Genomic DNA, 55,650 nt, shown 5'->3' with positions numbered 1-55,650 from the left:
GCTCCAGAACGCGAGCGCGATCGGGCTCGTGGCCGGCTACCTGTTGGCGCCGGCCGCAGTCGTCGTCCGCTACCGGCGCGGCTCCGAACAGGTCCGTCGGCAGGTCCTCTGGTTGCTGCTGGCAACGATCCTGATGGTCGGCTGCTTCGCTGTCGCGACCGCGGCCGGCTCGGAGTCGCTGCTGCTCGGGGTGCTGCCGATCCTGCTCGTCCCGGTGGCGGTGGCGGTCGCTATCCTGCGGCACCAGCTGCTCGACATCCGGCTGGTGGTCTCGCGATCGGTGCTGTACCTCCTGCTCACCGGCGCGGTGGTGGCCGGCTACCTGGCGCTCGTCCTGCTCCTCGACCGAACCGTTCGGCACCAGGTTTCGCTGAACTCGTCGGTCGTCGCCACCGTGGTGATCGCGCTCGCCTTCAATCCCGCGCGGGTCTGGTTGCAGCGGCTGATCCAGCGTGCGTTCTACGGTGCACGCCAGGATCCGGTGCGGGCGATGGTCGAGGTCGGCGCCCGGCTCGGCACAGCGGCCGGCACCGGGCTCGACGGCGTACTCGACGCCTTGTGCCGGGTGATGCGTTTCCCGGCGGCGGCTGTCCTGGTGGACGGCAAGCAGGTGTCAGCGTACGGCGAGCTGCCCGCGGCACGGCATGCGATCGCGCTCGGCTCCGGTGCCGAGCGGCTGGGGGAGCTGGTCGTCGGTTTGCGTTCGGGCGAACAGCGACTCGATCCGGCCGACGAGCAGGTACTCACTCTGCTCGCGGCTCCGCTTGCGGTGGCGGTGCAGGCCAGACGGCTGGCCGATCAGTTGCGGGATTCACGGGAGCGCGCCATCACCGGCCGCGAGGAAGAACGGCGGCGGATCCGCCGCGACCTGCACGACGGACTCGGCCCGGTGCTGACTGCGGTGGTGCTGAACGCCGAGGCGGCGTTGCGCCTGCTCGACGCCGATCGTGATCGGAGTTCGGAGCTGTTGGCGCGCCTGCGCGACCTGACGATCGGGGCGGTCGACGAGATCCGCCGGCTCGTGGACCAGTTGCGGCCGGCCGCGCTGGACGGACTCGGTCTGGTGGGCGCCCTTCGTGAGTACGTCGTGTCCGCGGGCCCGCGTACGGACGGTGCTGCCCTCGGCATCACGGTGGACGCGCCGCCGGAACTCGGCGAACTGCCCGCCGCCGTGGAAGTCGCGACGTACCGGATCGCCACGGAGGCCCTGACGAACGTGATTCGGCACTCGAGCGCGACCACCGCCGGGGTCCGAATTGCTGTCGAGCACGGCCGGCTCCTGCTGGAGGTACGCGACAACGGGCTCAACGACGGGCCGGAATGGCAACCGGGTGTCGGGCTCGCCTCCATCACCGAGCGGGCGGCCGAGCTGGGTGGCGAGTGCGACGTCCGCTACGACCGGACCGGGTGCACGGTCAGCGTCGTACTGCCTCTGGGGCCGGCCGTACTCGAGGTGCGGCCATGACGCTGCGGATCGTGGTGGCGGACGACCACGGCATCGTGCGCGAAGGCCTCGGCGCGCTGCTGTCGGCGCATGACGGCTACGAGTTGATCGGTACGGCGGCCAACGGCGAGGAGGCGGTTCGTGCGGCCGTGATACTGCATCCCGACGTGCTGGTGATGGACATCCAGATGCCCGGACTGTCCGGGATCGACGCGACCACCGAGATCGGCCGGGTCGCGCCTGACGTGGCCGTGCTCATGCTGACCATGTTCGACGACGACGAGTCGGTGTTCGCCGCGATGCGCGCCGGCGCCCAGGGTTATGTGCTGAAGGGTGCGGCGCCGGACAACGTGATCCGGGCCATCGCCGCGGTCGCCGCCGGCGAGGCGATCTTCGGGCCGGGGATCGCGCGCCGGGCGCTCGCCTATCTGTCCGGGCCGCGCGCCGACCAGCCGGCCTTCCCCCAGCTGACGCCGCGCGAACGCGAGGTGCTGGACCTGATCGCCGGCGGGCTGGGCAACGCCGCCATCGCCGGCCGGCTCGGACTGGCCGTGGCGACCGTTGGCAATCACATCACCAGCATCTTCGCCAAGCTCCAGGTGGCCGGCCGCTCCGAAGCCATCATCCGGGCCCGCTCCGCCGGCCTCGGCGACCACTGAGCTCCACCGTCCCGCGGTCGGGTGGTGCGCGGACGTCCGCGAGGTGTTCGAGGGTGGTCGTCAGTGCGCCAGCACATGCTGCTGGACGAGGATCGCGGCGCCGCGGAGCGCGCCGTCCTGGCCGGTTCGGGAGGTGCGGACCTGGAGGTCTGTGGTCGCCAAGGGCAACGATCTGGCATAGATGGTCTCCCGTATTCCAGCCAGTAGGCTGTCGCCCGCCTGGGAGAGTGAGCCACCGACGACGATCACCGTCGGGTTCAGGAGGCTGACGGCCGCGGCCAGGACGGTGCCGATCTCGCGGCCGGCCTGACGGATCGCGGTGGTGGCGGCGGTGTTTCCGGCGCGGACCAGGTCGACGATGTCCTGGCTCGTGGTTGCGCCGTCGAGCCCAGCCGCGACGGCGGTGGCGGAGGCGATCGCCTCCAGGCAACCGTGGTTCCCGCAGCGGCACAGTTCGGTACGGCCGAGGATCTGGATGTGGCCGATGTCGCCGGCCGCGCCCTGAGCGCCGCGGTGCAGGCGGCCGCCGCTGATCACGCCCGCACCGATGCCGGTGGCAACTTTCACGAACAGCAGGTGCTCGACGTCCGGGTACGCCGTGGCGTGTTCGCCGAGCGCCATGATGTTCACGTCGTTGTCGACCAGCACCGGCCCCGGGAGCTTCCGGCTCAGCCGGCCGACGACGTCGTACGAGTCCCAGCCCGGCATGATCGGCGGATGGTTCGGCCGGCCCGTGCTGTGCTCGACCGGCCCGGGCAGTCCGACCCCGGTCCCGGCGAGGTCCGCCGGCGACCGTCCCGCCGTACGCAGCAGAGTCAGCCCGGCCTCGGCGACCGCGTCGAGCACGACCTCGGGTCCTTCGGCGATCGCGAGCGGAGTCGTCGACCGGTCCAGGATCGTCCCAGTCAGATCCGTGAGCGCCACCGACAAATGCGTCGCGCCGACGTCCGCCGCCAGCACGAGCCGAGCCGTCGGGTTGAACCGGAACCGCGCCGGCGGCCGCCCACCCGTCGACGCGGCCTCACCCGACGGTACGACGAGACCGGCCGCGAGCAGCGTCTCGATCCGCCCGGTCACGGTCGATCGGGTCAGCCCGCTGAGCTCGATCAGCTCCGCGCGCGTCCGCGGCTGACCGTCACGGAGCAGCCGCAGCAGCGGGTCCGCCGTACCGAGATCGCTCATGCACCGGGACTTTCGTCGGACTGGTCGTGGACTTTTGCTTGACAGGGTTCAAAAGGGTCCCATAGCGTCCTTCGACGTGTCCACCAATGCGCGGAAGCTGAGGGTCGGGATCGTCGGCGGTGGGTTCATGGGCCAGGTCCATGGCAGGGCCGCGCTGGTGTCCGGGGCGACCGTCGTGGGAGCCGTCGGATCGTCGCCCGCGCGTGCGCAGGCCGCGGCCGAGGCGACCGGCGCCGAGCGTGGGTTCGCGACCCTCGACGAGTTGCTCGCCGCGGACGTCGACGTGGTGCACGTCTGTACGCCGAACAACACGCACCGGGACGTGACGCTCAAGGCCCTCGACGCCGGCAAGCACGTCGTCTGCGAGAAGCCGCTCGCGACGTCCGTCGAGGACGCGATCGGCCTGCAGACCGCGGCGTACGAGGCGCAGCTGGTCGGCGCGGTGCCGTTCGTCTACCGCTACCACCCGATGGTCCGCGAGCTGCGCGCCCGGATCGCCGCGGGCGAGGCCGGCCTGATCACCAGCCTGCACGGCTCGTACCTGCAGGACTGGCTGGCCGGCGCCGACGACCAGAACTGGCGCGTCGACGACACCACCGGCGGCCCGTCGCGGACGTTCGCGGACATCGGCTCGCACTGGTGCGACCTGACCGAGTTCGTCACCGGCGACCGGATCGCCGCGATCAGTGCCCAGCTTCGGACGGTACGGGCGCAGCGCGGCGGCGTCGAGGTGAAGACCGAGGACCTGGCGACCGCGCAGTTCCGGACCGAGGCCGGCGTGGTCGGGACGATCGTGGTCAGTCAGGTCGCCGCCGGCCGGAAGAACCGGCTGTACCTCGAGGTGTCGGGTACCGAGTCGAGCTTCGGCTTCGACCAGGAGGACCCGGACCGCCTGTGGGTCGGCCACGTGGACGCGTCGCAGCTGCTGACCCGCGACCCCGGCACGCTCAGCCCGGACGCGGTACGGGTGAACCGGCTGCCGGCCGGTCACGCGCAGGGGTACCAGGACGCGTTCGACTCGTTCGTCGCCGACAGCTACGCGGCCGTACTGGGGGACCACCCGGACGGCCTGCCCGATTTCGCCGCCGGCGCGCGGTCGGCCCGTGTGGTCGACGCCGTACTGCGGTCTGCCGCCAACGACTCTGCCTGGATCACCGTCGACAACTAGGAGCCCGTCAGATGCCTCGTCCGATCACTCTCTTCACCGGCCAGTGGGCCGACCTGCCGTTCGAAGAGGTCTGCCAGTTCGCGTCCGAGGCCGGGTACGACGGCGTCGAGATCGCCTGCTCCGGTGACCATTTCGACGTCCAGCAGGCCGTCGACGACGACTCGTACGTCCAGGGCCGCAAGGACATCCTGGCCAAGTACAACCTGCAGGTCTTCGCGATCTCCAATCACCTGGTGGGACAGGCGGTCTGCGACGACCCGATCGACTTCCGGCACCAGGCGATCGTGCCGTCCCGGGTCTGGGGCGACGGCGACGCCGAGGGGGTACGGCAGCGCGCCGCGGAGGACCTGAAGAACACCGCCCGGGCGGCGGCGAAGCTCGGCGTGCGGACCGTGGTCGGCTTCACCGGCTCGTCGATCTGGCAGTACGTCGCGATGTTCCCGCCGGTACCGGCGGACCGGATCGAGGCCGGGTACCAGGACTTCGCCGACCGCTGGAACCCGATCCTCGACGTGTTCGACTCCGAGGGCGTCCGGTTCGCGCACGAGGTGCACCCGTCGGAGATCGCGTACGACTACTGGACCACCACGTTCGCGCTCGAGGCCATCGGCCACCGCGAGGCGTTCGGGCTGAACTGGGACCCGTCGCACATGGTCTGGCAGGACATCGACCCGGTCGCGTTCCTCTGGGACTTCAAGGACCGGATCTACCACGTGGACTGCAAGGACACCCGGATGCGGGTCGGCGGCGGCCGCAACGGCCGGCTCGGTTCCCACCTGCCGTGGGCCGACCCGCGGCGCGGCTGGGACTTCTACTCCACCGGTCACGGCGACGTGCAGTGGGAGGACTGCTTCCGGGTGCTGAACTCGATCGGCTACGACGGCCCGATCTCGGTCGAGTGGGAGGACGCCGGCATGGAGCGCAAGGTCGGCGCGGCGGAGGCGGTCGACACCATCCGCAAGCTCGCCTTCGACAAGCCGGAAGCCGCCTTCGACGCAGCCTTCGCCACCGACAAGTAGCCGAGCTGACCTGGTCACCGTTGCAGGTCGTCGGCCTCTGTCTTGGTTGCGAGTACGCGGGCGAAGACCGCGAGCCCGGCGGCAAGCGCGGTGACCACGACGAACGAGATGGTCAGGCTGCTGGCCTGGGCGATGCCGCCGATGATCGACGGGGCGACCAGGCCGGAGGCGTACGTGATGGTGGCAACGCCGGCGATTGCCTGACTCGCGTTGGCGCCGGTGTGACCGGCCGCGGCGAAGGCGAGCGGTACGACGACCGCGATGCCGATCCCGATCAGCCCGAAGCCGATCATCGCGACGATCGCGTCAGGGGAGACGACCACGAGCAGACCGCCGAGGGTCGCGATCACACCGCTGGCGCGGACCGTCCGGACCGCGCCGAACCGGTCGACGACCGCGTCGCCGGTGATCCGCGCGATCGCCATCGTCAACGCGAAGCCGGTGGTCGCACCTGCCGCGACCCCGGCCGAGCTGTCCAGGATGTCGCGCAGGTACACCGCGGACCAGTCCAGGCTCGCACCCTCGGCGAACACCGCACAGAACCCGACCGCCCCGATCAGTAACGCCGACTTCGGCGGCAACGCGAACCGCGCCGGCGGCTCCTCGTCGTCCTCGGGATGCAGGTTCAGTACGAACTGGCACACCACCGCGCCGATGATCGTCAGTACGACGGCCGCGATCGTGTGATGCACCTGCGCACTGAGATTCGCGTGCGCGGCGACCGTACCGACGGCGGATCCGAGCAGCGCGCCAACGCTCCACAGGCCGTGCAGGCCGGACATGATCGACTTCTTCAGCCGGCGTTCCACCTCGACGCCGAGTGCGTTCATGGCGACGTCGGCCATCCCCGCCGTACCGCCGTAGATCAGCAGGGCCGCGCACAGCGTCAGCAGGCCGGGTGCGAACGACGGCAGGATCAAGGCGAGCGTCCAGAGCGCGAGCAGCCCGCGCAGCGCGTTGCGGGTGCCGAACCGATGGGTGACCCGGGCGGCGAGCGGCATCATCAGCGCGGCGCCGAGTGCCGGGAACGCGAGCGCCAGCCCGAGCTCGCCCGCGGAGAGGCCGGCATGCTCCTGGATCCACGGCACCCGCGTCGCGAACGAGCCGGTCACCGATCCGTGCACGCAGAAGACCGCGGCGACGGCGTACCGGGAACGCTTGACGAGGGTGGTGTCATCAGTCACAAGCGAACACACTATCTGTTTGAACGATCAGACGGATGGTAGTTTTCTGCGCATGAGAAGTGCGGAACGGCACCAAGTGATCGTAGAACGACTGCGTGTCGGTGACCGAGTGTCGGTCCAGGAACTGGTCGAGGCGACCGAGGCGTCCGACATGACGATCCGCCGCGACCTCGACCTCCTCGCCGCGCAGGGAGTGCTGAAGCGCGTCCACGGCGGCGCGGTGTCGGCGATGCCGTCCGGTCTCGAACCGCCGCACTCGCTCCGCTCCCAGGCGGCCGTCGCCGCGAAGCAGGCGATCGCCCGCGCCGCGGTCGAGCACCTCCGCGACGGCGAGACGATCGTCCTCGACAGCGGTACGACGGCCCTCGAGACCGCGAAGCTCCTGCACGACCGCGCGATGACGGTGATGCCGCTGTCGCTGCACGTCGCGCACGAGCTCGCCGACGCGCCGCGCATTCGCCTGCTGATGCCGGGCGGTGAGGCGCGCAAGGGCGAGCTCTCGCTGGTCGGCCCGCTGACCGTCGCCTCGCTGCGGGCGCTGCGCTTCGACGTGGCCGTACTGAGCCCGTGTGCGTTCAGCCTGGACGCCGGGCTGACCGCCTTCGACCTGGGTGACGCGGAGGTCAAGCAGGAGGCTCTTCGGGTCGCGAGCCGCTCGATCGTGCTGGCCGACGGGGCGAAGTGGGACCGCGCCGCACTCGCTTTCGTCTGCTCGGCCGATCGCCCCGACCTGATCATCACCGACGACTCTGCTCCCGAGGACCAGCGAACCTTGCTCACCCAACGCGGCACCCTCGTCGAGGTCGCGTCTTGACCGCCACCGACTTACAACTCTCCGCCCCACCTCGAGCCGCCCGCGTCGCCACCTGGATGTACTTCGGTCTGAACGGCTTCGCGGTCGGGATGTGGGTGGTCCACATCCCGAGCATCGAGCAGCGGACCGGGATCACGCACAGCACGCTCGGCCTGCTCCTGCTGGTCCTCGGCGGCGCGGCGTTCACCGGTATGCAGGTCGCCGGGCCGCTGGTCGACAAACTCGGCCAGCGCCGGCTCGTCCCGGCGGCGGGCATCCTGCTCGGTATCGCGCTCGCCGGTCCTGGTCTCGCCACGAACTGGTGGACGTTGGGGCTGGCGTTGATCTTCGTTGGCTTCGGCAACGGTTCGATCGACGTCGGGATGAACGCACAGGCGGTGGTGGTCGAGCGCGGGTACCCGCGGCCGATCATGGCCGCGTTCCATGCGATGTGGTCGATCGGCGGTGCGCTCGCCGCGGTCATCGGTGCGGCCACGTTGCGGGCCCGCGTACCGACCGAGGTCACGCTCGCCCTGTCCGGCCTGGTCTGCATCGTGCTCGCGCTGATCGCCAGCCGGTTCTTGCTGGAGGCAACCGAACCTCCGGTCGAGGCGGACGAAGCTCCGCGGGGCAAACCGTCGGCGAAGCTGGTGTGGGCGCTCGGCGGACTCGCCTTCGGGCTGATGCTGTCCGAGGGTGTCGCCAACGACTGGGCGGCGCTGCACTTCCGCGACATCCTCGGGACGTCGGTCAGTACGGCGGCCTACGCGTACGGCGCGTTCGCGGTCGCGATGACCGTCGGGCGGTTCCTCACCGACCGGGTCGCGGCCGTCGTCGGTCCGGCGGCGATCGTCCGGTGGGGCGCCGCGATGGCAGCGGTCGGCCTGACCGTGGTGATCGTCGTACCGTGGGTGCCGGTCGCGCTGGTCGGCTGGGCGATCTTCGGACTCGGCCTCGCGGGCGGCGTACCGCAGCTGTTCACCGCTGCCGGGAACCTCGATCCGCGGTCCTCCGGTGCGCTGATGGCGCGCGTGGTCGGTCTCGGGTACGTCGGGTTGCTCGCAGGGCCCGCGCTGATCGGCGGGCTCGCGCACTGGATGCCGCTGAACGTCGCGTTCGTCCTGCCGGTCGTGCTGTGCGTACTGACGTTCTTCGGCGGGCCGGTACTCAAGAAGCGTTGAGGGCTCGCTCCAGGTCGTTCCAGAGGTCTTCGGGGTGCTCGATGCCGACGGACAGCCGGATCAGGTCCTCGGGGATGGTCGGGACCTCGCTCGGCCAGCGTCGGCGGCGTTCGAGCAGCGACTCGACGCCGCCGAGGCTGGTGGCGTTGACCCAGAGGTCCGTACTCTCGCAGACCCTCTGAGCCAGCGCGGCGTCGCCGCCGAGTTCGATCGCGAGGATTGCGCCGAAACCGGACATCTGCGCCTTCGCCCTGGCATGACCCGGGTCGTCGGGCAGGCCCGGATACCGGACGCGGCTGACTCTTGGGTGCTGCCGGAGGCGCTCGGCCAGGTACGCGGCGTTCGACTGGGCGCGTTCGAGGCGGATCGCGAGGGTACGCAAGCCGCGAAGCGCGAGCCAGGCGTCCATCGACCCGGCGATCGCGCCGAGGCTGCGGCGCCGCAGTTCGATCGCGGACCACAGGTCGTCGTCGGCGGTGAGGACCGCGCCGAGGACCACGTCCGAATGACCGGCGATGAACTTGGTCGCCGAGTGCATCACCACGTCCGCACCCAGCCGCAACGGCTGCTGCAGCAGGGGAGTGGCGAACGTGTTGTCAACGACGACGATCACGCCGGCCGCACGCGCGGTCGCGCCGGCGCCGCGTGCGGCCGTGCTGGTGGCACGCGCGGCGGCGGTACTCGCGGCCGTGCCGGCGGTACTCGCGGCCGTGCCGGCGGCGCGTGCGGCTGCGGCGAGAGCCGGGATGTCGGCGACCTCCATCGCCGGGTTGGTCGGCGACTCGATCCACAACATGTCGGCACCGTCGAGCGTTCCGACGACCGCTTCGGTGTCCGCGATGTCCACCCGTTGCACGCGGAGCCGGCCGGTGGCGGCTTGCTGGTCGAGCAGTGCGAGTACGCCCGAGTACGCGTGCTGCGGCGCGACCACGCGGCCGCCGACCGGAACGAGGTCGATCACCGCCGCGGCAGCCGCCATCCCGGACGCGAAACTCAACGCCCGACCACCCTCGAGCTGACCGAGCGTCTCCTCGAGCGCGCTCCACGCGTCATTGCCGAACCGCCCGTAGCCGCGATCGCCGCCGGCAACGTACGTCGAACTGAACACCGGCGACGGCCCGACCGGCGCGTTGGCAACCCGCTCCGGACGCCCGGCATGCACGACGACGGTAGACGGATCGAGCTCAGCAGTCATACCTCAAATTCTCCCTACCAACCCCACCACCCCGCCCAGCGGGTACCACCCATCCCACAAGCAACCGGAACGCACGGGCCGACGCAGGGTGTGTGGTGCGGAGGTGTGGGTGGTTAGGGGGTGGTGGGGAGGGGGATGGTGCCGGTTTGCAGGAGGGACATTGCCTGGTGGGCGAGGGCTTGGGCGTCGACGGCGGTGGGGTGGTCTACCCAGACTCGGACGACGTTTTCGATGATGTTCATTGTGATGCCGGCGGACAGGGCGGCGACGAACTCTACGTGTAGTGGGTCGCCGGTGAGGCGGCGTTCGAGTGCGGCGGCGAGGTCGTTGCGGAAGCGCCAGATCAGTTCGTTCAGGTGGGCGCTCACGGATCCGGTCTGCTCGGCCAGGTCGAACACTGCGCGGATCCGGTCCGGGTCGGTCTCGAGCCGTTCGAGGACGCGCTCGATCACCGCGCGCAGGCCGGCCGACAGCTCCAGCGCGGGCTGCTCGTGGAACCAGGTGACGGCGTCCGCCAGGCAGTCGTCGACGAACTCGAGGACCAGCCCCTCCTTGGTCGGGAAATAGCGGTACAGCGTGCTCGGGCCGACCTCGGCCGCGGCCGCGATCTGCTCGACCGTAGTGCTGCCGAACCCGTTGTCGCTGAACAGCTCGAACGCCTTGTCCGCGATCAGCCGGCGGGTCCGCTCCCGCTTCACCTCGCGCAGTCCCATGGCGGGCAGGGTACCGCCTGCGACCCGCCGAAGGGTGTTCCGTATCGGAAGCGCCAGCCATATGGTAGTCACTACCAAAATCTGCCGTTAGGGGTGGCGATGACCGAGACCTTTCCCGTCCGCAGGCCGTCCGGGTGCCCGTTCGACCCGGCTCCCGAGTACGCCGGCTACCGCCGCACCGACGCGCCGCCGAAGGTGTCCACCCCGGCGGGCGTCGACGCGTACGTGATCAGCCGGTACGACGACGTCCGCACGCTGCTCCGGGATCGCCGGCTGAGTTCGCGGCTGGCGCCGTCCGATCACGTCGTACCCGACGTCGACCTGGACCGGGAGGCGGAGTCCGGGTCGATCCTGCAGGTGGACGGGGCGGCGCACAAACGGCTGCGCCGGATGCTGGCGACCGAGTTCGCGGTGAAGCGGATGGAGGCGATGCGGCCGTGGATCGCGCGGATTGTCGACGATCGGATTGTCGACATGCTCGCGGCCGGCGGGCCGGTCGATCTGGTCCAGGAGTTCGCGCTGCCGATCCCGTCGCTGGTGATCTGCGAGCTGCTCGGCGTTCCGTACGCGGACCGCGACGAGTTCCAGGAGCGGAGCGCGCAGCTGGTCCGGGTCGACGGGTGGACCGACGAGATCCAGCGGGCCAGCGACGAGCTGAACCAGTACATCGTCGAGCTGGTGCTGGCCAAGCAGGCGCAGCGCTCGGACGATCTGCTCTCGCGGCTGATCACCCGCGGCGAGGAACTCGGTACGCCGCTGAGCCTGGAGGAGCTGGTGACGCTCGGCGTCACGCTGCTGATCGCCGGACACGAGACGACCGCGAACATGATTGCCCTGAGCACGCTCGCGTTGCTCCGGAATCCTGCGCAGCTCGACCTGCTGCGCTCCGATCCGTCGAAGGTGCCGGGCGCCGTCGAGGAGTTGCTGCGGTACCTGTCCGTCGTGCACTTCGGGCTGTTCCGGCACGCGACCGACGAGTTGACAATCGGATCGTCGACAATCCGAACGGGCGACTACCTGATCGCCGCGCTGTCGTCGGCGAACCGGGACGAGACCGTGTTCCCGGACCCGGACCGGCTCGACCTCGAACGGCAGGCCGCGGCCCATGTCGCGTTCGGGTTCGGGCCGCACCAGTGCATCGGGCAACAGCTCGCGCGGGTCGAGCTGCAGGAGGTGTTCACCCGGTTGTTCGCGCGGATCCCGACGCTGCGACTCGCCGTACCGTTCGACGAGATCGACTACCGGGAGAACACGCTCGTGTACGGAGTGACAGCGTTGCCAGTCACCTGGGACGGACCGATCTGAAGATCTCTTAACCGAACCCCGGTCGGATCCTGATCCGCGGGCCGCTACAGTCGAGCCGGTGAGTGAGTTCTCAGAAAGCCAGCGCAAGCCCCGGATCGCCGTCGTCTTCGGCGGCCGGTCGAGCGAGCACGCGATCTCCTGCGTGACCGCTGCCAACGTCCTGCAGGTCATCGACCGGGACAAGTACGACGTGGTCCCGGTCGGCATCAGCACCAGCGGGCACTGGGTGCTGGAGAGCGGCGACCCGGAGCGGCTGTCGATCACCGACGGCAAGCTCCCCGAGGTCGACGTCACCGCGATGCCGGTGCTGTTCGGCGCGAACCGCGAGCTCGTGGTCAGCGAGCCCGACCAGGTCCCGAGCACGCTCGGCGAGGTCGATGTGGTGTTCCCGCTGCTGCACGGCCCGTGGGGCGAGGACGGCACCATCCAGGGCCTGCTCGAGATGTCAGACATCCGGTACGTCGGCTCCGGCGTACTCGCCAGCGCCGTCGGCATGGACAAGCACTACATGAAGGTCGTCTTCCAGGCCGCCGGCCTCGAGGTGACGCCGTACGTCGTGATCCGCGACCGCGACTGGCGGCAGGACCCGGACGCGTGCCGGGCCGCCGTGGACGCGCTCGGCTACCCGGTGTTCGTGAAGCCGTGCCGGGGCGGGTCCAGCCTCGGGATCACGAAGGTGAACAGCCTGGACGAGCTCAACGGCGCGATCGTCGAGGCCCGCGCGCACGACCCGAAGGTGATCGTCGAGGCATCCGCCAAGGACCCGCGCGAGATCGAGGTCGGGGTGCTCGGCGGGCTGGACGGGACCAAGCCCGAGGTCAGCGTCTGCGGCGAGGTCGCGGTGTCCGGTGGCGGGCACGACTTTTACGACTTCGAGACCAAGTACCTGCCGGAGGGCGAGGAGTACCTGGCGCTCTCGGTACCGGCCGACCTACCGGCCGAGCTGGCGGGCGAGATCCGGGCGAAGGCGCTGACTGCGTTCGACGCGATCGAGGCCGAGGGACTCGCGCGGGCGGACTTCTTCGTCGACGCCGACGGCCGGGTGATCATCAACGAGATCAACACGATGCCCGGTTTCACCCCGACCAGCATGTTCCCGCGGCTGTGGGCGGCCTCCGGCAAGGACTACGCGAGCCTCGTGCAGCACCTGATCGACCTCGCGATGACCCGGCCCACCGGCCTGCGCTGACCCGTCCGCATGACGGTCGTCGACACGCAGAACGGCCCGGTCCGCGGCGACGGCCTGGTGTTCAAGGGCGTCCCGTACGCCGCACCACCGGTAGGCGCGAACCGGTTCCAGCCGCCACGGCCGCCGGAACCGTGGACCACACCGCGCGACGCCACGGCGTACGGGCCGACCGCTCCGCAGACCGGCGCGGTCGGGCTGATCGGGGAGCTGGTGCCGCGGACGATCATCCCGGGCGACGACTACCTGAACCTGAACGTGTGGACGCCAGCGCTGGACGGGAGCGCGCCGGTGATGGTGTTCATCCATGGCGGGTCGTTCACCAGCGGCTCCGGGGCGCTGTCGGTGTACGACGGCAGTTCGTTCGCGCGGGACGGCGTCGTACTGGTGACGTTGAACTACCGGCTCGGCGCGGACGGGTTCCTGTGGTTCGGGGACGGTACGCCGAACCTCGGGCTGCTGGACCAGATCGCGGCGCTGACCTGGGTCCGGGACAACATCGCGGCGTTCGGCGGCGACCCGTCGAACGTGACCATCTTCGGTGAGTCGGCCGGAGCGATGAGCGTCTGCACGCTGCTCGCGATGCCTGCCGCTTCGGGCCTGTTCCATCGGGCGATCGCTCAGTCCGGTGCGGCGAACAACACGATCGGTGCTCCGACTGCCCGCCTCGTCGGGGAACGGTTGGCCGCGGTGCTCGGCACGGCACCGACGCGTGAGGCGATCGCGCGGGTGCCGATCGAGCGGCTGCTCGCGGCGCAGGACCAGCTCGGCCAGCAGGTGATGAGCAAGGCGCGGCCGAAGGTCTGGGGTGATGTCGCCCGCACGCTTCTCCCGTTCAGCCCTGTGGTCGACGGCGAACTGCTTCCGGCGCCACCGCTCGACCGCATCCGCGCCGGCGCCGCCGCCGACATCTCCCTGATGGTCGGCACGAACGCCGAGGAAGCCCGGCTTTTCCTCATTCCCACCGGCGTAGCCCGCACGATCAACACCCCACTCCTGTACGCCGCGGCGCGCCTCCGCTTCGGCCTGTCGATGGCAGGCGTACGCCGTTACCAAGCCAACCGCCCCGGCGTGACCTCGGGCGACGTCCTGGCCGCCGTGATGACCGACTCGTACTACCGAATCCCCGCGATCCGCCTGGCCGAGGCCCACCCCGGCGCCTACCTCTACGAGTTCGCCTGGAAGTCCCCCGCCTGCAACGGCACCCTGGGCTCCTGCCACGCGCTCGAACTGGCCTTCGTCTTCGACAACCTCGGCGACCCGTCGGTCAGGGCCATGCTCGGCCCACACCCACCGAAGCACCTCGCCGACCTCGTCCACACAGCGTGGATCGACTTCGCCACCGCCGGCGCCCCCGGCTGGTCGCCGTACACCTCCGACTCCCGTCTCACCCGCTACTTCGCCACCGCCTCCGGCACCACCACCAACGACCGCCCGGAGGAGCTCGCCTACTGGACCCACCGTTAGAGCCTGTTGGCGCGGGTGTTGAGGTAGCGCTGTTGGGGAAGGCTCGTGGTCAGGCGGGCCGCTTCTTCGTAGGCTTTGCGGGCGCCGGTGGGGTCGCCGGACAGTTCGAGTAGATGGGCGCGGACGGCGTACAGGCGGTGGTCCTTCGTCAGGCGTTCGTCTTGTTCGATGGTCGACAGCAGGGCGAGAGCCTCCGCGGGGCCGCGGGCCATCGCGACGGCGACTACGTGGTTGAGGGCAACCATGGGGTTGTCGGTTTGCTGCAGCAGGACGTCGTACAGGGCGACGATCTGCGGCCAGTCCGTCTCGTCGGCGGAGGGTGATTCGTCGTGTACGGCGGCGATCGCGGCCTGCAGTTGGTACGGGCCGACCGGGCCGCGGGGGAGGGTTGCGGTGATCAGCTCGACGCCCTCGTGGATCAGCTCCGGGATCCACAGCGAACGGTCCTGCTCCGCCATGGGTACGAGTTCGCCGAGCGGACCGGTCCGCGCCGGACGCCGGGCGTCGGTCAGCAGCAGCAACGCCAGCAGTCCGGCGACCTCGGGATCGTCCGGCAGCAACCGGTGCAGCATGCGCGCCAGCCGGATCCCCTCCGCCGCAAGCTCCACCCGCTGCAAGCTCGGCCCCGTCGTACTCGCGTATCCCTCGTTGAAGATCAGGTAGACGACCTTCAGCACCGCGCCCAGCCGGTCCTCCCGGTCGGCCGGCATCGTGAACCGCGCGCCGCTGTCCTGCACGCTCGCCTTCGCCCGGGTGATCCGTCGCGTCATGGTTGCCTCTGGCACCAGAAACGCCCGCGCGATCTCGGCCGTCCTCAGTCCGCCGACGGCCCGCAGCGTCAACGCGATCTGCGATGCCGCCGACAACGACGGATGGCAGCAGAGGAACAACAACACCAACGTGTCGTCCGCGTCCCCGACCGGCTCACCCTGGGCTGCCCAGTGCGCTACCCGGTCTTCGCGCCGCCGACGGGCCTGCTCCCGCCGGAGCAGATCCGTCAGCCGTCGCGAAGCCACCGTGATCAACCATCCACGCGGATTCTCCGGTACGCCGTCGACGGGCCACTGCTGCGCCGCCGCGAGCAAAGCCTCCTGCACGGCATCCTCAGCCGTATCGAAGTGCCCGAACCGCCGCACCAGGGCCCCGAGCACCTGCGGCGCCAGCTCCCGCAGCAGGTCGTCGAGAGCGACGTTCACGAGTCACCCACCTGGTCCGGCCCGTAGCGCGAGCACCTCATCGGACTCACCCCATTAGTTCGTCGCGTCCTTCGACGATCGGGCGGACATCCGCGTACGCCGTGGCGCGCACGGACTCGGGAACCGGGGTATCGGCCAGCCGGGACGCGATCTCCGTCGCCCGGTCGAACGACTCGCACTCGACGATCCAGTACCCCGCGAGCACCTCCTGGGTCTCCGCGTACGGCCCGTCGGTAACCACTGACTGCCCGTCCTTCGACCCCAAACGCCGGGTCAGCACCGGCGCCGCCAGCGCCCGCGTCTCCACCAGCTCACCCGACTCGAGGAGGTCGTTGTTGAACTTCTCCATGAACGCCCCCATCGCCGCGAAGTCGGCCGGCTCCCAGGCCGGGTTCCCGCTCGCCTTTCCCGCCATCGCGTCGTAGGCCTGCTGCGACGCGTACGTCAGGATCATGTACTTCATCGATCTCTCCCGTCATCCGGGCGCCACCGCAGGCGCCGTCACCCGAGACGTCGCCCCCACAGCCCGCGATCGGACATCATCGGCCGACGAATTGGATCTCACCAGGGAGTATGCCGGTGGGTAGTGCGGCGCAGCAGTCGTTGCAGCAGCAACCGTGGCGCGGCACTAGTTGAACGAAGCAACGGCTTCGATTGGTTGCCGGGTAGCGGTATCAGGCAGTTGACACTGCGTCAGCATGGACTTAACGTCAGCTAGGTGTAACGAGCTGTGACTGGCATAGACAGCATCTTCGCAGCTGCTACCGATCGAACGGGACGCCATCAAGGTGGCGGGACGGCGTAAGTCCTGCTTCTCGTGGCGCTCTCCCGATGTCCTGTTACCGGGCCTGGACCCGTCCGGATCGCTCGATGTCGTCCTCGCGACCGCGGATCCTGCTCAACGAACTGCCCGGACAACAAGTCGTCCTGCCATCGAGCAGACGGCTCGATGATGGACTGAGGGTGAAACCGATCATGAAACTGCCCATCTCTGCGCCCCCTCTCGGCCGGCTGCGGCTGAGCGGACTGGCGGTCGCCGCGGCGCTCGTCGTGTCAGCCGGCGGTCTGCTGGTCACCGGACGAAATGCGCAGGCCGCGGCCGTGGCGGTGCCGCTCGGCACTGCCGAGAGTTTCGTGGTCCTGGCCGGGGCGGGAATCACCAACACCGGACCGACCGTGCTGACCGGGGACATCGGCAGCTTCCCGAACCCCGCGATCACCGGCACCGGAACGATGACTATCACCGGAACCAACCATGCCGGCGACAACGTGACCCAGGAGGCGAAGAAGGATCTGGTCACGGCCTACAACGTCGCCGCCGGCGAGTCACCGCCGACGCCGATCACCGACGACCTGGGTGGGAAGACGCTGACCCAGGGCGTCTACAACTCGGCCTCCTCGATCGGTTTGACCGGTGCGCTGACCCTGGACGCAGAAGGCGACGCGGGAGCGGTCTTCGTGTTCCAGGCAGGCTCCACCCTCACGACCGCAACGAGCAGCAGCGTGCTGCTGACCAACGGGGCGCAGGCCTGCAATGTGTTCTGGCAGGTGGGCAGCTCGGCGACGATCGGTACGGCCACCCAGTTCCGCGGGACGGTCCTGGCATTGACATCCATCACCATGGACACCGGTGCCACGGCGGTCGGCCGGATGCTGGCGCGCAACGGGTCCGTGACCCTGGACACCAACACGCTCACCAAACCGTCCTGCAGCACACCGCCGACGACACCACCGCCGACCACGCCGCCGACGACGCCGCCGACGACGCCGCCGACGACGCCGCCGACCACGCCGCCGACGACACCGCCGACCACGCCGCCGACGACTCCGCCGACGACTCCGCCGACGACACCGCCGACCACGCCGCCGACCACGCCGCCGACGACACCGCCGACGACACCGCCGACGACACCGCCGACGACACCGCCGACGACACCGCCGACCACGCCGCCGACCACGCCGCCGACGACACCGCCGACGACACCGCCGACGACACCGCCGACCACGCCGCCGACGACACCGCCGACCACGCCGCCGACGACACCGCCGACCACGCCGCCGACCACGCCGCCGACCACGCCGCCGACCACGCCGCCGACGACACCGCCGACGACACCGCCGACGACACCGCCGACCACGCCGCCGACCACTCCGCCGGTGCCGACCGTTTCGCCCACGCCGCCGCAGGTCACCAGGACTCCGGGCGGCGCCGTCGGAACCGGTGATTGGACCGGGCCGTCGATCCTCCTCGTGGAGCCGCCGAGCGTTCCGTGGTTCGGTTGGTTCGTGATCGGCACTCCATGAGGACCGGCGCGGCGGTTCTGTTCCTCGCGGCCACCCTCACACTGGCCGGGTGTACCACTGCGTCGGGCACGGGGCCGACTCAGCAAGGTGCCGACCCGGCCGAGGTCGCACCCAGCGGAGCCGCCGCGCCAACCACCACCGTCATCACGCCCACACCGAGCACACCCGCCACGGGCACCCCGCGACACACCTTTGCGGTAGGCAAGGACAGCCCAGCACTCCGCACGGAGCCATCGGCCGATCCGTCCCGGCGATCACCCCCCAGCCCGGGACGCGAACAGCCGGCCCCGATGCGGAAGTCCACCCCGATCCGGGTGAGGATCCCCGCGATCGGGGTGGATTCACGCCTGATCGGGCTCGGCATCACCGGCAACGGCACGCTGCAGGTTCCGCCGAACGGATTTCCGGCCGGCTGGTTCACCGGTGCGCCCACACCCGGTGAGACAGGCCCCGCCGTGATCGCCGGTCATGTTCACTGGTCCGGCCGGCCCGGGGTCTTCGCCCGGCTGGACCGGCTGAAGCCGGGCGACCAGGTCGTGGTGACCCGGCAGGACCGCTCGACCGCGACGTTCCGGGTCAGCCGGGTCCGGGAGTATCCGAAGGCCAGCTTCCCGAGCGCGGCGGTGTACGGCGACATCGACCATCCCGGACTCCGGCTGATCACGTGCGGTGGGCTGGACTACGTGTCGGAGAAGTACGAGGCGAACCTGGTGGTGTTCGCCGACCTGATCGGCTGACGCGCAGGCAATCTCTCCGTCGTCCGTCGGGCAGCCGTCGTCAGAGACAGGGCGTGACGAGTTTGTCGTACTTGTGGACAGCGTCGGAGACGTCGGTGAGGGCGTTGGCTTCGGGGGCGTACTTCGACGGAACCGCGACCTCGAAGTACAGGGTGCGGCCGATGGTGGTGAAGACGTAGCCGTTCTGGACCTGCTTGGCGAACCAGCCGACGCCGTTGACCTCGAAGCACTGGGACTGGGCTTCGGCCAGGCCGGCGGGTGGGGTTACGCCGCAGGTCATCTCGATGGGTGGGTCGCCGTACGCGGTGGTGAGGGGGCTCTCCGGGGTGGTTTGCCGGCGTTTGGCGTCCAGGACCTTGACTGGGAGGGCCTTCACCAGGTCCTTGCAGGCGGCGGCCACCTCGGGGGCGGGGGACGGTACAGGGACCGGGGTCGCGCCGGGGCTGCACCCGGCGATCAGCAGCACGACGACGAGCGCGGCGCCCGCGATCCGGGAGACGCCGGCGGTCCGGGGCGCGGCGGGAGCGGTGCGGGGCATGCCGGTGGTCCGGGGCAGGAGCTTGGGCATACCGGAAACAGCGGGTCCCCGTGTCCGAGGTCAGATGTGGACGACGGGGCAGGTCAGGGTGCGGGTGATGCCGGGGACGTTCTGGACCCGGGCAACCACCAGTTTGCCCAGTTCGTCGACGTTGCGGGCTTCCGCGCGGACGATCACGTCGTACGGCCCGGTGACGTCCTCGGCCAGGGTCACGCCCTGGACCTCGGCGATCTGTGCCGCGACGTCGGCCGCCTTGCCGACCTCGGTCTGGATCAGGATGTAGGCCTGGACCACCACGTCGTTCTCCACTCAGTCGTCCTCAGCTGGCTCCAGCCACAGTACTGCCAGGCGGCCGGGCGTACTCGTTGCCACGTCACGGTACCGCCTAGACTCCGGCTAGCGATATGGGAGGTCTGCTGACGTGACAGAGACGTTGGGGAGCACGGGTGAGTTCGGCCTGATCGCGGCCGTCACCAAGGGGCTGTCCCAGAGTGAGGACGTCCTGGTCGGTCCCGGTGACGACGCGGCCGTGCTGGCGGTGCCGGACGGGCGCGTGGTGATCACGACCGACCTGCTGGTGGAGGGCAGGCACTTCCGCCAGGACTGGTCGTCGGCGTACGACGTGGGCCGCAAGGCCGCCGCGCAGAACCTGGCCGACGTGGTCGCGATGGGCGCCCGGCCGACCGCGCTGGTGGTCGGCTTCGGCGGCCCCGCGGACCTGCCGACCGCCTGGGCGCTGGAGCTGAACCAGGGACTTGTGGACGAGTGCGAGCTGGTCGGCGCGAGCATCGTCGGCGGCGACACGGTGCAGTCGGACAAGATCGTGGTGTCGGTCACCGCGTTCGGCTCGCTGGACGGCCGCCGGCCGGTACTGCGTTCCGGCGCCCGCCCGGGGGACGAGGTCGCGTACGTCGGCCGGCTGGGCTGGGCCGAGGCGGGCTGGGCGGTCCTCGCGCGCGGGTTCCGCTCGCCGCGGGCCGTGGTCGAGGCGCACCGCCGCCCGCAACCGCCGTACGACGAAGGTCCGAAGGCTGCTCTCGGTGGCGCCTCGTCATTGTGCGACGTGAGCGACGGGCTGCTGTCCGACCTCGGCCACATCGCCGCGGCCAGTCAGGTGATCATCGACGTCCACACGAAGGCGCTGACCGTACCCGAGCCACTCCAGGCGGTCGCGGCCGCGACCGGTGTGGACGCGCTGAAGTTCGTGCTGACCGGCGGTGAGGACCACGCCCTGGTCGGTACCTTCGAACCGGCCGACGTACCCGAGGGCTGGACCGTCATCGGCTCGGTTGCCGAGGGCAACGAAGAACGCCCGGCCGGGACGGTGACGGTGGACGGCGCGCCGTATGCTGCGGAGACCGGACATGCACATTTCAGGAGTTGAGATGCACCCGCCCAGAGTGCTGACGATCGCGGGTTCGGATTCCGGTGGCGGCGCCGGGATCCAGGCGGACCTCAAGGCCATGCTCGCGAACGGGGTGCACGGCATGAGCGTGCTCACCGCCATCACCGCGCAGAACAGCCTCGGCGTCCAGGGCGCCTGGGAGCTGCCGGAGGAGCAGGTACGAGCGCAGTTCCGGAGCGTCGTCGACGACATCGGCGTCGACGCGGTGAAGACCGGCATGCTCGCGTCCGAGTCGATGGTGCGGGTCGTCGCGTCGCTGCTGCGGACGCTGCCGGACGGCGTACCGGTCGTGGTCGACCCGGTGTCGGTGTCGAAGCACGGCGACGCGCTGCTCGCGGCGGACGCGATGGACGCCGTACGGTCGGAGATCGTCCCGCTGGCTACAGTGCTCACCCCCAACCTCACGGAGCTCGGTCCGGTGTCCGGTGTCGAGCTGACGACACCTCACGACCGGGAGCTCGCTGCGAAGGTGCTGCTGGACGCAGGAGCGACCTGGGTACTCGTCAAGGGCGGCCACGACGACGGCCCGACCGCTGTCGACGTACTGCACGGCCCTGGACTACGCCGTACGTACAGTGCTGCACGGGCCGACAACAGACACACGCACGGCACCGGTTGCACGCTGGCGAGCACCATCGCGTCGTACCTTGCTCGTGGGTACGACGTACCGAGTGCAGTAGGTGCTGCGAAGGAGTACGTGACCGGAGCGATCGCCGCTGGGTTCGCACTCGGCGACGGGATCGGTCCGGTCGATCATGCGTGGAGATGGCGAGGGAGTAGCAGTTGAGCAAGCAGCAGCCCCCGGTGGACGGGTACTGCGAGCAGTGCGGTTTCAACTACGACACCGGTGACCTGCAGGGCACCGTGACGCTGCTGATCAAGCAGGCGGCCGACTGTGCGATGGCGCTGACCAAGGCCGCCGCCGGTCCGGACGTGGACGTGGTCCGGCTGCGACCGGAGCCGGAGGTGTGGTCGGCGATCGAGTACGCGTGCCACGTGCGTGACGTACTCGAGGTGCAGCGGCTGCGGATCGCGCAGTGCCTCGCGGAGGACCGGCCGGTGTACGCGCCGATGGACCGGACCGGCCGGGTGAAGCAGGAGAAGTACGAGAAGCAGGACCCGATGGAGGTGGCGGCCGCGCTGATGCGGTTCGCCCGCGAGTTCGGGGCAGCGGCCCGGGTGCTGCAGCCGCAGCAGCTGGGGAAGCTCGGGCTGTACAACTACCCGGTCCGCGCACCGCGCACGCTCGGCTGGATCATCCGGCACACGGCCCACGAGATCCAGCACCATCGCCACGACATCACCGAGATCCTGGCGAAGCTGGAGCCTCCCATCGTTCCCAAGCCCAAGCCGGAGACCGAGGAAGAGCCAGAAGAAGCGCCCGTGGAAGTAGCTGACTAGCGCTGGGCGACCCAGGCCGCGATGGACGGCTCACTGGTCAACTGGTCGAGAGCCAGCGCAGCCGCGCCTCGCAGCGGCCCGTCCGGCTGGTGGGTAGCAGCCAGGACAGGGGGTGGTGAGCCGCGGTGGAACGTCATCAGACCGCTCTCGTACGCCTCCTGGAATGTCTGCGAAGCTGCTGCGCGTAGAGGGATTGCCAGCCCGCCTACGGTCACCACGTCCGGGTCGTGCGCGTTGACGAGACCTGCGATGCCGTAGCCGAGCGCACTGACCACCTTGGTGACTGCTGCGCGGGCAGACCGGTCTGTGCGTCGCAGTACCTCCTCCGCGTACGCCACCGGATCGTCAGGCGTCGGCTGATTCAAGTGGCGAGCCAGGGCGCGGCCGTCGATCTCCAGGTCCCAGCAGCCGCGCGCGCCGCACGGACACAGCCGCGAACGGTCCCCGAACGGCATGTGCCCGTACTCACCACCTGCACCGGAAGCACCCTGTGCTGGTACGCCGTCGATCAGTAGGGTCCCGCCGATACCCACCTCGACGATCAGGTGTACCGCCGTACCGGCTCCCGCGGCCGCGCCCGTACGGGCCTCTGCTACACCGCTGAGTGTGGCGTCGTTGCCGGCCAGGAGCGGTACGTCGACGCCGGCGGTGACCTCTGCCAGGTCGAGCTCAGCCCACTCCAGGGTTGGCGCTTGCATGAGGTGGTTGTCGCGGACCGTCCCTGGTACGGCGAGACTCACCAGCTGCAGGCGGTCGCCGTACTGCTCGTGTGTCTCCTCGACCGCTCGCCGCAGGTTGTTCAGGACCGGCTGTGCACGCCTACTGCGATGCCGCTTGTACTGCGGGTCCTGAAGCGACCCGTCCAGTGCTACGACTGCGCTACGCCAACCGCTCTGCCTCAGGTCGAGTGCCAGGGCTACCGGGCCTTCAGGGTGCGCCTGCAGGACCGTTGTCGGACGCCCGCGTCCCTGGCTCGGGGCGGGGGCCTCTGTCAGCAGCCGTACGTCGCGTAACCGGGCAGTCACCTCAGTGGCCGAGCCGGTGCTCAACCGGAGCGTGCGCGCGACCTCGGCGCGGGTGATCCCCGGCCGGCGCGCGACCTGGGTGAGGACGTCCGCGGCCGTCTGCCATTGTCCCCGGCGTACTGGAGTCATCGCTGCCTTCCGTTTATGCTCGGAGGACGAGTTTAATGGGAGGGCTGATGGAGATCCGGGAGATCCGCGCCGTGCTGTTCGACATGGACGGCACGCTGGTGGATTCGGACGCGGTCGTGGACCGGTGCTGGAACCGCTGGGCGGTCGAGTTCGGGCTCGACCCGGCCGCGGTGCTCGCGGTCGCGCACGGGAACCCGGCGGCCGCGACGGTCGCGCGGTTCCTGCCGGATGCGTCCGCGGACGAGCGAGCGGCGGCGTGGGCGCGGGTGTACGACCTCGAGGTCAACGACGTCGACGGTGTGGTCGCGAAGCCGGGCGCGGTCGAGCTGATCGCGACGCTCGAACGGATCGGGACGCCGTGGGCGGTCTACACCAGTGCGCCGGCGCAGCTCGCGAAGGTACGGCTGACCGCGGCCGGGATCGCGCCGTCGGTGCTCGTCACGGTCGACGACGTGAGCCGGGCCAAGCCGGATCCGGAAGGGTACCTCCGGGCGGCGGAGCTGCTCGGCGTACCGGTGACCGAGTGTCTGGTGGTGGAGGACACCGTCGTCGGACTGTCGGCCGGACGGGCCTCGGGGGCACTGACTGCCGGGCTGAAGGGTGTGCCGGCCGACGTCGAACTCCCGGACCTGCACCGGCTCGACGCGCTGTTCCAAGGTCTGGAGTGACCGCGCAGGCCCCGGTGGACGCCGGGAGCCGTACGGACGAGATCCGGATCGGGATCGCACTCTCGGCGATGGGGTTCGTACTGGCCGGTCTCGGGGCCTGTGTGGCGATCCTCGCGCGCGATCTGAACGAGCCGACCAGCCGGCTGGCCCTGCTGTCGTCGGGGTTCGCTGTCGGACTGCTACTGGTCGCGCTGGTGGGCCCACGCATGCTGCGGCGTTGGCCGATGCCTACCGTGCTCGCTCTGGGGTCTGTTGTGTGTGCGGTGGGTGCCGTGCTGATCGCGGTCGCCCCTGCGTACGTCGTCGCGATCGCAGGCGGCCTGCTGGTCGGCCTCGGCGGCGCACTGCTCGTACTGGTAGCCCCTCTCATGCTGAACGGTCCGACCGCAGCCTCTCGTCTGAGTCGGGTCAACGCGGTAGCCAGCGGCACAGGCATCCTCGCGCCGCTAGCAATCGGCACCCTGGACAGCCTGGGTCCCAGCGGCCGCCTAGCCCTCCTCGCAGCGGCTCCGCCGCTCCTGCTGCTGGCCGTCCTCACCCGCAGACCCGCGCGGGTGGCGGGCGCGGAGGGGTCCGCGCTGGGTGTGGGGAGGGCGGACGGGCCGGCGACTACGACGTCGGATGCTGCGGGCGCTCCGCTCTCCTCCCAGGACGCTGTGCCTGTGCTTATCGACTCTGCTCCTGCTGTCGGGTTGGCGGGGAAGTGGCGGCGGGTTGGGCGGCGCGTGGTGGTGGATGTGGGGGTCGGGTGGTTGCGGGTCGTGCTGGCCGTGTCTGTGGAGTTTTGTTTCGTGGTCTGGGCGGTGGCTCGATTGGTGGCTACGGGCTTACCTACGGCCACAGCGGCGCTGCTGGGCAGTGCGTTTCCGATTGGGATGGCGGTCGGGCGGGCGATCGGGCCGATTCGGGTGAACGGATGGTCGCCGGTGGTGCCGTCCAGTGTGCTTGCTGCTGCGGGGACGTTGCTGGTGAGCCTGTTCGACGCACCGGCAGCGGTGGCTGGTGGGCTGGTCGTGGCGGGGCTCGGGGTGGCACCGCTGTACCCGGTGACGCTGGCGGCACTCGTCGCGATCCCGGGGCTCAGCTCGGCGCGGCTCGCCGCGGTCGGCGCGATGGCGTCCGGTACGGCGATCCTCGTCGCCCCGGCGCTGCTCGCCGTACTGGCGCGGGTCGTCGACCTGCGGACGGCGTACCTGATCACGCTGCCGCTGCTCGCCGTACTTTTCCTGCTGAGCCGTCGATCCGGCCGCACCTCGTTCGTGTAGAGGGTGAAAGCACCCCCGAACCGAGGAAGGCAGCACACCATGAAGCTCCTGATCGACGGCCTGGCGATGCCCGAGTCCGCGCGCTGGCACGACGGCCGGCTCTGGTTCTGCAACTGGGTCGAGCAGCAGGTGGTCGCGATCGACGCCGACGGCAAGGCCGAGTCCTTCGACGTACCGGTCGAACAGCTGATGGGCTGGTCGATCGAGTGGACGCCGGACGGCCGGCTGCTGACCACCGGCGACAAGCTCCGCCGGTACGAGCCGGACGGATCGATCACGGTGCTCGCCGAGCAGCGCGCGAACGAGATCGTGCTCGATGCCCACGGCAACATCTACCTGGACGGCGCGGACTTCAACTTTGCCGGTGGCGAAACGCCGAAGCCCGGCTGGATCAAGCTCGTCACGCCGGACGGGACGATCCGGGAAGTTGCCGACGGCATCGAGTTCCCGAACGGCATGGTACTGACGCCGGACGGCCGTACGCTGGTGATCGCCGAGTCGTTCGCGGGCCGGCTGACGGCGTTCGACGTCCAGCCGGACGGCGACCTGACGAACCGCCGGGTGTACGCCGAGAACCTCGGCCCGGACGGGATCTGCCTCGACGCCGAGGGCGCGATCTGGTCGCAGACCGGCACTGAGGGCGTCGTCCGGGTCGCCGACGGCGGCGAGATCCTGCAGCGCATCGACCTCCCGGAGAACCGCGCCCCGTTCTCCGTCACGCTGGTCGACTTCGACGGCCCGACGCTCTGCATCCTCACGTCGGAGTGGCACCTGAACGACTCCATCGCCGACAACCTCGCCCGCCTTCGCAGCGACGCCCGTACCGGCCGGATCGACACGGTCCCGGTCGCCGTACCGCCGGCCGCCCGCTGAGAAATTCCTGATCGCCGGGCGCTTCCGCGAGCTGTGAGGGCGGAGGAGGATGAAGCTTCGAGACCTGGGGGGCGCAGCGTCTTGAGGGGAAGTTGTTCGGATGGCAGACAACGTGCGGGCCGCCCGGCGGCCGTCACTGGACCAGTTGGACCAAGTGCCCGACGACATGTCGCAGGAAGAGCAGGCGCAACTGCTCGTGGAGCCGACCTTCGACCATCAGGTCGAGGACGAGCCGGGCGAACTGGAGGCCGAGTTCGGGCCGGCCGCGGACGGCGGCTACGGCCGGGTGCCACCGGCCGGCGACCAGGAGACCGGTGCCGAGGAGTATCGGGGGGACGGGTCATGAGCGGCGTCGAGGACATGGTCAGCATTGCCGAGGCGGACCTCGGTCTCGGCGAGCCGAACCACATCCAGAAGTGGTACCGCGAGCACAACGGCGACGCGTTCAGCGGGAACTTTCCGTGGTGCGACGCGTCGATCACGTTCTGGGCCTGGCACTCGGGCAACGAGAAAGCGGTGACGTTCGGCGGCTTCTTCGCGCTGACCACCGCACACGCCCACGAGTTCAAGAAGCACGACCAGTGGCACGTGGACGTCAAGGGGATCCAGCGCGGCGACATCGTGTTCTTCGACTGGGGCGGTACGGACCTGAAGTCGGCGATCGACCACGTCGGCCTGGTCACCGGCGTCAGCGGCTCGAAGGTCTACACGATCGAGGGCAACTACTCCGACAAGTGCGACCGGCACGTGCGGATGTCGGACTGGATCGCCGGGTACGGGCGGCCGGCGTACGTGCACTCGAGCGAGCCACGCACCGGGTTCGTGACGTTCCCGGGCCGGTCGTTCTTCGTCGCCGGGAGGAAGAGCCCGATCATCTCCGCGATGCACGAACGGCTGGTCGCGGTCGACTGCGACAGGTACGAGACCCAGACGGACAAGGACGTCTGGGGGACCGGCGACGTCAAGTCGTACTCCGCCTGGCAGCAGAAGCTCCACTTCCACGGCGCCGACGCCGACGGCCTCCCCGGCAAGGAGAGCTGGGACAAGCTGAAGGTCCCGCGTACCTAAACAGGAAGGTCGTGCCGGCGTAACAGCTCAACCAGGGCCGGTACGCCGGCCGACAGGTCGTACAGCTCCGCCCGCAGACCGACGCCCGAAGCGCCCGCCACGTTGGCCGCGTTGTCGTCGACGAACAGTACGTCGTGCGCCGGCAGACCGATCACGCCGAGGATCGCCCGGAAGTACGCCGGATCCGGTTTCGCGAGGCCGAGGTCGCACGAGTAGAACGTCCGGTCGAACCACGCGCCGTACCCGCGCTCGTCCTGCATGATCGCCCGCCGGTAGCTGTGCTGGTTGGTGGCCAGGTGGCACTCGACGCCGGCCGCCCGCAGCTTCTGGATCAGCTCGACCACCTCGGGCTCCGCGACGAACCAGCTCCACGGCTCGATCGCCTCGTCCACGGATGCGGTCGAGTTCCACCGCCGCAGCACGCCGGCGAGCGCGTCCCGGAAGTCGCCCTTGCCGACCAGCGACGGCTTCTCCGCGGCCATCAGCTCGGCCACGAAAGCCTCCCCGTCGCTCGGCACCAGCGACCCGAGACGGGTCCACCAGTCGAACGTGGGCCGCTGGAGAACTCCGTCGGCATCGAAGAGGACGGCGCGTGAGCTCATGACGCCATCTTGTCATCCCGCCCTTGACCGGTTCAGTCGGTATGCGCTTACCTAGGTGGCTACGTAAACATATGTGGACACCTTCCGGCGAAAACCAACAGAAAGCGCCAGGTGAGGCTAATGACCCTGAGTAGAAGGAAGTTTCTCGCGGCCGGCACCGCCGCGGCCGCCGCCGGTCTCACCGGCTGTGGATCTGTGAGTTCACTGGGCGGAAAGAACGAGCTCAGTATGTGGACATGGGTCGGATCCGTCAACGACGACCTGATCGGCCAGGCGGAGAAGGCCGTCCCCGGGTACGAGGGGATGAAGCTCGCGATGACCCGGATCGGCTCGAACTACAAGACCAAGGTGCTGACCGCCTTGGCCGGCAAGTCCCTGGTCCCGGACATCGTCGCGATCAACGACGACGTCGCCACCTACTTCCCGAACGCGGACCAGTTCCACGACCTGAACGAACTCGGCGCCAAGGACCTGGAGAAGGACTTCCTGCCCTGGAAGTGGAAGTGGGGGATCACTCCGCAGGGCAAGATGATGGCGTATCCGATGGACACCGGCCCGACCGCGCTGTTCTACCGTACGGACGTCTTCACCAAGGCCGGCATCGACATCGATCCGGCCGCCGTCGCCGGACTTGCCCCGGACTGGGACGCCTTCATCGCGCTCGGCAAGAAGCTCAACCAGGCCGTTCCGGGCTCGTCGATCACCGACAACATCACGAGCATCTACGGCTACCGGATGGCCCAGCTGCCGAAGAAGTACATGACGCGGGACGGGCAGTACATCGGCGACCAGGACCACGTGCGGCAGTCGTTCGACCTGGCCGTCCGCGTGGTGAAGGAGGGTCTGTCGGCGAACGCGCAGAACTCGAGCGACAAGAACGCCGTCGTCACCAACGGCAAGCTGGTCGCCTACAACGGCGCCGTCTGGTGGGCTCAGCTCGGGCCGAAGAACGCCGCGCCGAAGACCAAGGGACTCTGGCGGGTCACGGCGGCTCCTGGTGGCGCCGGCAACAAGGGCGGGTCGTTCCTGGCGATCACGAAGTACTGCAAGAACCCGCAGGCGGCGTTCGCGTTCATCAGCTGGCTCGAGTCGGCGAAGAACCAGGCCCAGGCGTTCCTGGACCCGGTGCTGTTCCCGTCCACGCCGGCGAGTTACACGGATCCGAAGCTGTCCGCTCCGGATCCGTTCTTCGGCGGCCAGAAGATCGTCGACGTGTTCGCGGACTCCGCGAAGAAGTACCCGGGCGCCTACTTCTCGCCGTACGACAGCATCATCGACACCCCGATCAGCTCCGAGCTGGTGAACATCGAGGCGGCCGGCAAGAACCCGGACCAGGCCTGGTCCGATGCCCAGCAGCAGATCCAGCGTGAACTCAGCCGAGCGGGGGCGATCTGAATGGCGGTCACCAGCAAGGCGGCCCCGGCCGCGATCACGGCCACCGCGACGACGGAGAAGCCGCCGAACAAGTACTGGCAGGCGTTGCCGCAGTACACCGCGGTCGCGCCGTTCTTCATCCTGTTCGCGATCTTCGGCGCGTTCCCGGTGCTGTTCTCGATCTGGATCTCGTTCCACTCCTGGGACGGCATCGGCCAGATGAAGTGGGTCGGGCTCGAGCAGTACCACTACCTGCTCACCGACGCGACGTTCTGGAAGACGATCGGCAATACGCTGATCATCTGGGTGCTGTCCACGGTCCCGATGCTGCTGCTCGCGCTGGTGATCGCCAACGCGCTGCACAACGCGACCCGGTTCCGGACCTTCTACCGGATCGCGTACTTCATCCCGAACGTCACCTCGGTGGTCGCGATCACCCTGGTGTTCGGCTCGATCTTCAGCAACAACTTCGGCCTGCTGAACGCGTTCCTGAAGTCGATCGGCGGCGGCCAGGTCGAATGGCTGACCTCGCCGTGGGGGATCAAGATCGCGATCGCCACGATCGTCACCTGGCGCTGGGTCGGCTACAACGCGATCATCTACCTGGCCGGCCTGCAGGCGATCTCGCAGGACGTGTACGAGGCCGCCAAGGTGGACGGCGCCAGCTCGCGGCAGACGTTCTGGCGGATCACAGTGCCGATGATGCGGCCGGTGATCCTGTTCACCGCGGTCACCTCGACGATCGGCGGGCTGCAGATCTTCACCGAGTCGCGAGTGCTGTTCGGCGACACCAGCAACATCGGCGGTCCGGGCGACGCCGGCCTGACGATCGTCTCGTACCTGTACCAGAGCGCGTTCATCAAGAACCAGTTCGGGTACGGCGCCGCGGTCGGCTGGGCGCTGTTCATCCTGATCGTGCTGTTCAGCATCGTCAACTGGCGGCTGATCGGCGGCAACGACGACGAACGCCTGACCCGACGCGCCGCCCGACGGGTGGAACGCCGGATCGCAGCCCAGAATGCCAAGAGGGAGGCCGCAGATGTCCATTGAGCGCATGCGCACCGCCGTCGGTCACATCGTGCTGATGTTCGGCGTGCTGGTCTCGCTGTTCCCGTTCTACTGGATGGTCGTGATGGCCTCCAACACCACGCCGGACATCTTCAGCTACCCGCCGAAGCTGCTGATCGGCTCGCACCTGTTCGAGAACATGGGCAAGGTGCTGGACAACATCGACTTCTTCGGCTCGATGCTGCTCACGCTGATCGCGTCGCTCGGCGTGACGGTCCTGGTGCTGTTCTTCGACTCACTGGCCGCGTTCGCGTTCGCGAAGTACCAGTTCCCGGGCCGGAACCTGCTGTTCGGCATCCTGCTCGCGACGTTCATGATCCCGACCCAGCTGTCGCTGGTACCGCAGTTCGTGGTGCTCGCGCAGCTCGGCTGGATCGGGTCGCTGAAGGCCCTGATCATCCCGGGCGCGGCGAACGCGTTCGGCATCTTCTGGATGCGCCAGTACGCCAAGGGCGCGATCCCGGACGAGCTGATCGCGGCCGCCAAGGTCGACGGCGCCGGCTTCTTCCGGCAGTACCTGACCGTCGGTCTGCCGGTGCTCCGGCCGGGCCTGGCCTTCCTCGGTATCTTCACCTTCATCAATGTCTGGAACGACTACCTGTGGCCGCTGATCGTGATGACGGACCCGAACCGGCTCACCCTGCAGGTCGCCCTCGACCAGCTGAACGGCATCTACGGCACCGACTACTCGATGGTGATGGCCGGTGCGTTGATGAGTGTCATCCCCCTGATCGGCGTCTTCCTGATCGGCGCGCGTTCGTTCATCGCCGACCTGGCGGCAGGCGCCATGAAGTTCTGACCTGAAACCCACAAGACCAACCACGGGATCTCCTTTGACTGACCACAAGCTCCGCTGGGGCATCATCGGCACCGGCAACATCGCATCCCGGTTCGCCAGCCAGGTGCCGACCTCGAAGACCAACGAGGTCGTCGCCGTCGGCAGCCGGTCCATCGAGTCGGCGAACACGTTCGCCGACAAGTGGGACATCGCCAACCGGCACGCGTCGTACGACGACCTGCTCGCCGACCCGTCGGTCGAGGCGGTGTACATCGCGACGCCGCACCCGATGCACGTCGAGTGGGCGATCAAGGCGGCCGAGGCGGGCAAGCACGTACTGTGCGAGAAGCCGCTGGCGATCAACCGGGCCTGGGCCGAGGCGATGATCGAGGCCGCGGTCCGCAACGACGTCTTCCTGATGGAGGCGTACATGTACCGGTGCCTGCCGCAGACCAAGCTGATCGCCCAGCTGGTCCGCGACGGCGAGATCGGTACCGTCCACCAGATCCAGGCGACGTTCGCGTTCGCGGCCGGGTACCGGCCGGAGAGCCGGATCTTCGCCGACGAGCTGGCCGGCGGCGGCATCCTCGACGTCGGCGGGTACCCGGTCTCGATGGCCCGGCTGATCGCCGGCGCGGCGACCGGGCAGCCGTACGCCGACCCGGCCGCCGTGAACGCGGTCGGCCACGTCGGCGAGACCGGTGCCGACGAGTGGACGGTGGCGACGCTGTTCTTCGACGGTGGCATCACCGCGCAGCTCAGCACCGGCGTCCGGCTGTCGGACCAGAACCAGGTCCGGATCTTCGGCAGCGAGGGGTTCCTCGTGGTCGAGGACCCGTGGTTCGGCGGCGACGGCAAGCCGACGCACGTCACCCTGCACCGGGTCGGAGAGGAGCCGCGGGACATCTCCGCGGAACCGGCCCTGATCTACACCGCGGAGGCAGAGGCGGTGCAGGCGGCGATCGCTTCCGGTGCGAAGGAGGCACCGGAGATGAGCTGGGCGGACACGCTCGGCAACCTGACCGTGCAGGACCAGTGGCGGGCCGCGATCGGCCAGCAGTACGCGAGCGAGCGGGACGACGCGATCGTGCCGACCGCGACCGGTCGGCCGCTGGCCAAGCGCGCCGACGCCCCGATGACGTACGGCCACGTGCCGGGCGTCGACAAGCAGGTGTCCCGCCTGGTGATGGGCGTGGACAACCAGCAGACGCTGCCACACGCCGCGGTGATCTTCGACGACTTCGTCGAGCGCGGCGGTACGACGTTCGACACGGCGTACATCTACGGCGGCGGGCGGGGCGAGAAGCTGCTCGGGCAGTGGATGACGTCGCGCGGCAACCGCGACGACGTCGTGGTGATCGGGAAGGGCGCGCACACGCCGTACTGCGATCCCGAGTCGCTCACGCGGCAGCTGCACGAGAGCCTCGAGCGGCTGCAGACCGACCACGTCGACCTGTACTTCATGCACCGGGACAACGAGGACATCCCGGTGTCGGAGTTCGTCGACGTACTGGACGAGCACTTCAAGGCCGGCCGGATCAAGGCGTACGGCGGGTCGAACTGGTCCACCGCGCGCTTCGACGAGGCGAACGCGTACGCCGAGGCGAACAGCAAGCAGCCGTTCACGCTGCTGAGCAACCACCTCAGCCTCGCGCGGGCGTACGACGTACCGTGGGCCGGCTGCCGGCACGTGGCCGACGACGAGTCGCAGGCGTGGTTGCGGGAGCGGCAGGTCGCGCTGTTCCCGTGGTCGAGCCAGGCGCGCGGGTTCTTCACCGGGCGGGCCAAGCCGGAGGACACGTCGGACCAGGAGCTCGTACGTTGCTTCTACTCCGACGAGAACTTCCGCCGGCTGGACCGTGCGCGGGAGCTCGCGGCAGCGAAGGGTGTGGAGCCGACGGCGATCGCCCTGGCCTGGCTGCTGCACCAGCCGTACCCGGTGTTCCCGCTGATCGGGCCGCGGCACGTGAGCGAGACGCGGACCTCGACACCGGGCCTTTCGGTGACGCTGACCGAGGACGAAGTGGCCTATCTCACTGCCTGACCGAGCGCTTGAATGGGCCTTGGCAGCCGAATTGGTCGTGTGCTGACAGCCATGTAACATGATCTGTCGGAGTCACGACCCTGAACACGGAGAATCATGTCTAAGAAGTGCGATGTCTGCGGCAAGCAGCCGACGTTCGGCAACAGCGTTGCCCGCCTGGGTAAGGGCGCGATGATCCGGCGGGTCAAGGCTCGTACGCCCCGCCGTTTCAACCCCAACATCCAGCCGGTCCGGGCCATCATCAAGGGCACCCCGACCCGCATGAAGGTCTGCACGTCCTGCATCAAGGCCGGCAAGGTCCAGCGCGTCGTCGGCTGACCCAGCTTCCTCCGTGTAGGGCTTTCGAACAGGCGCCCGGGGCTTACCCCCGGGCGCTTATTCGTGTTTGCGGGCGACGACCGTGATCTCGTTGCGGTTGTGGTGCAGCTGGCGGGCGTGGAGTACGTCGTACTGCTCGCGGAGGACCTCGATACCGCGGCGGGCGCCGTCGAGCGGGTTCTTGCCGCCGCCCTTGAGGGTGACGATCGCGAGGCCGCCGCGGCGTAGGTGGGCGGCCGCATCGAGCATCATCCGGGCGCTGGTCACCTGGTCCATTCGCATGTCGTTCACCACCACGTCGAACCGGACCCGGTTGCCCGCGAAGAACCGCCCGGCGGTGGTCGCCTCGTGATGGATCCGCCGGTCGGACCGCAGCCGCGGGTCCAGCGAACCGGGGTCGACCGACCAGACCTCCTGCCCGTGCTGCCGCAGGATCCGCGTCCAGCCACCCGGCGAGGCGCCCAGGTCGACCGCCTTCCCGCCTTCGGGCAGGTCCAGCCCGAAGATGGCGATGGCCTCCTCCAGCTTGAACTCCGACCGGGACACCCGGTCCTCCCCACGGGCCAACCGCATCCGCCCACCCGGCCAGTCCGACAAGCTGTCCGCGAGCCGGTTGACGGCCAGCAGCAGCTGCTTGCCGGCGACGACCCCGGACACGACGACGGCCTGCCCGGAGAGCTCGGGCCGTACCCCACGGGTGGCCAAGGCGTCGGCGATCAGGCGGCGGTAGTGGCTGCCGGTACCGGCGTCGTCGATCCAGGTCTGCACCGACACCGACCTGGCCGGAAGCTCGTCCAGCAGGGTGGTGGCCAGCTCGGGTTCGGTGGGAAGGTCGTCCAGCGGGTAGCCCGCGACCTCGACCGTGAGGTGCCGGACGAACATGATCCGGCCGTCGTCGCACGCGGCCGCGAACTCCTCGACCGGTACGGCGCTGTCGGCCAGCCGGGCCAGCTCCGCGCCGAGCCGTTCGAACCTGTGCTCACCCGGGAAGACCTCGCGGATCTCGCGGACCGCGTAGCGGTAGCTGTCGGCGGCGAACGAGAACAAGATGGAGCGAGGCACAGCACATGGTAAGCGGACCTACTAACCTTCCGGGCGTGGAGGAACTGACCGTTGAGGTGCTGCGCGCCTGGGCCCGGACCGCGCTGGCCGAGCTGGCCCGGGCGCGAACCGGGATCGACGAGCTGAACGTGTACCCGGTACCGGACGGCGACACCGGTACGAACCTCTACCTGACCTGGGAGGCCGCCTGCGACGCGCTGCCGAAGGGTGAGCTGACCTTCACCGAGGCGATCCAGGCGTTCGGCCGGGGCGCCCTGCTCGGCGCCCGCGGGAACTCCGGCGTGATCACCTCCCAGCTGATCCGCGCCTGCGGCCTCCGCCTGAACGAGAACCTCCCGCGGGACCGGGTCGGTGGCGTTCTGGCCGATCCGCCGATGAGCGAGGCCGCCGCCTTCGCCGACGCCCTCCGGTACGCCGCCGACGCCGCGTACGGCGCGGTCGCACAGCCGGTCGAGGGGACGATGCTGACCGTCGCCCGGGCCGCGGCGACCGGCGCGATGACCGCCGCGAACGACGGCAAGTCGCTCGCCGACGTCTGCCTCGCCGCGGTCGCCTCCGCCCGCCAGGCGCTCACGAAGACGACGGAGCAGCTGGACGTACTGCGGCGCGCGGGTGTCGTCGACGCCGGGGGAGCCGGCCTGGTGGTGATCCTCGGCGCGATGGAGTCCGTCCTCACCGGCCGTTACGTACGCGTCGACGTACCGGCGCGCGTCGAACCGCAGGGCGAGGACACGGTCAGCCAGGACGGTCCGGCGTACGAGGTGATGTACCTGCTGGACGCTGCCGACGACAAGATCGGGGACTTCCGGCAGGGCCTGGACGCACTCGGCGACTCGGTCGTCGTGGTCGGCGGCGACGGGTTGTGGAACGTGCACGTCCACACCGACGACGTCGGCGCCGCGATCGAGCACGGTATCGACATCGGCCGCCCGCACCGGATCCGCGTCACGCACTTCGCCGACCAGGCGCACCACCACGAACCGGCGCCGGGTCGCGCGGTGATCGCGGTGGTCGCCGGCGATGGGCTGGGCGACCTGTTCACCGAGGCCGGCGCCCGGATCATCCGCGGCGGTCCCGGCCGGCGGTGCTCGACCGGTGAACTGCTGCAGGCGATCGAACAGTCGAAGGCCCCCGAGATCGTGATTCTGCCGAACGACTCGGACTCGATCGCGGTCGCCGAGGCCGCCGCGACCGCCGCCCGCCAGGACGGGATCCGGGTCGCGGTGATCCCGACCCGCGCGCAGGTCCAGGGACTCGCCGCGGTCGCCGTGCACGACCCGGAACGCTCCTTCGACGACGATGTCGTACAACTCTCAGCCGCCGCCGGGCAGACCCGCCACGGTGCGGTCACGATCGCGGTCAAGGACGCCTGGACGATGGCCGGCCGGTGCCGGATCGGCGACGCGCTCGGGGTGGTCGACGGGGACTTCGCGTTGATCACCGACGATCTGGAGTCCGCGGCGTACGGCGTGGTCGACCGGCTGCTCGGTGGCGGCGGCGAGCTGTTGACGATCGTCACCGGCAAGGACGCGGACCCCGAGTTGGCAGCCGCCGTCGAGCGGCACGTGCGGCGGCACCGCAAAGATGTCGACGTGATGGTGTACGACGGAGGGCAGGACAGGTACCCGTTGCTGATCGGGGTGGAATAACGGTGTTGTTGAAATGATGGCTGACATGGAGAGGAAGCTTCGCGACTTCCTCGGTGCCAAGACAGCCAAGACCTTTGCCGAGGTGCTCGAGATCGAGACCGTCGGCGAGCTGCTGCGGCACTACCCGCGGCGGTACCTGAAGAAGGGCGAGCTGACGCCGTTCGACGAGCTCGAGGTCGGCGACCAGGCGACCGTGAACGGCCGGGTGAAGAAGGTCACCGCCCGCTCGCTGGACAGCAAGGTCGAGATCAAGCCCGACGAGGTGCACAAGTTCCGCAAGCGCCGGACGATCACCAAGGTCGTGGTCACCGACGGCCGCAACGACCTGGAGGCGGCGTTCTTCAACCAGCCCTGGCTGCTGACGAAGCTGACGCCTGGCACCTCGGCCCTGTTCTGGGGCGAGGTGACGATGTTCCGCGACATCATGCAGCTGAAGAATCCCGGCACCGAGGTGCTCGACTCCGAGGACCTCACCGAGGCCGAGATCGAGCGCCGGGCGCGGCCGTTCCGCCCGCTCTACCCGGCGACCGGTAAGTTGCCGACCGCAACGATCGAGCGGTCGGTGAAGATCGTGCTGGACAGCCTGGACGACCGGATCGACGACCCGGTCCCGGACCTGGTGCTGCAGAACGAGAAACTGCTCGGGCTCCGGGACGCCCTGCAGAAGGTGCATCTGCCGGACACCGAGAAGGACATCGACGACGCGCAGCGGCGGTTCCGGTTCGAGGAAGCGCTGGTGATGCAGACGATCCTCGCCCAGCGCCGCGCGGTCACCGACGCGCTGAAGGCGGTGCCGCGACCGCGCGTCCAGGGCGGGCTGCTCGACGACTTCGACCAGCGGCTGCCGTTCGAGCTGACCGAGGGGCAGACCGAGGTGGGGGAGGAGATCTTCGCGGATCTCGCCCGCCCGCATCCGATGCACCGGCTGCTGCAGGGCGAGGTCGGCTCCGGCAAGACCGTGGTCGCGCTGCGGGCGATGCTGTCCGTGGTCGACAACGGCGGCCAGGCCGCGCTGCTCGCGCCGACCGAGGTGCTCGCGGTGCAGCACCACAAGACGCTCACGAAGATGCTCGGCGAACTGGCCGAGCAGGGCATGCTCGGCGGCGCGGAGAACGCGACGAAGATCGGCCTGCTGACCGGTTCGCTGAACGCGGCATCCCGTCGTACGGCGATGCTCGACGCGGCCAGCGGCGCCGCCGGGATCGTGGTCGGGACGCACGCGCTGCTGGAGGACAAGGTCCAGTTCGCGGATCTCGGGCTGGTGGTCGTCGACGAGCAGCACCGGTTCGGGGTCGAGCAGCGGGCGGCGCTGAGCGCGAAGTCCGGCGAGAACACGCCGCACGTGCTGGTGATGACCGCGACGCCGATCCCGCGGACGGTCGCGATGACGGTGTTCGGCGACCTGGCGGTGTCGACGCTGACCCAGCTGCCGGCGGGGCGGTCGCCGATCCAGTCGTCCGTCGTACCGGCGAAGGAACGGCCGGACTGGCTGCAGCGCGCCTGGGCCCGGGTCCGCGAGGAGGTCGGCAAGGGGCACCACGTGTACGTCGTCTGCCCGCGGATCGGCGACGACGTCAAGAACGCGAAGGACGAGGAGGGCGAACTCCTCGAGACCGACGAGGGCGGGAAGAAGCAGGCCCGGCCGCCGATCTCGGTCCTGCAGGTGTACGACGCACTCGCGGAGATCCTGCACGACCTGCGCGTCGAGATCCTGCACGGGCGGCTGCCGGCCGACGAGAAGGACGCGGTGATGTCCCGGTTCGCGGCCGGCGAGATCGACGTACTGATCGCGACCACGGTGATCGAGGTCGGTGTCGACGTACCGAACGCCTCGACGATGGTGATCATGGACGCCGACCGGTTCGGCATCTCGCAGCTGCACCAGTTGCGCGGGCGGGTCGGGCGGGGCAAGATCCCGGGGCTGTGTCTGCTGGTCACGGACCTGTGGGCGGGGTCGAGGTCGTACGGACGGCTGGAGGCGGTCGCGTCGACGACGGACGGGTTCGAGCTGTCCCGGATCGACCTGGAGACACGGCGCGAGGGCGACGTGCTCGGCGTGGCGCAGTCCGGGCGCCGGTCGAGCCTGAAGCTGTTGAGCGTGCTCCGCGACGAGGATGTGATCCTCGCGGCCCGGCACGTCGCGACCGGGATCGTCGGAGTGGATCCGGCCCTGTCCGAGTTCCCGGCCCTGCTGGCCGTCGTCCAGGATGCGCTCGCGTCCGAGACCACTGAATACCTGGAGAAGACGTGACGCGCATTGTCGGCGGAGCGGCCGGTGGGCGGCGGATCGGCGTACCGCCGGGGAGTGGGACGCGGCCGACGGCGGATCGGGTGCGGGAGGCGTTGTTCTCGTCGCTGGAGTCGGAGTTCGGCAGCTTCGACGGGCTGGCGGTGCTCGATCTGTACGCCGGTTCCGGCGCGATCGGGCTGGAGGCGCTGTCCCGTGGTGCCGCGACCGCCGTACTGGTGGAGTCGGACCGGCGGGCGGCCGACGTGATCGCGGCGAACATCAAGGTGGTGGACCTCCCGGGCGCGAAGTTGCTGACCCGGCCGGTCGAGAAGGTCACTGCGAGTGACGCTCCGGCCGTGTTCGACCTGGTGTTCGCGGATCCGCCGTACAAGCTGGAGACCGCCGAGCTGCAGGACGTACTGACCGACCTGGCCGCCAGCGGGTGGCTCGCGGACGACGCGGTGATCGTGGTCGAGCGCGGGAAGCGTGAGCCGTGGGAGTGGCCGGAGGGGTTCGTGGCGCTGCGGGATCGAAAGTACGGCGAGGCACGCCTTTGGTACGGTCACCGGCATGGCTAAGGCGGTCTTTCCAGGGACCTTCGACCCGCCCACCGTCGGGCATCTCGACATCGTCACCCGGGCGGCGGCCGCGTTCGACGAGCTGATCGTCGCGACCGGGGTGAACCAGTCGAAGAACCGGCTGTTCGGGCCGCAGGAGCGGATCGACATGCTCACCGAGCTGGTCGAGCCGTTCCCGAACGTCCGCGTCGGCTCCTTCGAGGGGCTGGTGGTCGACTACTGCCGGGCCGAGGGCGCCGGCGTGATCGTGAAGGGCCTGCGCTCGGCCGCCGACTACGACTACGAGCTGCAGATGGCGCAGCTGAACCGGCGGATGACCGGGGTGGACACCCTGTTCTTCCCGACCGCGCCGGAGCACGCGTTCATCTCCTCCAGCTGGGTCAAGGAGATCGCCCGGCTCGGTGGCGACGTCAGCACGTTCGTGACGCCTGCTGTTCACGCTCGGTTACTGAACACGCTCTAGGCTGCCCCGGATTGGGCGCTAAGCCGCGGAGTTGGTAGTCTTGACAACCGGTCTCGACGAGACCGAGATCTTGCCTGCCCACGCCTGAAAGGGTTGCTCTGAGCGTCTTGGACCCGCGGTCCCCACTCGTGATCGACACGCACGAGCTGACACGCCGCGCCGGGTCCCAACGCGAAGTCACCTTCACGGCGCCGGCGCCGGCAGATCTCGGAATCGACGTGATCGGCGTCCCCGAAGGCGATCCGATCCAGTTCGATCTACGGCTGGAATCGGTGGTCGAAGGGGTGCTCGTCACCGGAACGGCCAGTGGCCGGCTGGTCGGGGAGTGCGCGCGGTGCCTGGTCGATATCGAGGACGAGTTCCTCGCTGACGTCCAGGAACTGTACGTCTACCCGGAGAGCGACGCCGAGCCGGACGAGGCCAGCCGGATGGAGGGCGATCTGATCGACCTCGAGCCGGTGCTGAGGGACCAGGTGGTGCTCGCACTGCCGTTCCAGCCGCTGTGTACGGACGACTGTCCGGGTCTGTGCCCCGAGTGCGGGGTACGCCTGGCGGACGAGCCCGGCCACACGCACGAGGAACGGATCGACCCCCGCTGGGCCGCCCTCGGCAACCTGCGCGAGCAGGACGAGCAGAACAACTAGATTCACCAACCAACTGGCGGGTCCGACCAGCCTGTGAAACCGAGGAGTCCGTAACCGTGGCCGTTCCGAAGCGGAAGATGTCGCGCAGCAACACCCGCAGCCGTCGGGCCCAGTGGAAGACCACTGCCCCGTCGCTGGTGACCTGCGTGAACCCCGCCTGCCGCGCGAAGCACCTGCAGCACACCGTCTGCCCGAACTGCGGCCAGTACGGCGCCAAGGGCGAGCGTCGCCAGGTCGTCGAGAGCTAAACGGCACCAGTCAGTGAATTCTTCGGTCAACGAAACGGGGCTCTACGCCGAGCTGAATCAGCGGCTCGGCGTATCGCTGGCTGACAATTTGCTGGAGCACGCCTTCACCCACCGCTCGTACGCGTACGAGAACGGTGGGCTGCCGACGAACGAGCGGCTGGAGTTCCTCGGGGACTCCGTGCTCGGCGTCATCGTCACGGAGTCGCTGTTCCGGAACCACCCGGACCTGAGTGAGGGCCGCTTGGCCAAGCTCCGGGCCGCGGTGGTCAACATGCGTGCGCTCGCGGGGGTCGCCCGCGAGCTCAAGCTCGGCAAGTACCTGCGGCTCGGCCGCGGCGAAGAGGCCACCGGTGGTCGGGACAAGTCCTCGATCCTCGCCGACTGCGTCGAGGCGCTGATCGGCGCCGTCTACCTGGACCGCGGCTTCGAGGTCGCGGGTGGGGTGGTGCACCGGCTGTTCGACGAGCTGATGGAGTCGTCGGCCCGGCTCGGCGCCGGCCTGGACTGGAAGACGTCGCTGCAGGAGCTGGTCGCCCAGCTCGGTGTCGGCGTCCCGGAGTACGTGATCGCGGAGTCCGGGCCGGACCACGCGAAGACGTTCGAGGCGCGGGTCCGGATCGGGGCCGACACCTACGGGCACGGCATCGGCCGGAGCAAGAAGGAAGCCGAGCAGCAGGCCGCCGAGACCGCCTGGAAGGCCCTGCGCGCCGCGCATCCGGACAGCGTGGATCCTTCCCAGCAGCCCTGAGGTGCCTGAGCTTCCTGAGGTAGAAGTTGTCCGGCGGGGTCTGGCCGAGTTCCTCACCGGACGGACCGTCGAGACCGTCGAGGTACTGCACCCCCGCCCGGTACGGCGGCACGCCGCCGGGCCGGAGGACTTCGTGTCCCGGCTCAAGGGCCAGGTGTTCGCCGAGCCTGCCCGGCGCGGGAAGTACCTGTGGCTGCCGCTCACGTCCGGTGACGCCGTGCTGACGCACCTCGGGATGAGCGGCCAGTTCCGGGTCCAGCCGGTCGGCGCGCCGGACGAGCCGCATCTCCGGGTCCGGTTCCGCTTTGCGGACGACCTCGGAGAGGTCCGTTTTGTGGACCAGCGGATGTTCGGTGGTCTGTCGTACTCCGAGGGCGGCGCGGAGCTGCCCGCCGAGATCGCGCACATCGCCCGCGACCCGTTCGATCCTCTGTTCGATCCGGACGAGGTGGTCACCAAGCTCCGGCGCCGGCGGACCGGCCTCAAACGGGCGTTGCTGGACCAGACTGCGGTCAGCGGGATCGGCAACATCTACGCCGACGAGACGTTGTGGCGGGCCAAGCTGCACTACGCCCGGGCCACAGAAACGCTGAAACCCTTACAGATAAGGGGAATCCTCGGCCACGCCCACGACGTGATGGCCGAGGCCCTGAACGTTGGTGGCACCAGCTTCGACGCGCTGTACGTCAACGTGAACGGCGAATCCGGGTACTTCGAGCGCGGCCTCAACGTCTACGGGCAGGAGGGATCGCCGTGTCCGCGGGACGGCCGGCCGATCCGTCGCGAGCCGTTCATGAACCGTTCTTCGTACCGCTGCCCGAAATGTCAGCCCGTCCCACGGCATGTTCGCTGGTGAACCGAGGTATCGTTAACAAATGTGGCCCAGGTTGACCCGTCGGCCCCGCCGGTGTCACCCTGAAAGACGGCACAACTTTTCGGCGCTCCCGTATGACCAGACAGCGGAGCGCGCCCGGCCAGAACCCTTCCGGAGGACAGCACAATGGCCAAGGCTCTTCTAGGGCATCTTGGAGGCACTGACCCGCGCATGCTGGAGCAGGTTCGTCTGCTCAACCGGCGTGTCGCCGATCTGGAGGCGCACGTGATGCGGCTCCAGGCTGAGAACGACCACCTGGTGGCTCAGATCCACGAGGGTCGGTTGCTCACCGTCGACGAGGCTCTGCGCACCCCAGCCTCGGTCTGACGCACAAGAGGTACATCTTTACCGTCTGCACAAAACACGGCGGTGGCCCCCGTCCGGGCCTCCGCCGGTTGTATGTTCACCGAATGTTGTGCTCCCAGAGCTTTCGCCGGCCATCCCTGAACGGCTCTGAACGGCTCGGCCTCCGCGGGATCGCAGGGATCTCTTTGTAGACTGCGAAGCGGAACACCTTCCCCCGGGTAGCGGCAGCGTGACGAACAGCTACGGCGGTTCCTTAGGTACCGTCTGTCCTTTCACGGGTTGGAGACCTTCGCCTTGTACCTGAAGAGCATGACGCTCCGGGGTTTCAAGTCGTTCGCGTCCGCGACGACGATGAACTTCGAACCAGGCATCACCTGCATCGTCGGACCCAACGGCTCCGGCAAGTCGAACGTCGTCGACGCACTGGCCTGGGTGATGGGTGAGCAGGGCGCGAAGTCGCTGCGTGGCGGCAAGATGGAGGACGTCATCTTCGCCGGCACCTCCGGGCGCTCGCCGCTCGGCCGCGCCGAGGTCGTCCTCTCCATCGACAACACCGACGGCGCGCTGCCGATCGAGTACGCCGAGGTGACGATCAGCCGGACGATGTTCCGCAACGGCGGGTCCGACTACCAGATCAACGGCCAGAACTGCCGGCTGCTCGACGTCCAGGAGCTGCTCAGCGACTCCGGTATCGGCCGCGAGATGCACGTCATCGTCGGCCAGGGTCAGCTGGACTCGATCCTGCGGGCCACGCCGGAAGGCCGCCGCGGGTTCGTCGAGGAGGCGGCCGGCGTCCTGAAGCACCGCAAACGCAAGGAAAAGGCGATCCGGAAGCTGGAGGCCACCGAGGGCAACCTGCACCGGCTCGGCGACCTGATCACCGAGATCCGCCGCCAGCTGAAGCCGCTCGGGCGCCAGGCGGAGGTGGCGCGCCGGGCGGTGACGATCCAGGCCGAGGTCCGGGACGGCCGCGCCCGGCTGCTCGCCGACGACATCGTCCAGGCCCAGTCCGCGCTGGAGGCCGAGCTGCGCGACGAGGCCCTGCTGACCGAACGCCGTACCGAGATCGAGACCAAGCTGCGCGAGGCCCGGGAGCTGGAGGCGGAGCTGGAGGACGCGCTCCGCGAGGACGCCCCGGCGCTGCAGGCCGCCCAGGACACCTGGTACCAGCTGTCCGGCTTCGGGGAGAAGATCAAGGGGACGGCGCGGATCGCGGCGGACCGGATCCGTTCGCTGAACGACGAGGCCGAGGAGCCGCGGCCGGGCCGCGACCCGGAGGAGCTTGAGCTGGAGGCGGCCCGGGTGCGCGAGACCGAGGCGCAGATCGAGGCCGAGGTCGAGGCACATTCGGAGCTGCTCGCCGAGTCCGTCGAGCGGCGCCAGCAGTTGGAGGCGCAGGAGGCCGAGGAGGAGCGCCGGATCTCCGCGCTGATCCGGGCCGCCGCCGACCGCCGCGAGGGCCTGGCCCGGCTGACCGGCCAGGTGAACGCGCTGAAGAGCCGCGCGGCCGCCGCCGAGTCCGAGATCGGCCGGCTGGCGACCAACCGCCGCGAGGCGGAGGAGCGGGCGGCGAAGGCGCAGCACGACTTCACCGCGCTGGAGACCCAGGTGGCCGGCCTGGACGCCGGTGAAAGGGGCCTCGACGAGGAGTACGAGGCGGCGCAGGCCGTTCTCGACGAGCTGGATGAGCGGCTCACCAAGCTGCGGGCCGAGGAGCGCGACGCCGAGCGTGAGCGCACCGGTCTGGCCGCGCGGAAGGAAGCCCTCGAGCTCGGCCTGAACCGCAAGGACGGCGCCGGCGCGCTGCTGGCCGCGTCCGAGCAGATCAACGGCCTGATGGGGTCGGTCGCGGCGCTGCTGAGCGTCCGCCCCGGGTACGAGACCGCCATCGCGGCCGCGCTCGGCGAGGCTGCGGACGCGGTCGCCGTCACCCACACCGACGCGGCGCTGCACGCGGTCGGCCACCTCAAGGAGCACGACCTCGGCCGCGCCGGGATGCTGCTCGGCGACGCCCCGGCCGACGACTACGCGATGTGGCCGGTGCTGCCGTACGGCGCCTCGTACGCCGTGGATGTCGTCGAATGCCCCGAGACGCTGCGGCCCGCGCTGCGCCGGCTGCTGCGCAAGGTCGCGGTCGTCGACGACGTGAACGCGGCGCGATCGCTGCTCCGGAACCTGCCCGACGTCACGTGTACGACGCGGGTGGGCGACGTACTGGGGGCGCACTTCGCGTACGGCGGGTCGGACGCGGCGCCGAGCCTGATCGAGGTGCAGTCCGCGGTCGACGAGGCGGCGGAGAAGCTCACCGAGGCGACGGCGCGGAGCGAGCGGCTGCGGTTCGAGCTGCAGGCGATGGAGGACGAGCGCGCCCGGCAGAAGGAGTCCGTCGAGATCACGCTGGCCCGGCTGCACGAGTCGGACGCGTCGATGGCGGCCGTGGCCGAACAGCTCGGGCACTTCGGCTCGCTGGCGAAGGCGTCGCGTGGTGAGGCCGAGCGGATGGCCGAGGCGATCGCGGCGGCCGAGGCGGAGCGGGACAAGAACCTGTCCGGCCTGGCCGAGCTGGAAGAGCGGCTGATGGACGCCGAGGCGTTCGACGAGGAGGGCGACGAGCCCGACACCTCGGAACGCGACCGGCTGGCCGAGGCGGCCAAGGCGGGGCGGGCGGCCGAGATGGAGGCGCGGCTGGCGCTGCGGACCACCGAGGAGCGGGCGCGGGCGCTGTCCGGCCGCGCGGACTCGCTGGAGCGGGCGGCGCGGCAGGAGCGGGAGGCGCGGGCGCGGTCGATCGCGCGGGCGGCTCGGCGGGCGCGGCAGGCCGAGGCGGCGAACGCCGTACACCTGGCGGCTGGTCACGTGCTGGCGCGGCTGGAGTCCTCGTTGCAGCTGGCGGCGTCCGAGCGGGCCGCGATCCAGGCGCAGCGGGCGGACCGGGAGCAGGCGCTCGCGCAGGCGCGGTCCGCGACCCGGAACCTGAGCTCCGAGCTGGAGCAGCTGACCAACACCGTGCACCGGGACGCGCTGGCGCGCGCCGAGCAGAAGATGCGGCTCGAGGCGTTGTACGAGAAGGCGCTGGGCGAGCTCGGCATCGAGGTCGACGCGCTGGTCGCGGAGTACGGACCTGACCAGCTGGTGCCGCCGCTGCCCAAGGACGGCGAGGACCCGGCCGAGCTCGAGAGTGAGCCGTTCAACCGGACCAAGGTCGAGAAGCGGCTGAAGCAGGCCGAGCGGGCGCTGAACCAGCTCGGCAAGATCAACCCGCTGGCGCTCGAGGAGTTCGAGGCGATGGAGGAGCGGCACCGCTTCCTGTCCGAGCAGCTCGACGACCTGAAGAAGTCCCGCCGCGACCTGATGGACATCGTCAAGGAGGTCGACGAGCGGGTCGAGCAGGTCTTCACCGAGGCGTACCGGGACGTCGAGATCGCGTTCGAGCACGTCTTCAGCCGGCTGTTCCCCGGCGGTGAGGGCCGCCTGGTGCTGACCGACCCGTCCGACATGCTCGCCACCGGTATCGACGTCGAGGCCCGCCCGCCGGGCAAGAAGGTCAAGCGCCTCTCCCTGCTCTCCGGCGGTGAGCGCTCACTGGTCGCGGTCGCCTTCCTGGTCGCCCTGTTCAAGGCCCGCCCGTCGCCGTTCTACATCCTCGACGAGGTGGAAGCCGCCCTCGACGACACCAACCTCGGCCGCCTCCTGGAGATCTACGAAGAACTCCGCGAGAACAGCCAGCTCCTGGTCATCACCCACCAGAAGCGCACCATGGAGGTAGCCGACGCCCTCTACGGCGTCACCATGCGCGGCGACGGCGTCTCCGCCGTAATCTCCCAACGAATCCGCGAACCCGAACCTGTCTAGCCGCACCCGCCGCCCCCACGCCGCCCCTCAACGCCGCCCACCGGGACACGGTCAAGCCCAACTTTGAGAAGCCACCAACCAGGCACGGGTGCGCAGAATGGTTGGTGGCTTCTCAAAGTTGTCACGATCGAGCCAGGCTGAGGCTGCTCGGGCCGGTGTCGGCGGCGATGTCAGGCGGTGATCGTCATCGAGGCGAGTGTGTCGGCTCTGACGGCGAAGGTGAAGTGGGAGGGGCCGTTGAAGCCGTTGCCGCCTACTTGGGTGCGGATGGTCAGGGGGTTGCCGGGGGTGGTTACCTCGGTGTTGGTGAAGGTGGCTTGTTTGCCGATCAGCTCGTTCGTGCTCCAGGTGCGGATCTGGTCCGGGCCGCGGAACTCGCGGCCCCAGTCGTCGACGTAGCCGTCGGCGGCGAAGGCCGCGATGAAGGCGTCGTTGTCGAGGGCGTCGATGGCGTCGATGGCGTCCAGGGCACGCTGGACGGCCGGGGGGATCTCCTGGCTCATGTTTCCGACGATAGTTGAACCGATCGGGCGCTCCGTACGTGTGTCGGGTGATGTCGCTCGACCGAGGAGGCTGTCATGAAGCGTGCGGCCAGCGTGATGGGTGTGGTGGTGCTGGGCCTGGCCGGCTTGACTGCCTGCGGTGGCGGGAACGGCTACGGCTCAGGGTCGAGTTCGGCACCGGCACCGGCCGCGTCCGGTGGTACGGCGAAGCTCGCGACCGCGACCGTCGGCGACCTCGGCAAGGTTGTTGTCGATGGCAATGGACGGACGGTCTACGTGTTCGACAAGGACAGCAAGGGCAAGTCCACCTGCGAAGGTGGCTGTCTGGCCCAGTGGCCGGCGGTGGCGGCCGGGTCCGGTTCTCCGCAGCTGACCGGTATCGACGCCTCGCTGGTCAGTTCGATCACCAGGTCGGACGGCAGCAAGCAGCTGGCCATCAACGGCTTGCCGCTGTACCTGTTCGCGCAGGACACCCAGGCCGGCCAGGCCAAGGGCCAGGCGTTCGGCGGCGTGTGGTGGGCGGTTGGTGCGGACGGTAAGAAGGTCACCACCCAGTCCGGTGACTCCGGTAATGGCAACGGTTACTGATCGGACCTGTGCCGTCGTGGTGTCGGTGCGCGCAGATCCCGGTATCGTGCGGTCGGTGGGTGAGACCCCGGGGCGGCGCGACGCCGAGACCTTGATTCGCGCGCTGTACGCCGAGCACGGGCGCAGCCTGCTCGCGTACGCGACCCGCCTGACCGGCGACCGGGCCGCGGCCGAGGACGTCGTACAGGAGACGCTGCTGCGGGCGTGGAAACACGCCGACGACCTGGCCACCGGGAAGGGGTCGGTGCGGGGCTGGTTGCTGACCGTCGCGCGGAACCTGGTCACCGACCGCGCCCGGGCCCGGGCGGCCCGCCCGGCCGAGGTGGCCGACGTAGTGGACCGGCCACCGATCGAGCTGGACCACTCCGAGTCCGTGGTGAACACCATGGTGGTGATGGCGGCGCTGGACCAGGTGTCGCCCGAGCACCGTGAAGTACTGGTGCAGCTGTACTACCGCGGCCGGTCCGTGGCAGAGGCTGCGAAGGAGCTGGGTGTTCCGCCCGGTACCGTGAAATCGCGTTCGTACTACGCCCTCCGAGCTCTGCGCGCGGTGTTGGCAGAGAAGTCCGAGGAGGAGGTGTCCCATGAGTGAGCATGACCGTACGCAGCTGGGCGCCTATGTCCTGGGTGCGCTGGAGCCGGCTGACGTAGCCGAGGTCGAGGAGCACCTGGCCACCTGTGCGGAGTGCAGGGCGGAGGTCGCCGAGCTGGCCGAGCTGAGGGACCTGCTGGGAGAGGTGCCGCCAGAGGCCTTCCTGGACGGACCGCCGGAGGACGGCGAGCTGATGCTGCAGCGGACGCTGCGTGCGGTCCGCTCCGAGCCCGCAGAGCCCTCAGAGTCCTCAGCGCCTCCTGTCAAGCGCCGTTCGAGGTGGCTGTTGATAGCCGCTGCGGCCGTCGTTGTCGCCGGCGCGCTAGGCGGTGGCGTCGTACTAGGACGGTCGACAGTTCCCAACGACGACCTGCCGGTCGCAGGGTCCAAGCAGGTCAGCACCGTGGACACCAACACCGGTACGCGGATGACAGCGACTGTGGAGCCAAGGCCGGGCTGGAGCTGGGTACAGGTCCAGCTGAGCGGTCTTCAGGCCGGAGACCAGTGCGAGATGGTCGTTACCAACAACGACGGGTACACGTGGGTCGCGGGTAGCTGGCAGGTGTCGGAGAAGGCCGCGAAGAACGGGAGCACGTTCGGCGGCGGCGTACTGATCCCGCTGAACGAGGTGCGTTCTGTGGAGATCAGAACGGTGCAGGGAAAGCATCTGGTCACAGCCACCATCTGAACGGGGTTGCAGGACAGGAGAGGATGGAGCTGTGGCTACTACCTCCGAGGACCTGCGAGAGCGTCGGAAGAACGCGGCGGACCACTGCGAGCGCTGGCTGTCCAACCGGCGGCTGCCGGCAGCTGACCGGTTGCGGCAGCTCGCGGAGGCGGTCACCGACGACCAGGTAGATGTCTACGGCAACGGTGGCGAGGTAGCCGCACTGGAGCAGGAGGTGGCCGAGCTACTCGGCAAGCCGGCTGCAGTGTTCCTCCCGACCGGCATCATGGCCCAGCAGGCAGTACTACGGGTGTACGCGGATCGCGCGGGCACCGGCCGGGTCGCAGTACACGGGCTGGCCCACCTGCTCGTCCACGAGCTGAACGCCCTGGAAGAGGTACACCACCTCCGCATCGAGCGGTTGACGTCGGAGCCGCGCCAGCCGCGCCCGGACGAGCTGGCCGCGATCCCCGGCAAGCTGGCCGCGGTGACGCTGGAGCTGCCGTTGCGCGACGCCGGCTTCGTACTGCCGACGTGGGACGAGCTCGTCGTTTTCTCCGACTCGTGCGCCAAGCGCGGCGTACCGCTGCACCTCGACGGCGCCCGCCTCTGGGAGAGCACGCCGTACCTCGGCCACAGCCTCGCGGAGATCGGTGCGCTGGCGTCGACCGTGTACGTGTCGTTCTACAAGATCCTCGGCGGTATCAGCGGTGCCGCCCTCGCGGGACCCGAGGACGTGATCGCCGAGGTACGCCGGTGGCAGCGCCGGTTCGGCGGCAACCTGTTCTCGCTCTTCCCGTACGCCGTGTCGGCGCGGAACGGCCTGCGGACCGTGCTTCCGCTGATGGACGACCTGCACCAGCGGGCCGTCGAGGTCGCGATGTCCTTGCAGAGCGAGGGATTCCGGGTCTTCCCGGAGCCGCCGCAGACGAACTCGTTCCGGGTCTACGCGCCGCGCGCGGCCGAGGCGATCGAGCTGGCCGCGGTCGAGCGGATGGAACGGACCCGTGAGTCGTTGTGCGGTCCGTGGATGCAGGCCGACGTACCGGGGTGGTCGTGGGTCGAGTTCGTGACGACGCCGGCGACGCTCGATTGGCAGGTCGACGAAATCGTCAAGGCGTTCGGGGAACTTCTGCCGCGCTGAGCACGTCAGCACTGTGTCAGGTGTGGGGATCCGGGGAGAGAAGTGCTGACATTCGTCGTCACCATGGTTGTTCTGTTGGTTCTGTCGGGGCTCGTGCTCCTGGCCGTCGCACGGGGCGAGGGTAAACATTTCGGCTAGTCGAGTTAGCTGACCGCGTCAACGATGGCTTTCACGATCGGGGCCGCGACGGTGATCGTGGGCAGGATGAGCAGTGCGGCCGCGCTCGCGTAGGTGACGGCGGACAAGGCACGCTCGTTGCCGGCGGGGCCTGCCAAGCGTTCGACCCGCAGCACCGTGGCGGACTTGGCTGCGGCCAGTGCCGCCTCCGGCGCGGGTGCTCCCGCCAGCGCGACCAGTGCGCGCGCGAGAGGTCGTGCTCCGTTGCGGCGGCGGGCGTCGTCGTCTGCGAGCAGCTCCACCAGCGTGCGTGCCTGCTCGAGCGCTACGTCGCTCCGCACCCAGCGGGGGAACGCGTGGTGCAGTGCGGTGAACTCCTCGAGTACGAGGTCGTGTCGTGCGCGTAGGTGGGCCTGCTCGTGTGCCAGCACTGCCTTGAGCTCGCTGTCGTCCAGGCGGTCCAGTGCGCCGACAGAGACGACCACGCGGGCTCCACGCAAAGCAGGTAGGCAGTACGCCAGCGGTGTCTCCTCGGCCAGTACGCGCAGCCCTGGGATCAGCCCGTCCGGTGTGGCCAGTACGTCGACCAGATCGCGGTGCCGCTTGCGCCGGGCGCGCGTGCCGACTGCGACGCGTCCTTCGGCCCACAGCAGCCGTACGACGACCAGGGCGACCATGGCGAGGATCAGTGCGGCCAGCAGGTCCCGCGGCGACGACGGGTCGAACCGCGGCTGACCGGGCCGTCCGGCGATCCAGTACGACAAGGAGATGCCTGCTCCGAGTGCAGCGAGTACTGCGGCCAGCGCGATTGCCTGCCAGAGGATGACCGCGGCACGAGGGACCCGGTACGGCCAGTTGGAACGTGCCAGCAGAGCCGGAGCCGGGCCGGTGAGTACCAGCGCCAGGACGGCCAGCAGGACCGGGGGAGTCACCCCTGCTCGTCCAACCGGGACAGAGCGTCGCGGAGCAGAGCAGCCTCTTCCTCGGTGACCTGGCCCACGAAACGGACCAGGGCCTCGCGGCGGTCACCGGCACGGTCCAGGGCGTCCCGCATGAGGTCTGCGGCGAGTTCCTCGCGTGGTGCGGCGGCGCGGTAGCGCCAGGCCTTGCCGTCGCGCTCGCGCTCGGTCAGCTTCTTCTTCGCCAGCCGGTCCAGCACGGTCATCACGGTGGTGTACGCGAGCTCGCGCGTACGGGACAGCTGCTCGTGCACCTCACGCACGGTCAGCGCGGCCGTGGCCGCCCAGAGCTGTTCCATCACCAGGCGTTCCAGGTCACCCAGTGGGCGCGGTCCCTTCTCCTCACTCGCCACGTGGCCAGTATAACTACAGGTCGTAGTAGATGTGCGCTACCATCTACTACGTAACGTCGTAGATGGGCTGGGAGGCCTTCCGATGGACACCCTGGACCTGGCGCGGTGGCAGTTCGCGATCACCACCGTGTACCACTTCTTCTTCGTGCCGGTGACGATCTCGCTGGTCGCGATCACGGCCGGCCTGCAGACGGCGTGGTACCGGACCGGGAAGGAGAAGTACCTCCGGCTGACGAAGTTCTACGGGAAGCTGTTCCTGATCAACATCGCGATGGGCGTGGTCACCGGCCTGGTGCAGGAGTTCCAGTTCGGGATGAACTGGAGCGACTACTCGCGGTTCGTCGGGGACGTGTTCGGTGCGCCGCTGGCGCTCGAGGGTCTGCTCGCGTTCTTCCTCGAGTCGACGTTCATCGGCCTGTGGATCTTCGGCTGGGAACGGCTGCCCAAGCTGGTCCACCTCGGGTGCATCTGGATGGTCGTGCTGGGTACGCAGCTGTCGGCGTACTTCATCCTGGCCGCCAACTCCTGGATGCAGCACCCGGTCGGCTTCCGCTACAACGCTTCCCGTGGCCGCGCGGAGCTCACTGATCTGTGGGCGGTGCTGACCAACAAGGTGGTACTCGTCACCTACCCGCACACGATCTTCGCGGCGTTCATGGTCGGCGGCGCCTTCGTGGCCGGTGTCGCCTTGTGGCATCTACTCCGTCGTCCCGACGTCGACAAGGACGTGTTCCGGTCGGCGCTGAAGATCGGCGCGTCCGTCGTACTGGTGGCCAGCGTCGGTGTCGCGATCAGCGGTGACCTGCAGGGCAAGGTGATGACCGAGGTGCAGCCGATGAAGATGGCGGCGGCCGAGGCGCTGTACGAGACCGAGAAGCCGGCGTCGTTCTCGGTCTTCACCGTCGGCACGCTCGACGGGTCGAAGGAGATCTTCTCGATCAAGGTGCCGTACCTGCTGTCGTTCCTGGCCACCGGGCACTTCGGCGGCGAGGTGAAGGGCGTCAACTCTCTGCAGGACGCGTACGAACAGCTGTACGGTCCGGGATCGTACAAACCGAACATCCCGCTGGCGTACTGGACCTTCCGGCTGATGATCGGCGTCGGGATGCTGTCCGCCGCGATCGCGCTGTGGCTGCTCTGGACGACCCGCCGCGGCCGGGCGCCGGCCCACTGGCTGATCTGGGTGGTGGCCCCGCTCCCGCTGCTCCCGCTGATCGCGAACACCTTCGGGTGGATCTTCACCGAGACCGGGCGGCAACCCTGGCTGGTGTTCGGGTTGTTGCCGACGGCATCGGGTGTCTCGCCGGGCACGACCGGCGCCGAGGTGATCACCTCGCTGGTCGGGTTCACCGCGCTGTACGGCGCGCTCGCGGTGGTCGAGACCAAGCTGATGCTGCGCACGATCCGGGGCGGTCTGGCGGGGACGGACGCGCCGCCGGATCCCTCGCCGGATCAGCCCGAGAAACCACCGTCGTTCGCGTACTGAGGAGCTGCTCGAGATGGAACTGACCACTGTGTGGTTCATCGCGATCGCGATGCTGTGGACCGGGTACTTCGTGCTCGAGGGCTTCGACTTCGGCGTCGGCATGCTGTACCGCGTGCTGGGCCGGAACGAGACGGAGCGGCGGGCCGCGATCGAGACCATCGGGCCGGTCTGGGACGGCAACGAGGTGTGGCTGATCATGGCCGGCGCGGCGACGTTCGCGGCGTTCCCGGAGTGGTACGCGACGCTGTTCAGTGGGTTCTACCTGCCGCTGTTCTTCATCCTGGTCGGGCTGATCGTGCGTGGCGTCGCGCTGGAGTACCGCGGCAAACGGGACGATCCGGTCTGGCGGTCGCGGATGGACCTCATGATCGTGGTCGGGTCGGTACTGCCGGCACTGCTCTGGGGCGTTGCCTTCGGCAACATCGTGCGCGGCGTACCGCTGGATGCAGGGCACGAGTACGTCGGCAGCTTCGGGACGTTGCTGAACCCGTTCGCGCTGCTCGGCGGGCTGACGTTCGTTGCGGTCTTCGTCACGCACGGCGCGATCTTCCTGGCGCTGCGGACCACCGATGACCTGCGGGTCCGCGCGAACCGGCTCGCCACTCGTACGGGAGCGGTCGCGGCGGTTCTCACGATCGCGTTCCTGGTCTGGGCACAGGCGCTGCGGGGTGACACGGTGTCGGTGGTGCTGACCGTCGCTGCGATCGTCGCCTTCGCCGGCGGGCTGGTCGCGAACGTACTGCGGCGTGAGGGCTGGGCCTTCATCGGCACGACGGTCGCGATCGGACTGGCCGTGGTGTCGTTGTTCGTCGCGCTCTTCCCGGACGTGATGCCGTCGACGCTTCCAGGCACTTCCCTCACCGCAGTCGACGCGGCCTCGTCGCCGTACACGCTCAAGGCGATGACGATCATCACGGCGATCTTCCTGCCGCTGGTCCTGCTGTACCAGGGCTGGACGTACTGGGTGTTCCGTAAGCGGGTGGTGGCCGCGTGAAGCCCCTCGACCCGCGACTGCTGCGGCGTGCACGTGGTGCCCGGGTGTTCCTGGTCGCGTCTGTGGTGATCGGTGTCGTCAGCGGCGTGCTGATCATCGTGCAGGCGGTGCTGCTCGCGCATGGCATCGCGGGCGTCGTACTGCGTGGCAGTGGGGTCGGTGCGGTCGCGTGGGGTCTGGGTGCTGTGGTGGTTGGGCGGGCTTTGCTGGTGTGGGCGCAGGAGGTGGTCGCGCAGCGTGCTGCGGCCGCGGTGAAGTCGACGCTGCGCCGGCAGGTGCTGGAGCACTCGTTGAAGCTCGGGCCGGTGTGGCTGAGCGGTGAACGCAGTAGTGCGCTCACGGCCCTGCTGACCAAGGGCCTGGACGATCTTGACCCGTACTTCGCCCGCTACCTGCCGCAGCTCGTGCTGGCGTCCACCGTGCCCGCTGGGGTGATCGGGTGGATGGCTACTGGTGACCTGATCGCTGCGGGGACCGTACTGGTCACGTTGCCGTTGATCCCGATCTTCATGGTGCTGATCGGGTGGGTGACTCAAGCCCGCAGTCGGCGTCGGCAGCATGCGCTGGCGGTGCTGGCGCATCACTTTGCGGATGTGGTCGGTGGACTGACCACGCTGAAGCTGTTCGGTCGCGCCAAGGCGCAGGAGTCCTCCGTACGTCGCGTGACCGATCAGCACCGGGCTGCGTCGATGGGGAGCTTGCGGGTCGCGTTCTTGTCGTCGTTCGCTCTGGAGTTGCTGGCCAGCTTGTCGGTGGCGCTGGTTGCGGTCGGGGTTGGCCTGCGGCTGGTGGATGGGAAGCTGGGGCTGGAGACGGCGTTGATGGTGCTGATCCTGGCGCCGGAGGCTTACCTGCCGTTGCGGCAGGTCGGGATGCAGTTCCATGCGAGCGCGGACGGGGTGGCGGCGAGCGAAGAGGTTTTCCGCGTACTGGAGACGCCGCTGCCGGTGCGGGGGGAGCGTTCGGACGTACCTGATCTGCGGGTGACGCCGTTGCAGCTGTACGACGTGACGGTGACGTACCCGGGCCGCTCTGAGCCGGCCCTCGACTCCTTCGACCTGGAGCTCCATCCCGGCGAGGTAGTCGCCCTTACCGGCCCGAGCGGCGCCGGAAAGTCAACCGTCCTCTCCGTCCTGCATGGCTTCGTCACCCCCGACCGCGGGGTCGTCGTGGCGGGCGGGAGCGCCGCCGACGAGTTCGACCCGGTCGAGTGGCGCCGCCAGTTCGCCTGGGTCCCGCAGACTCCTGGCCTCCGCCTGGGCACGGTCGCCGACAACGTCCGCCTAGGCCGTCCCGACGCCACCGACGCCGAAGTCCACCGGGCGCTGGTGACCGCCGGTGCCGCCGACCTACCGCTCGACAAGCCGGTGGGCGAGCAGGGCCAACAACTCTCTGGAGGCCAGCAACGCCGCGTAGCCCTCGCCCGAGCCCTCCTCACCGAGGCCCCAGTCCTGTTGCTCGACGAACCCACCGCCGGCCTGGACGCCGAAACAGAAGCCGCAGTAATCCACGGCCTACGCTCCACCGGCAAAACGATCCTGATGGTCGCCCACCGCCCAGCGCTGATAGCCGCCGCTGACCGCACAGTCACCGTAGAAGCAAGAGAGCTGGTAAACGCATGAACCTGGGGTGGGAGTTGGCTCGGCCGCGTGGTGGTGTTGGGTGGCGGCTGGTGTTGGCTCTGGTGCTTGGGGTGGCAGCTGCTGGGGCCTCGGTTGGGTTGTTGGCTACCTCGGCTTGGTTGATTACGGCGGCTTCGGCTCAGCCTCCTGTGTTGTTGTTGATGGTGCCGATTGTGGCTGTGCGGGCGTTCGGGGTGGGGCGTGGTGTTTTCCGGTACGTCGAGCGGCTGGTGGGGCATGACGCGGCTTATCGCGTGCTGGGGGAGACCCGGGGACGGATCACCGGGCGGCTGGAGAAGCTTGCGCCGCTGAGCGGCCAGCGGAAGGGGGATCTGCTGGCGCGGTTGGTGCTGGATGTGGATGCGGTACTGGACCTGTGGCTGCGGGTGCTTCTGCCTGTGGCGGTTGCTACGGTCACCGCGGCGGCGACAGTAGGTCTGCTGGCGCTGCTGCTACCGGCAGCCGGTGCAGCGGTCGCCCTGGCAGTTCTCGTGGCCTGCACCGTCGTACCGTGGCTCACCGCCCGCACCGCCCACCACGCCGAGCGAACCCTCGCCGGCGCCCGTGGAGACGTAGCAGCCGCCACGACTGAGACCCTGCTCACCGCAGCCGACGTACTGGCCTACAACGCGGTCGACACCGTCCTACAAGACTTCACAGACCGCGACGCCCGCCTAGCCGC

The 55,650-nt window shown here is 69.3% G+C and carries 56 protein-coding genes (2 of these 56 cut by a window edge); 42 read left to right on the top strand and 14 right to left on the bottom strand.

The window, feature by feature from the left end; translation table 11 throughout:
• Window positions 1–1,465 carry the 3' portion of a sensor histidine kinase gene (locus ACZ5BU_RS34890; protein WP_465704977.1) on the top strand. Its footprint begins 572 nt before the window's first position, so the window shows 1,465 of its 2,037 coding nt (coding positions 573–2,037); the start codon falls outside the window, past its left edge; the stop codon is at window positions 1,463–1,465.
• On the top strand, window positions 1,462–2,103 hold the full coding sequence (locus tag ACZ5BU_RS34885) for a response regulator transcription factor (protein WP_465704975.1): 642 nt from the start codon (window positions 1,462–1,464) through the stop codon (window positions 2,101–2,103). Before ACZ5BU_RS34890 ends, ACZ5BU_RS34885 begins: the two co-directional genes overlap by 4 nt.
• Before the next feature lie 60 nt (window positions 2,104–2,163).
• On the opposite strand, the gene ACZ5BU_RS34880 is transcribed toward ACZ5BU_RS34885, so the two are convergent.
• A complete protein-coding gene (locus ACZ5BU_RS34880) occupies window positions 2,164–3,285 on the bottom strand; it encodes an ROK family protein (protein ID WP_465704973.1) in 1,122 nt (373 codons plus the stop codon).
• Between the two features lie 76 nt (window positions 3,286–3,361).
• Between ACZ5BU_RS34880 and ACZ5BU_RS34875 the strand changes: the two genes are divergently transcribed.
• Window positions 3,362–4,453 carry a Gfo/Idh/MocA family protein gene (locus ACZ5BU_RS34875; RefSeq protein WP_465704972.1) on the top strand — a complete coding sequence of 364 codons (1,092 nt, stop codon included), beginning with the start codon at window positions 3,362–3,364 and terminating at the stop codon, window positions 4,451–4,453.
• 11 nt (window positions 4,454–4,464) lie between these two features.
• Entirely contained in the window at window positions 4,465–5,472 is a 1,008-nt protein-coding gene (locus ACZ5BU_RS34870; protein WP_465704970.1) for a sugar phosphate isomerase/epimerase family protein, read from the top strand.
• Between the two features lie 14 nt (window positions 5,473–5,486).
• Here the strand turns inward: ACZ5BU_RS34870 and ACZ5BU_RS34865 are convergent, their stop codons facing one another.
• Window positions 5,487–6,656 carry an MFS transporter gene (locus ACZ5BU_RS34865; protein WP_465704968.1) on the bottom strand — a complete coding sequence of 390 codons (1,170 nt, stop codon included), beginning with the start codon at window positions 6,654–6,656 and terminating at the stop codon, window positions 5,487–5,489.
• Window positions 6,657–6,708: 52 nt separating this feature from the next.
• Here ACZ5BU_RS34865 and ACZ5BU_RS34860 point away from each other — a divergent pair, with 52 nt between their 5' ends.
• Both ACZ5BU_RS34860 and ACZ5BU_RS34855 read left to right on the top strand, forming a co-directional pair.
• Window positions 6,709–7,470, top strand: a complete 762-nt coding sequence (locus tag ACZ5BU_RS34860; RefSeq protein WP_465704966.1) for a DeoR/GlpR family DNA-binding transcription regulator — start codon at window positions 6,709–6,711, stop codon at window positions 7,468–7,470.
• Window positions 7,467–8,630, top strand: coding sequence for an MFS transporter (locus tag ACZ5BU_RS34855; protein WP_465704964.1), 1,164 nt, complete (start codon window positions 7,467–7,469; stop codon window positions 8,628–8,630). The genes ACZ5BU_RS34860 and ACZ5BU_RS34855 overlap by 4 nt, the downstream gene beginning before the upstream one ends.
• Here ACZ5BU_RS34855 and ACZ5BU_RS34850 read toward each other — a convergent pair.
• Together ACZ5BU_RS34850 and ACZ5BU_RS34845 are read right to left on the bottom strand one after the other, a co-directional pair.
• Entirely contained in the window at window positions 8,617–9,825 is a 1,209-nt protein-coding gene (locus tag ACZ5BU_RS34850) for a trans-sulfuration enzyme family protein (protein ID WP_465704962.1), read from the bottom strand. The two genes, ACZ5BU_RS34855 and ACZ5BU_RS34850, sit on opposite strands and share 14 nt — an antisense overlap.
• Window positions 9,826–9,938: 113 nt before the next feature.
• Window positions 9,939–10,538: a TetR/AcrR family transcriptional regulator gene (locus tag ACZ5BU_RS34845; protein ID WP_465704960.1), complete on the bottom strand. Its 600-nt coding sequence runs from the start codon at window positions 10,536–10,538 to the stop codon at window positions 9,939–9,941.
• Between the two features lie 99 nt (window positions 10,539–10,637).
• Here ACZ5BU_RS34845 and ACZ5BU_RS34840 point away from each other — a divergent pair, with 99 nt between their 5' ends.
• The 3 genes from ACZ5BU_RS34840 to ACZ5BU_RS34830 are packed head-to-tail and all read left to right on the top strand — an operon-like array spanning window position 10,638 to window position 14,496.
• The gene (locus tag ACZ5BU_RS34840; RefSeq protein WP_465704958.1) at window positions 10,638–11,843 is read left to right on the top strand and encodes a cytochrome P450; all 1,206 of its coding nucleotides are present in this window, start codon (window positions 10,638–10,640) and stop codon (window positions 11,841–11,843) included.
• Window positions 11,844–11,901: 58 nt separating this feature from the next.
• Window positions 11,902–13,032 carry a D-alanine--D-alanine ligase family protein gene (locus ACZ5BU_RS34835; RefSeq protein ID WP_465704956.1) on the top strand — a complete coding sequence of 377 codons (1,131 nt, stop codon included), beginning with the start codon at window positions 11,902–11,904 and terminating at the stop codon, window positions 13,030–13,032.
• 9 nt (window positions 13,033–13,041) lie between these two features.
• A complete protein-coding gene (locus ACZ5BU_RS34830; protein WP_465704954.1) occupies window positions 13,042–14,496 on the top strand; it encodes a carboxylesterase/lipase family protein in 1,455 nt (484 codons plus the stop codon).
• On the opposite strand, the gene ACZ5BU_RS34825 is transcribed toward ACZ5BU_RS34830, so the two are convergent.
• Together ACZ5BU_RS34825 and ACZ5BU_RS34820 are read right to left on the bottom strand one after the other, a co-directional pair.
• A complete protein-coding gene (locus tag ACZ5BU_RS34825; RefSeq protein WP_465704952.1) occupies window positions 14,493–15,692 on the bottom strand; it encodes an RNA polymerase sigma factor in 1,200 nt (399 codons plus the stop codon). The two genes, ACZ5BU_RS34830 and ACZ5BU_RS34825, sit on opposite strands and share 4 nt — an antisense overlap.
• A gap of 46 nt (window positions 15,693–15,738) precedes the next feature.
• Window positions 15,739–16,155 carry a YciI family protein gene (locus tag ACZ5BU_RS34820; protein WP_465704950.1) on the bottom strand — a complete coding sequence of 139 codons (417 nt, stop codon included), beginning with the start codon at window positions 16,153–16,155 and terminating at the stop codon, window positions 15,739–15,741.
• A 512-nt stretch (window positions 16,156–16,667) separates the two neighbouring features.
• Here ACZ5BU_RS34820 and ACZ5BU_RS34815 point away from each other — a divergent pair.
• Window positions 16,668–17,996, top strand: coding sequence for an ice-binding family protein (locus ACZ5BU_RS34815; protein WP_465704948.1), 1,329 nt, complete (start codon window positions 16,668–16,670; stop codon window positions 17,994–17,996).
• 290 nt (window positions 17,997–18,286) lie between these two features.
• Complete coding sequence (locus ACZ5BU_RS34810; protein ID WP_465704946.1) at window positions 18,287–18,733, top strand: class F sortase; 447 nt, start codon at window positions 18,287–18,289, stop codon at window positions 18,731–18,733.
• A 40-nt stretch (window positions 18,734–18,773) separates the two neighbouring features.
• On the opposite strand, the gene ACZ5BU_RS34805 is transcribed toward ACZ5BU_RS34810, so the two are convergent.
• Together ACZ5BU_RS34805 and ACZ5BU_RS34800 are read right to left on the bottom strand one after the other, a co-directional pair.
• Window positions 18,774–19,301, bottom strand: coding sequence for a DUF3515 domain-containing protein (locus ACZ5BU_RS34805; protein ID WP_465704944.1), 528 nt, complete (start codon window positions 19,299–19,301; stop codon window positions 18,774–18,776).
• A gap of 30 nt (window positions 19,302–19,331) precedes the next feature.
• Complete coding sequence (locus ACZ5BU_RS34800) at window positions 19,332–19,568, bottom strand: Lrp/AsnC family transcriptional regulator (protein ID WP_184806149.1); 237 nt, start codon at window positions 19,566–19,568, stop codon at window positions 19,332–19,334.
• A gap of 124 nt (window positions 19,569–19,692) precedes the next feature.
• Between ACZ5BU_RS34800 and ACZ5BU_RS34795 the strand changes: the two genes are divergently transcribed.
• Genes ACZ5BU_RS34795 through ACZ5BU_RS34785 form a run of 3 tightly spaced genes read left to right on the top strand, consistent with a single transcriptional unit; the run spans window position 19,693 to window position 22,077 of the window.
• The gene (locus ACZ5BU_RS34795; RefSeq protein ID WP_465704942.1) at window positions 19,693–20,655 is read left to right on the top strand and encodes a thiamine-phosphate kinase; all 963 of its coding nucleotides are present in this window, start codon (window positions 19,693–19,695) and stop codon (window positions 20,653–20,655) included.
• Window position 20,656: 1 nt separating this feature from the next.
• The gene (thiD, locus tag ACZ5BU_RS34790) at window positions 20,657–21,463 is read left to right on the top strand and encodes a bifunctional hydroxymethylpyrimidine kinase/phosphomethylpyrimidine kinase (RefSeq protein ID WP_465704940.1); all 807 of its coding nucleotides are present in this window, start codon (window positions 20,657–20,659) and stop codon (window positions 21,461–21,463) included.
• Complete coding sequence (locus ACZ5BU_RS34785; protein ID WP_465704938.1) at window positions 21,460–22,077, top strand: DinB family protein; 618 nt, start codon at window positions 21,460–21,462, stop codon at window positions 22,075–22,077. The genes thiD and ACZ5BU_RS34785 overlap by 4 nt, the downstream gene beginning before the upstream one ends.
• On the opposite strand, the gene ACZ5BU_RS34780 is transcribed toward ACZ5BU_RS34785, so the two are convergent.
• Window positions 22,074–23,231, bottom strand: a complete 1,158-nt coding sequence (locus ACZ5BU_RS34780) for an ROK family transcriptional regulator (protein WP_465704936.1) — start codon at window positions 23,229–23,231, stop codon at window positions 22,074–22,076. The two genes, ACZ5BU_RS34785 and ACZ5BU_RS34780, sit on opposite strands and share 4 nt — an antisense overlap.
• A gap of 47 nt (window positions 23,232–23,278) precedes the next feature.
• Here ACZ5BU_RS34780 and ACZ5BU_RS34775 point away from each other — a divergent pair, with 47 nt between their 5' ends.
• From ACZ5BU_RS34775 to ACZ5BU_RS34755, 5 genes are all read left to right on the top strand, one after another.
• Entirely contained in the window at window positions 23,279–23,899 is a 621-nt protein-coding gene (locus ACZ5BU_RS34775; RefSeq protein WP_465704934.1) for an HAD-IA family hydrolase, read from the top strand.
• Window positions 23,896–25,164, top strand: a complete 1,269-nt coding sequence (locus tag ACZ5BU_RS34770; protein ID WP_465704932.1) for an MFS transporter — start codon at window positions 23,896–23,898, stop codon at window positions 25,162–25,164. The genes ACZ5BU_RS34775 and ACZ5BU_RS34770 overlap by 4 nt, the downstream gene beginning before the upstream one ends.
• Before the next feature lie 39 nt (window positions 25,165–25,203).
• Window positions 25,204–26,037 carry an SMP-30/gluconolactonase/LRE family protein gene (locus ACZ5BU_RS34765; protein WP_465704930.1) on the top strand — a complete coding sequence of 278 codons (834 nt, stop codon included), beginning with the start codon at window positions 25,204–25,206 and terminating at the stop codon, window positions 26,035–26,037.
• Window positions 26,038–26,137: 100 nt separating this feature from the next.
• Entirely contained in the window at window positions 26,138–26,383 is a 246-nt protein-coding gene (locus tag ACZ5BU_RS34760) for a hypothetical protein (protein ID WP_465704928.1), read from the top strand.
• Window positions 26,380–27,105: a peptidoglycan-binding protein gene (locus tag ACZ5BU_RS34755; protein WP_465704926.1), complete on the top strand. Its 726-nt coding sequence runs from the start codon at window positions 26,380–26,382 to the stop codon at window positions 27,103–27,105. The genes ACZ5BU_RS34760 and ACZ5BU_RS34755 overlap by 4 nt, the downstream gene beginning before the upstream one ends.
• Here the strand turns inward: ACZ5BU_RS34755 and ACZ5BU_RS34750 are convergent.
• On the bottom strand, window positions 27,102–27,707 hold the full coding sequence (locus ACZ5BU_RS34750) for an HAD family hydrolase (RefSeq protein WP_465704924.1): 606 nt from the start codon (window positions 27,705–27,707) through the stop codon (window positions 27,102–27,104). The genes ACZ5BU_RS34755 and ACZ5BU_RS34750 overlap by 4 nt on opposite strands.
• Before the next feature lie 228 nt (window positions 27,708–27,935).
• Between ACZ5BU_RS34750 and ACZ5BU_RS34745 the strand changes: the two genes are divergently transcribed.
• The 5 genes from ACZ5BU_RS34745 to rpmB all read left to right on the top strand — a co-directional run bounded on the left by ACZ5BU_RS34745 (window position 27,936) and on the right by rpmB (window position 33,289).
• Window positions 27,936–29,102 carry an ABC transporter substrate-binding protein gene (locus ACZ5BU_RS34745; protein WP_465704922.1) on the top strand — a complete coding sequence of 389 codons (1,167 nt, stop codon included), beginning with the start codon at window positions 27,936–27,938 and terminating at the stop codon, window positions 29,100–29,102.
• On the top strand, window positions 29,103–30,131 hold the full coding sequence (locus tag ACZ5BU_RS34740) for a carbohydrate ABC transporter permease (protein WP_465704921.1): 1,029 nt from the start codon (window positions 29,103–29,105) through the stop codon (window positions 30,129–30,131).
• On the top strand, window positions 30,121–30,948 hold the full coding sequence (locus tag ACZ5BU_RS34735; protein WP_465704919.1) for a carbohydrate ABC transporter permease: 828 nt from the start codon (window positions 30,121–30,123) through the stop codon (window positions 30,946–30,948). The genes ACZ5BU_RS34740 and ACZ5BU_RS34735 overlap by 11 nt, the downstream gene beginning before the upstream one ends.
• Before the next feature lie 34 nt (window positions 30,949–30,982).
• Window positions 30,983–32,971, top strand: coding sequence for an aldo/keto reductase (locus ACZ5BU_RS34730; RefSeq protein ID WP_465704917.1), 1,989 nt, complete (start codon window positions 30,983–30,985; stop codon window positions 32,969–32,971).
• Window positions 32,972–33,067: 96 nt separating this feature from the next.
• Window positions 33,068–33,289 carry a 50S ribosomal protein L28 gene (gene rpmB, locus ACZ5BU_RS34725; protein ID WP_184830723.1) on the top strand — a complete coding sequence of 74 codons (222 nt, stop codon included), beginning with the start codon at window positions 33,068–33,070 and terminating at the stop codon, window positions 33,287–33,289.
• Window positions 33,290–33,346: 57 nt separating this feature from the next.
• Here the strand turns inward: rpmB and ACZ5BU_RS34720 are convergent, their stop codons facing one another.
• Window positions 33,347–34,351, bottom strand: coding sequence for an SAM-dependent methyltransferase (locus ACZ5BU_RS34720; RefSeq protein WP_465704914.1), 1,005 nt, complete (start codon window positions 34,349–34,351; stop codon window positions 33,347–33,349).
• 35 nt (window positions 34,352–34,386) lie between these two features.
• Here ACZ5BU_RS34720 and ACZ5BU_RS34715 point away from each other — a divergent pair, with 35 nt between their 5' ends.
• From ACZ5BU_RS34715 to smc, 10 genes are all read left to right on the top strand, one after another.
• On the top strand, window positions 34,387–36,000 hold the full coding sequence (locus tag ACZ5BU_RS34715; protein ID WP_465704912.1) for a DAK2 domain-containing protein: 1,614 nt from the start codon (window positions 34,387–34,389) through the stop codon (window positions 35,998–36,000).
• 13 nt (window positions 36,001–36,013) lie between these two features.
• On the top strand, window positions 36,014–38,251 hold the full coding sequence (recG, locus tag ACZ5BU_RS34710; protein ID WP_465704910.1) for an ATP-dependent DNA helicase RecG: 2,238 nt from the start codon (window positions 36,014–36,016) through the stop codon (window positions 38,249–38,251).
• Window positions 38,248–38,808 carry a 16S rRNA (guanine(966)-N(2))-methyltransferase RsmD gene (rsmD, locus tag ACZ5BU_RS34705; protein WP_465704908.1) on the top strand — a complete coding sequence of 187 codons (561 nt, stop codon included), beginning with the start codon at window positions 38,248–38,250 and terminating at the stop codon, window positions 38,806–38,808. The genes recG and rsmD overlap by 4 nt, the downstream gene beginning before the upstream one ends.
• A complete protein-coding gene (coaD, locus tag ACZ5BU_RS34700; protein ID WP_465704906.1) occupies window positions 38,801–39,271 on the top strand; it encodes a pantetheine-phosphate adenylyltransferase in 471 nt (156 codons plus the stop codon). The genes rsmD and coaD overlap by 8 nt, the downstream gene beginning before the upstream one ends.
• A gap of 128 nt (window positions 39,272–39,399) precedes the next feature.
• Window positions 39,400–39,915, top strand: coding sequence for a YceD family protein (locus ACZ5BU_RS34695; protein WP_465704904.1), 516 nt, complete (start codon window positions 39,400–39,402; stop codon window positions 39,913–39,915).
• Window positions 39,916–39,971: 56 nt separating this feature from the next.
• Window positions 39,972–40,163 carry a 50S ribosomal protein L32 gene (gene rpmF / locus ACZ5BU_RS34690; RefSeq protein WP_130387616.1) on the top strand — a complete coding sequence of 64 codons (192 nt, stop codon included), beginning with the start codon at window positions 39,972–39,974 and terminating at the stop codon, window positions 40,161–40,163.
• 13 nt (window positions 40,164–40,176) lie between these two features.
• Window positions 40,177–40,911 carry a ribonuclease III gene (gene rnc / locus ACZ5BU_RS34685; protein ID WP_465704902.1) on the top strand — a complete coding sequence of 245 codons (735 nt, stop codon included), beginning with the start codon at window positions 40,177–40,179 and terminating at the stop codon, window positions 40,909–40,911.
• A 1-nt stretch (window position 40,912) separates the two neighbouring features.
• The gene (mutM, locus tag ACZ5BU_RS34680) at window positions 40,913–41,767 is read left to right on the top strand and encodes a bifunctional DNA-formamidopyrimidine glycosylase/DNA-(apurinic or apyrimidinic site) lyase (protein ID WP_465704900.1); all 855 of its coding nucleotides are present in this window, start codon (window positions 40,913–40,915) and stop codon (window positions 41,765–41,767) included.
• 189 nt (window positions 41,768–41,956) lie between these two features.
• A complete protein-coding gene (locus tag ACZ5BU_RS34675) occupies window positions 41,957–42,112 on the top strand; it encodes a hypothetical protein (protein ID WP_238151152.1) in 156 nt (51 codons plus the stop codon).
• A 273-nt stretch (window positions 42,113–42,385) separates the two neighbouring features.
• Window positions 42,386–45,943 (top strand): chromosome segregation protein SMC, encoded by a 3,558-nt coding sequence (smc, locus tag ACZ5BU_RS34670; protein WP_465705167.1) that lies wholly within the window; start codon window positions 42,386–42,388, stop codon window positions 45,941–45,943.
• A 170-nt stretch (window positions 45,944–46,113) separates the two neighbouring features.
• On the opposite strand, the gene ACZ5BU_RS34665 is transcribed toward smc, so the two are convergent.
• The gene (locus ACZ5BU_RS34665; RefSeq protein WP_465704897.1) at window positions 46,114–46,446 is read right to left on the bottom strand and encodes a nuclear transport factor 2 family protein; all 333 of its coding nucleotides are present in this window, start codon (window positions 46,444–46,446) and stop codon (window positions 46,114–46,116) included.
• A 75-nt stretch (window positions 46,447–46,521) separates the two neighbouring features.
• On the opposite strand from ACZ5BU_RS34665, the gene ACZ5BU_RS34660 reads away from it, so the two are divergent.
• From ACZ5BU_RS34660 to ACZ5BU_RS34645, 4 genes are read left to right on the top strand one after another with little or no spacing between them, the layout of a single operon-like run.
• Window positions 46,522–47,034 carry a COG4315 family predicted lipoprotein gene (locus ACZ5BU_RS34660; RefSeq protein WP_465704896.1) on the top strand — a complete coding sequence of 171 codons (513 nt, stop codon included), beginning with the start codon at window positions 46,522–46,524 and terminating at the stop codon, window positions 47,032–47,034.
• Between the two features lie 55 nt (window positions 47,035–47,089).
• Window positions 47,090–47,626: a sigma-70 family RNA polymerase sigma factor gene (locus ACZ5BU_RS34655; protein ID WP_465704894.1), complete on the top strand. Its 537-nt coding sequence runs from the start codon at window positions 47,090–47,092 to the stop codon at window positions 47,624–47,626.
• A complete protein-coding gene (locus tag ACZ5BU_RS34650) occupies window positions 47,619–48,314 on the top strand; it encodes an anti-sigma factor family protein (protein WP_465704892.1) in 696 nt (231 codons plus the stop codon). Before ACZ5BU_RS34655 ends, ACZ5BU_RS34650 begins: the two co-directional genes overlap by 8 nt.
• 31 nt (window positions 48,315–48,345) lie before the next feature.
• Window positions 48,346–49,437 (top strand): threonine aldolase family protein, encoded by a 1,092-nt coding sequence (locus ACZ5BU_RS34645; protein WP_465704890.1) that lies wholly within the window; start codon window positions 48,346–48,348, stop codon window positions 49,435–49,437.
• Window positions 49,438–49,580: 143 nt separating this feature from the next.
• Here the strand turns inward: ACZ5BU_RS34645 and ACZ5BU_RS34640 are convergent, their stop codons facing one another.
• Complete coding sequence (locus ACZ5BU_RS34640; RefSeq protein WP_465704888.1) at window positions 49,581–50,486, bottom strand: M56 family metallopeptidase; 906 nt, start codon at window positions 50,484–50,486, stop codon at window positions 49,581–49,583.
• Window positions 50,483–50,866 (bottom strand): BlaI/MecI/CopY family transcriptional regulator, encoded by a 384-nt coding sequence (locus ACZ5BU_RS34635; protein WP_465704886.1) that lies wholly within the window; start codon window positions 50,864–50,866, stop codon window positions 50,483–50,485. The genes ACZ5BU_RS34640 and ACZ5BU_RS34635 overlap by 4 nt, the downstream gene beginning before the upstream one ends.
• An 82-nt stretch (window positions 50,867–50,948) precedes the next feature.
• Between ACZ5BU_RS34635 and ACZ5BU_RS34630 the strand changes: the two genes are divergently transcribed.
• The 4 genes in view from ACZ5BU_RS34630 to cydC are tightly spaced (at most 13 nt apart) and all read left to right on the top strand, a layout consistent with a single transcriptional unit that may run on beyond the window.
• Complete coding sequence (locus tag ACZ5BU_RS34630; RefSeq protein WP_465704884.1) at window positions 50,949–52,352, top strand: cytochrome ubiquinol oxidase subunit I; 1,404 nt, start codon at window positions 50,949–50,951, stop codon at window positions 52,350–52,352.
• Window positions 52,353–52,365: 13 nt separating this feature from the next.
• On the top strand, window positions 52,366–53,346 hold the full coding sequence (gene cydB, locus ACZ5BU_RS34625; protein ID WP_465704882.1) for a cytochrome d ubiquinol oxidase subunit II: 981 nt from the start codon (window positions 52,366–52,368) through the stop codon (window positions 53,344–53,346).
• Window positions 53,343–54,968 carry a thiol reductant ABC exporter subunit CydD gene (cydD, locus tag ACZ5BU_RS34620; RefSeq protein ID WP_465704880.1) on the top strand — a complete coding sequence of 542 codons (1,626 nt, stop codon included), beginning with the start codon at window positions 53,343–53,345 and terminating at the stop codon, window positions 54,966–54,968. The genes cydB and cydD overlap by 4 nt, the downstream gene beginning before the upstream one ends.
• Window positions 54,965–55,650, top strand: the beginning of a protein-coding gene (gene cydC / locus ACZ5BU_RS34615; RefSeq protein WP_465704879.1) for a thiol reductant ABC exporter subunit CydC. It continues 931 nt past the right edge of the window; the window shows 686 of its 1,617 coding nt (coding positions 1–686); the start codon lies at window positions 54,965–54,967; its stop codon lies beyond the right edge, outside the window. The genes cydD and cydC overlap by 4 nt, the downstream gene beginning before the upstream one ends.

Source organism: Kribbella sp. NPDC031520, assembly GCF_055580825.1.
The sequence above is the reverse complement of the archived record's forward strand: the minus strand, read 5'-3'. Positions and strand labels throughout refer to the sequence as shown.

What these genes read in the sequence shown, in the direction of transcription:
- ACZ5BU_RS34885 (WP_465704975.1), top strand. Translation starts at nt 1,462, where the DNA reads ATGACGCTGCGGATCGTGGTGGCGGACGACCACGGCATCGTGCGCGAA.
- ACZ5BU_RS34880 (WP_465704973.1), bottom strand. Translation starts at nt 3,285, where the DNA reads ATGAGCGATCTCGGTACGGCGGACCCGCTGCTGCGGCTGCTCCGTGAC.
- ACZ5BU_RS34870 (WP_465704970.1), top strand. Translation starts at nt 4,465, where the DNA reads ATGCCTCGTCCGATCACTCTCTTCACCGGCCAGTGGGCCGACCTGCCG.
- ACZ5BU_RS34860 (WP_465704966.1), top strand. Translation starts at nt 6,709, where the DNA reads ATGAGAAGTGCGGAACGGCACCAAGTGATCGTAGAACGACTGCGTGTC.
- ACZ5BU_RS34850 (WP_465704962.1), bottom strand. Translation starts at nt 9,825, where the DNA reads ATGACTGCTGAGCTCGATCCGTCTACCGTCGTCGTGCATGCCGGGCGT.
- ACZ5BU_RS34845 (WP_465704960.1), bottom strand. Translation starts at nt 10,538, where the DNA reads ATGGGACTGCGCGAGGTGAAGCGGGAGCGGACCCGCCGGCTGATCGCG.
- ACZ5BU_RS34840 (WP_465704958.1), top strand. Translation starts at nt 10,638, where the DNA reads ATGACCGAGACCTTTCCCGTCCGCAGGCCGTCCGGGTGCCCGTTCGAC.
- ACZ5BU_RS34830 (WP_465704954.1), top strand. Translation starts at nt 13,042, where the DNA reads ATGACGGTCGTCGACACGCAGAACGGCCCGGTCCGCGGCGACGGCCTG.
- ACZ5BU_RS34820 (WP_465704950.1), bottom strand. Translation starts at nt 16,155, where the DNA reads ATGAAGTACATGATCCTGACGTACGCGTCGCAGCAGGCCTACGACGCG.
- ACZ5BU_RS34815 (WP_465704948.1), top strand. Translation starts at nt 16,668, where the DNA reads ATGAAACTGCCCATCTCTGCGCCCCCTCTCGGCCGGCTGCGGCTGAGC.
- ACZ5BU_RS34810 (WP_465704946.1), top strand. Translation starts at nt 18,287, where the DNA reads ATGCGGAAGTCCACCCCGATCCGGGTGAGGATCCCCGCGATCGGGGTG.
- ACZ5BU_RS34805 (WP_465704944.1), bottom strand. Translation starts at nt 19,301, where the DNA reads ATGCCCAAGCTCCTGCCCCGGACCACCGGCATGCCCCGCACCGCTCCC.
- thiD (WP_465704940.1), top strand. Translation starts at nt 20,657, where the DNA reads ATGCACCCGCCCAGAGTGCTGACGATCGCGGGTTCGGATTCCGGTGGC.
- ACZ5BU_RS34780 (WP_465704936.1), bottom strand. Translation starts at nt 23,231, where the DNA reads ATGACTCCAGTACGCCGGGGACAATGGCAGACGGCCGCGGACGTCCTC.
- ACZ5BU_RS34775 (WP_465704934.1), top strand. Translation starts at nt 23,279, where the DNA reads ATGGAGATCCGGGAGATCCGCGCCGTGCTGTTCGACATGGACGGCACG.
- ACZ5BU_RS34765 (WP_465704930.1), top strand. Translation starts at nt 25,204, where the DNA reads ATGAAGCTCCTGATCGACGGCCTGGCGATGCCCGAGTCCGCGCGCTGG.
- ACZ5BU_RS34760 (WP_465704928.1), top strand. Translation starts at nt 26,138, where the DNA reads ATGGCAGACAACGTGCGGGCCGCCCGGCGGCCGTCACTGGACCAGTTG.
- ACZ5BU_RS34755 (WP_465704926.1), top strand. Translation starts at nt 26,380, where the DNA reads ATGAGCGGCGTCGAGGACATGGTCAGCATTGCCGAGGCGGACCTCGGT.
- ACZ5BU_RS34750 (WP_465704924.1), bottom strand. Translation starts at nt 27,707, where the DNA reads ATGAGCTCACGCGCCGTCCTCTTCGATGCCGACGGAGTTCTCCAGCGG.
- ACZ5BU_RS34745 (WP_465704922.1), top strand. Translation starts at nt 27,936, where the DNA reads ATGTGGACATGGGTCGGATCCGTCAACGACGACCTGATCGGCCAGGCG.
- ACZ5BU_RS34740 (WP_465704921.1), top strand. Translation starts at nt 29,103, where the DNA reads ATGGCGGTCACCAGCAAGGCGGCCCCGGCCGCGATCACGGCCACCGCG.
- ACZ5BU_RS34735 (WP_465704919.1), top strand. Translation starts at nt 30,121, where the DNA reads ATGTCCATTGAGCGCATGCGCACCGCCGTCGGTCACATCGTGCTGATG.
- rpmB (WP_184830723.1), top strand. Translation starts at nt 33,068, where the DNA reads ATGTCTAAGAAGTGCGATGTCTGCGGCAAGCAGCCGACGTTCGGCAAC.
- recG (WP_465704910.1), top strand. Translation starts at nt 36,014, where the DNA reads ATGATGGCTGACATGGAGAGGAAGCTTCGCGACTTCCTCGGTGCCAAG.
- coaD (WP_465704906.1), top strand. Translation starts at nt 38,801, where the DNA reads ATGGCTAAGGCGGTCTTTCCAGGGACCTTCGACCCGCCCACCGTCGGG.
- ACZ5BU_RS34675 (WP_238151152.1), top strand. Translation starts at nt 41,957, where the DNA reads ATGCTGGAGCAGGTTCGTCTGCTCAACCGGCGTGTCGCCGATCTGGAG.
- ACZ5BU_RS34665 (WP_465704897.1), bottom strand. Translation starts at nt 46,446, where the DNA reads ATGAGCCAGGAGATCCCCCCGGCCGTCCAGCGTGCCCTGGACGCCATC.
- ACZ5BU_RS34660 (WP_465704896.1), top strand. Translation starts at nt 46,522, where the DNA reads ATGAAGCGTGCGGCCAGCGTGATGGGTGTGGTGGTGCTGGGCCTGGCC.
- ACZ5BU_RS34650 (WP_465704892.1), top strand. Translation starts at nt 47,619, where the DNA reads ATGAGTGAGCATGACCGTACGCAGCTGGGCGCCTATGTCCTGGGTGCG.
- ACZ5BU_RS34630 (WP_465704884.1), top strand. Translation starts at nt 50,949, where the DNA reads ATGGACACCCTGGACCTGGCGCGGTGGCAGTTCGCGATCACCACCGTG.
- cydB (WP_465704882.1), top strand. Translation starts at nt 52,366, where the DNA reads ATGGAACTGACCACTGTGTGGTTCATCGCGATCGCGATGCTGTGGACC.